Source organism: Emticicia fluvialis, from assembly GCF_024793945.1.
Lineage (GTDB): Bacteria > Bacteroidota > Bacteroidia > Cytophagales > Spirosomataceae > Emticicia > Emticicia fluvialis.
Window position 1 is genome coordinate 1 of the sequence record NZ_JANUSD010000010.1, and the last position, 57671, is coordinate 57671.

Here is a 57671-nt window from a genome sequence, read left to right on the forward strand (position 1 = left end):
ATGTATCTTCATCTTCTCTTTGTGTTGCACCTCTAAGATAACACTTTTTAGAGGAACAAAGAAAAATCCCCGCGTCTTTTTTGACCGGGGATTCCTATTTTTTAGACCTTTTTAGACAGCCTCATTTTTCAATATCGGGGATTCCTATCCCTTTATTTTGATTTCAATAAGAGTCTTAGAAATGTCTTTCGCCCGCTTCGCGTTTTCCAAGCATTACGGCTCCTGCCATGGCAACCAGAAATAGCACCGAAATCAATTCGAATTTCGTAGAGCCGCAATGCTTGCGGCTTCAGGGTCATTTGTGTACAATGAATTGATTTATGATGAGAAAATACATAAAAACAATCTGTTAAATCCTTGAATTAATGAAATATCTCAATGCTTGCGGCTTCAGGGGCATTTGTGCACAATAAATTGATTAGTCAGGTATTATAATTGGAAACCCATTTTAATCATTAAACTTGTTCTACGCTGAGCCGCAAGCATTGCGGCTCTACAAACAAAAAAATCCTTTCCCCGTCGGGAAAGGATTTTTCAATATTAGGGATTCCTATCCCTTTATTTTGATTTCAATAAGAGTCTTAGAAATGTCTTTCGCCTGCTTCGCGTTTTCCAAGCATTACGGCTCCTGCCATGGCAACCAGAAATAGCACCGAAATCAATTCGAATGGTAAAAGGTATTCTCCATAAAGCGTTCTACCCAAAATCTCTACCATACCAGTTTGCGAATTATAGGTTAACGGGTTAACCGGTTCGCGGTCTGCTCTGCGCAAGAAAATAATTATTATACCACCCAGAATTACCGCTGTAACCACAGCGGCATAAATGGTTTTTTGTTTTTTCATTTCCTCATTTTCTGTTCTCAGGTTCAGGAACATGATAACAAACAAAAACAAAACCATGATAGCCCCGGCATAAACTATAATGTTTACAGCAGCAAGAAACTGTGCATTTAACAAAATATAGTGCGCTGAAAGCGAAAAGAAGGTTACAATCAGATAAATTACACTATGCACAGGGTTGCGCGACATAACGGTACCCAACGCCCCGAAGAGGGTGAGTATCGAAAGAATTGCAAATGTGTAATAGATAGGAGGCAGATGTAATAAGTTTTTAAAAAATTCCATATCAGTATTTTCTCGATAGAATTAAGCGTTTTTCCAAAGTTTCATTGCGTCTTCTTTTGTCCAGGCATCACGGTGGTAGCGTTCGTTAGGGTCTTCCACCAGTTTGTCTTTACCAAAAACTACGTCTTCACGCTCGGTAAATACCGGCACAAATTTGTCATGACGCAAGTAAATGGCTTGTTTCGGACAGGCCTCTTCGCAAAGCCCGCAGAAAATACAACGCAACATGTTTATCTCATAAACCGCTGCATATTTCTCTTCTCTATACAGATGCTCCTCGCCTTTCTTTCTCTCCTGAGCCACCATTGAAATGGCTTCAGCCGGGCAAGCCACTGCGCATAAACCACAGGCAGTGCAACGCTCGCGACCTTCGTTATCTCTTTTCAGGATATGATGCCCGCGAAAAACCGGACCCAGGTATCTTTTTTGTTCAGGATACTGGATGGTCGGCTTCTTCATGAAAAAGTGACGGATGGTAATTCCTAAACCTGCCGCTAAAGATGGTAAGTAGCTGCGTTCAAACAAACTCAGCTCGGTCTTATCTGTTTTTTTAGCTCTATTAGTTAATTGCATAATGTTAGTATTTCAATGCAGGTATATAATAACACCCTGACTTTTTAAGCACCTAAAATTGCCTCTTTCTTTCGCGGACGTAAGGCCCAGAAAGCAGAGATGATCAGAATCATTACAGCCAAGCCAACCCAGATTCCTACCAATCTGTAACCTGAAAGCATGGCTACTGCTGTAATTACAAGATTAGCTACTGCTAAAGGTATCAGGCCTTTCCAGCCCAGATTCATTAGTTGGTCGTAACGGAAACGAGGGAGTGTCCAGCGTACCCACATGAAGAAGAAGATTCCGAAAAGAATTTTCACAAACATGCTGCCAATACCAATGAAAGTAGCCACATTATAACCTACTGTTTGACCAAACCAGCCTATTAAAGCATTTTGAACGTAGTCCATACCCGGATAATTGTATCCGCCAAAGAACAAACAGGCAGTTACCGCCGAAGAAGCAAACATATTAATATACTCGGCAAACAGATAGAAACCCAGTTTCATTGAGCTATATTCCGTATGGTAGCCACCAACCAGCTCGGTTTCACACTCAGGCAAGTCGAATGGTGTACGGTTACACTCGGCAAAAGCACAAACAATAAATATTAAACAACCCAATGGTTGATAAAAGAAATTCCAGTTGAAACCATGTTGCTGCTCAACAATGGTACGAATTGACAAAGAGCCGGTAAGCATCAGAATAGCGATGATTGACATACCCATTGCCAGCTCATAACTGATATTTTGTGATGCTGCACGGATGGCACCTAATAATGAGAACTTATTGTTAGATGCCCAACCGCCTATCATTACACCATAAACACCTAAAGAAACCACACCGAATACATAAAGAATACCGATGTTAATTTCAATGGCCTGTACTGCCACAAATTTACCGTCAATCAGAAAAGAATTTCCGAAAGGCACTACTGCACTTGACATCAAGGCTGTGAACATAGACAAACAAGGGCCCAGAATAAACAACCATTTATCTGCCTGCGCCGGAATAAAATCTTCTTTAAAGAACATTTTACCAGCATCGGCCAATGGTTGCAACAAACCACCCCATCCGGCACGGTTAGGGCCGGGTCTGTCCTGAATATATCCGGCTACTTTACGCTCAGCCCAGGTAGAATAAGCGGCAATACCCAACGTAATTGCAAAAATCACTAAAATTATGAGGGCTTTCCAAAGAAACATTGTTTCGTTTGCCCATTGAATAAAACCGTTCATAGTTTGTTAATTACTTATGCCCAAAATATTTTTCATCCTTTGCCATCAGCGCTTTGAAATCTGCCGACTGCTCAATTTCACTCATTTCGTGCAGATACTCACGTTTATCATCAATTTTTTTGTATTGAGACTCAGCCAGTTTCAGTGCGAAATCAGGTTTTTTAACCAGATTGGCTCCATATTTATTGGCCGAAATAACCGACGCACGCGCTACTTTGGTAGGGCCTTCGATTGTCCACTGGCTGGTTTGTTTTCTTTCAAAACGGCAGGTGTTGCAGATAAACTCTTTCACTTCTCCCCACTCGTTTTTGCGTGCTGTTACACGAATCACCTCATCGCCACGATACCATAGCTGTACTTTACCGCTACATTTCTCACAGTCGCAGTGTGCATCAACCGGTTTAGAGAACCACACACGGTTTTTGAAACGATACGTTTTATCGGTTAGGGCGCCTACGGGGCATACATCAATAACGTTTCCTGAGAAATCGTTATCAATAGCTTTACCGATATAGGTTGATATCTCTGCGTGGTCGCCTCTGTTCATTACGCCATGTACGCGATTATCAGTAATCTGATCGGCGGTATAAACACAACGGTAGCACAAGATACAGCGTGTCATGTGCAGCTGAATATATGGGCCCAGGTCTTCTTTTTCAAAAGTCCGGCGGTCTTCTTCGTAGCGGGTGTTACCTACACCATGCTCATAAGAGAAGTCCTGCAGGTGGCATTCACCAGCCTGGTCACAAATGGGGCAATCAAGCGGGTGATTGATTAACAGAAACTCAACCACCGATTTTCTTGCATCTACTACCTGTGCATTGGTGTAGTTTTCAACCACCATTCCATCCTGAATAGGTGTAATACAAGAAGCAACCAGCTTTGGCATTGGGCGCGGGTCTTTGGCTGAACCGGCTGTTACTTTTACAAGACAGGCACGGCATTTACCACCCGAGCCCTTCAGAGGCTCATAATAACACATAGCCGGAGGTGCAACTTCAGGACCAATTTTACGGGCTGCCTGTAAAATGGTTGTTCCCGGTGGCACTTCTACTTCCACACCATCAATGGTTACTTTAAATAATTGAGGGGCTGTATTTTCCATAAAATCAAATTTCTTAAATCAAAAACAAGATGCTTAAACCAACACGCTTTCTTTCATATATACTGCACCGGGTTTTGTGGCCTCTATCGGGTGTTTTACATGCCACTCAAATTCGTCGCGGAAATGGCGGATAGCCGAGGCCACCGGCCATGCGGCGGCGTCACCCAACGGACAAATCGTATTACCTTCTATTTTCTTCGATATATCAACCAGCAGGTCAATATCATGCATAGAGCCTTTTCCGTGTTCAATGCGGTTCAGCACTTTTTGCATCCAGCCGGTACCTTCGCGGCAAGGAGAGCATTGGCCGCATGATTCATGTTCATAAAAACGGGCAAAGTTCCAGGTATTGCGTACAATACAGGCTGTTTCGTCAAACACAATGAAACCACCAGAACCCAACATGGTTCCGGTTGCAAATCCACCGTCTGACAACGACTCGTAGCTCATCAGGCGGTCTTCACCGTTAGCGGTTTTCAGAAACAGATGCCCCGGTACGATTGGTACTGACGACCCACCTGCCACAACGGCTTTCAGCGTATGGCCTTTACGAACACCACCACAGTACTCGTCTGAGTTCAGGAATTCATCACATGACAAACCCAGGTTGATTTCGTACACTCCAGGCTTGTTGATATGCCCTGAAGCTGAAATCAATTTGGTTCCTGTACTTTTACCGATACCGTAAGTGGCGTATGCTTCACCGCCGTTATTGATAATCCATGAGGTTGTGGCAATAGACTCAACGTTGTTTACAACCGTAGGGCATTGGTAAAGACCCTTAACGGCAGGGAAAGGCGGCTTATTTCTGGGGTTTCCTCTTTTACCTTCCAATGACTCAAGCAAGGCGGTTTCTTCTCCACAAATATAAGCGCCACCACCCGGGTGCACTACCAGTTCTAAATCATAACCGCTTCCTAATATATTTTTTCCTAAAAAGCCTTTAGCTTTTGCTTCTTCTATGGCTTTTTCAAGAATGCGAATCACGTACATTAACTCGCCCCTCACATAAATGAAAGACTTATTGGCACCCAAAGCATAACTTGAAATAATCATACCCTCAATCAACAGATGAGGCAGGTTCTTCATCAGGTAATGGTCTTTGAACGTACCCGGCTCTGACTCATCGGCATTACAAACCAGATAACGAGGCACACCCTCTGGCTTTGCCAGAAAAGACCACTTCATACCCATTGGGAAACCCGCACCACCACGACCACGCACACCCGATTTCTTTACTTCTTCCACCACTTCATCGGGGGTCATTTTCTTTAGCGCCTTCTCAACAGCCGTATAGCCACCTTTACTGCGATAAACATCAAAAGTGTCAATACCCGGGGTGTTAATATGTTCGGTTAATATCTTCATGATACTCTGTTAAAAAATCAAATTCTTCTGTTAGTGAACAGGGCTGAAAACAGCCTTATTTTATTTAGATAATTCTTCAATTATCTCGTCAACTTTATCTTTGGTAAGATGCATGTAGTATTTTTCACGAATCTGGAAACAAGGCCCCCAGCCACAAGCAGCCAGACACTCCACTTCTTTGAGCGTAAACAGGCCGTCGGCGGTTGTTTGTCCTTTTTTCACGCCCAGCTTCTGGGTCAGATGCGCATACACTTCTTCACCGCCCATCAACACGCAAGGGCCTGTGCGGCAATACTCTATTACGTGCTTACCAACCGGCTCAAGGTGGAACATGGTATAAAAAGTGGCCACCTCATACACCTCAACCGGTGTAATGTTCAATAAAGAAGCCACGTAATCCATTACATCCTGACTCATCCAGGCAAATTGCTCCTGCGCCAGGTGCATAATAGGCATCAATGCCGACTTCTGCTTTCCTTCAGGATACCGGGCTATCATTTCCTGGGCTTTGGCCAGGCGTTCAGGTGTAAAAGCTACTGTATTTTTAATTTCAGTCATTTTAGGTAATCAAATTTTAGGCGTCTAGTTCTCCGGCAATTACATTAAGGCTACTCATAATTGCGATGGCATCTGAAATGGAAACACCTTTACACATTTCAGGGTAGGCCTGGTAATAAATAAAACAAGGGCGACGGAAGTGCAAACGATAAGGAGCACGGCCGCCATCGCTTACCAGATAAAATCCTAACTCTCCGTTTCCGCCTTCAACTGCATGATAAACCTCACCAACGGGGGCATCAATCTCACCCATCACAATCTTGAAGTGATAAATAAGTGCCTCCATGCTGCGGTAAACTTCTTGTTTAGGTGGCAGGTAGTAATGGTCTTCATTGGCATAGTATGGGCCTTCGGGCAGGTTTTCAAGCGCCTGTCTGATAATCTTCATACTCTCCCACATTTCCTGATTCCTAACCATGAAGCGGTCGTAAGTATCGCCGTTATGGCCAACCGGAATATCAAACTCGAAGTCCTGGTATGATGAATAAGGCTCCATTACACGAACGTCGTAATCAACACCGGCAGCACGCAGGTTAGGGCCGGTAAAGCCATATTCAAGGGCGCGTTCAGCCGTTATCGGGCCTACGTTCACTACCCTGTCGATAAATATTCTGTTTCTATTGAATAGCTTTTCAAACTCAGCCAGTGTTTTTGGCAGGTCGGTATAAATCAATTGCTTGATTTTATTCAATGCAGTTGGAGATAAATCACGCTCCATGCCGCCGATACGACCCATATTGGTAGTAAGGCGGGCACCACACATTTCTTCGTAGATTTCGTATATTTTCTCTCTTTCCTGAAACAGGTACAAGAAGCCTGAATAGGCGCCGGTATCTACCCCAAGAATAGAGTTACATATCAGGTGGTCGGCAATACGGGCCAGCTCCATCATAATTACCCTGATGTATTGCGCACGTTTAGGAACCTCTACACCCAGCAGTTTTTCAACCGTCATGTGCCAGCCCATGTTATTGATGGGAGACGAACAGTAGTTCATGCGGTCGGTGAGGGTGGTAATCTGATAGAAAGGGCGGCGTTCGGCGATTTTCTCAAAAGCCCGGTGGATATACCCGACGGTTTGTTCTCCTGATACAATTTTCTCACCGTCCATTTTCAACACGTTCTGAAAGATACCGTGTGTTGCAGGGTGGGTAGGCCCCAGATTAAGCGTAGTATATTCTGTATCTTCAACAATTGGCCTGTTAAGAGCCAACGCATCAGTAGTGTTTTTTGGGATAATCAGTTCTTCTGCCATTGTATTCAATTTTCAATTAAGCCGGCTATAGTAAAACAGTCTGACCCATTGGTAAAATTTATATTATCTGCCGAAAAGCGCATCAATCTTGTCGTTTCGGGTAGCATCTTCCAAAGGATATTCTTTCCGCATCGGGAAGTAATCCATTTCTTCAATATTCAAAATACGCTTCAGATTCGGGTGGCCGTCGAAGATAATACCATAGAAATCATACGTTTCTCTTTCAAGCCAGTTAGCCGTTGCATAAAGGGTAGTTGCCGTAGGGATGTGGATATCGTCAGCCGACAGAAACACCTTGATACGGATGCGCACGTTGTTTTCAAGACTATGAACATGGTAAATTACGCCAAACTCTTCGCCCTTGCTGTCAGGTAAGTGAATGCCGCAGATGTCGGTCAGAAAACGGAAACGGAAAGTTTCGTGCTTATTAAGATAAACCAGCAGATTGATAATATTCTGGCGATTGGTAGTAAAGGTGAGAAGCCCATGAGGCTCTTCAAAATTCTTTACATTCTCACCAAAATGAGCTAATAAATCTTCTGCAATTTGTTGATTACTTAACATGTAATTCTATTAATGGTTGAGGCTATTTAGTGATTTAGTGGTTTTGTAAATGAGTGATTAGTAAATTATTAAAAATCAAATAATCACACACTCATTCGCTAAATGCTCTACTGTATATTATAAGACTCTAACAAAGCTGAATATTCAGGGGTATTTCTGCGGCGCAACGACTCATTTCTGGCCAGCTCCTGTATCTGCATCAAACCGTCAAGAATCTGTTCCGGGCGAGGAGGGCAGCCGGGTACGTACACATCAACCGGTATAATGCGGTCTATACCTTGCAATACCGAGTAGGTATCAAAAATACCACCGCTTGATGCACAGGCACCCACGGCAATTACCCAGCGGGGCTCTGCCATTTGCAGGTACACCTGTTTTACAACAGGGCCCATCTTTTTAGCTATTGTGCCCATCACCATTAACAGGTCTGCCTGACGCGGAGAAAAACTGGGTCTTTCAGAGCCAAAGCGAGAAATATCATAGTGAGACCCCATAGTTGCCATAAACTCAATACCACAACAAGATGTGGCAAAAGGAAGCGGCCATAGAGAATAGCTACGCGCCATACCAATTACTTTATCTAGCGAGGTAGCAAAAAATCCTGCTCCTTCAAATCCTTCCGGTGCTTCCACCATTTTAACTGAACTCATATATCTGGTAGGTGTTTAAAGACTCAAAATAAAACTTAAGCCCAAACATTATATTAATTATTGAGTAATTTAGCGATGGGGTAAGTGAGCCATAAATCTGATTCTATTGAACTGGTCAATAACAGAACCAACTTATCATTCACACCTGCACGCTGCAAAATAAAAGTGTCGGACCACCAGCCCGACCTACGCTCGCTTAATCTTTTTCCCAGGTTAAAACACCTTTTTTTATGATGTAGTAAAAACCGGTCATTAACAAACCCAAAAACATTATCATTTCAACAAAACCAAACCAGCCGAGTTTCATGAAGTTGACCGCCCAGGGGTACATGAAAATGATTTCAACATCAAACAGCACAAACAGAATGGCGATTAGAAAGTACTTGATTGAAATGGGAGTTCGGGCGTCACCCTTTGATTCAATACCGCACTCGAAAGGGTCGTCTTTTTTAACGCTGTGTCTTTTCGGGCCGATTGAGTGGGTAACAATCATGGTAAAAACAATAAATCCAACGGCAGCGATTAACTGCACCAAAATCGGGAGAAAATCTGATGGCAAGTATTCTTTCATAATAACTGTAATAGTATCAGTAACAAAGGGCCCGGGATTTACGACCCTATATTAGTAACGATTAATTCGTATGTAAAGGTACAAATAAATTGCGTTTCAAAATTACTAACGTAAAGTTTAGAAACAAAATAAAAAAGGGTTGAATCTTCAACCCTTTCAGTATTTTATGAAAACTTTTTTTTTATCTTCCGTAGCCCGGCACTGCCTGTATGCAGGCGGCATTTGTTTTACAATCATTCAGGTATTACGAAGGCCTGCTTTTAAGGCTTTTATTGAACCAAAACCCGCTTGATTATTTTGTATTCGTTGTTTTTTACAATTACCTGGTACAGCCCTTTGGGTATACCCGCCAGGCTTAAAGTTTGCCTGGGGTTAAGCTCGCCAACATAAAAATCTCTTACAATGCCTCCTTTGGTGTCATAAAACTGAACTCGAACGTCTTTTAATGTATAAAAAGATTCAATATTCAGCAGATTATCAGAAACGGGGTTCGGAAAAACCTTGGCAAAGTTATCTGATGGCTCAAAAACAAAATTGAACTCCTTGGAAACAGGCGACGAGCAAGTCAGAGACGGGCGATTGGCAAATGAATAAATGACAGACTCTTTTACGGTGTACGCGCCCGACTGCCCTACCCTGATGAAACTTTGCGAATCAGATAGCTTTACGCCATCGCGGGTCCATTCAAAAACAGAGCCGAAACGCCCCTGATTGGTGGTCGCTAAAACATAAGGCCCCGTTTGTGCTATAGATGTTTCGGGCGGGCTTTCTCTTACAATAACTTCTACCTCGTCTGATGGCTGAGAAAAACAGCCGGTTTCATCTTTTACCTGCACATAAAAAACACCAGAGGTGGTTACATTAATGCTGCGGGCTTTGGTTTTATTGCTCCAGACGTATTCAAGGCTTTGCGGGGCCGTCAGATTCACATTGCCTCCTTCGCAAAAAGTAATAGGGCCGCTGGCACTAATAACCGGCTTGGGTGGCCCCTGCCTGGCCTCTATGATAACGGGGTCTGACACAGCCTTGCAGCCGTTAATGCTATAACTGGTAACAAAATACGTACCGCTGTTTCTAATAATCAGATTCTGACCAGTTTTACTATTGTTCCAGACATTGCCAGTTAAGGAAGAAGATTTCAGAACGATGCTGTCGGAGTCGCAGAATATAGCCGGCCCCATAACCGAAACAACCGGTTTTGTTACCGTGTTCTGTTCGGCAATATTAACCGGCTGAGAAAAATACATATTCCCGGCGGCATCATGCACCTGAACCGAATAACTGCCGCTATTTACTGCAATTGACTGAGCAGTGCTTCCGTTGCTCCAGAGGTACTTACTGTAATTGCCAGCCACTTCAATTTTAAATTTACCATTCTGGTCGTTGGCATTACAAATAACATTGAGCGCAACAGAGGCGCGGGCGGGTAATGGGCTTGAGCTGGTCAGGATTCTGTTATCAAGGGCATTATTCCAGTATTCAGCTGCCATATTCAGGCCTTCTTTATGAAAATGGATACCGTCTGCCCGGTAGTCTGTGCCCACTATCTGGTCTGTAAAAGGCCCGGGGAAAACATGAGGCACCTGAACAATAATCATATTCTGTCCATTAATAACATTTGGCTGCTCAACCGGATTGCGCGACGACCTTGCCATTACCCATGCCAGGTCTTCTTTGCCGCTATCTTTCCTGCTGGTTTCAATAACGGTCTTCATATACTCAAGGTATTTTTCAGATGGCGTAGATTCGTCGCTTTCACCTTGCTGCCACAACACGGCACGTACACCAGTGCGCGATACATAATATTGCAAGGCGGCTTTCATGGCACGATAAGGCATGCCGGGTACTGCAATAAAAGTAGGCAGCTCTTTAGTGAGGTCTTCTCCATTAGCAGACCGCTGCCATGCGTTGGCACCTATACCGCCCAGAGCGGCACCATAAAACAAAACAGGCACATTGAGCCTCTGGGCTAGTTTATCACCCAGCCTGCCCCAAAACCAGGGAACATAATTATAAGGAGCCATGCGGGTTGCATTACCCATTTGAGTAAACCTGAAAGGAAGAATGGTCTCGTCCAGAAAATTCTGGTAGAAGTCAACGGTTGATACCCGGTCATCAGTAGCACCAATATCACCACCTGCAAATTTGGCGTCTCCCTGAGCATTTGATTGACCCGCCACTATAAATACTTCGCCAACACCTATTTTTTCTATGGTAGCGTTAGCCACGACCTGATTATTCAGAATGCCTCGTATTTCAAGGTTATACCAACCGCCGCTCAGCTCTAAAGACCCATTAAAAATACCGGTGGTTAAGGTATTACTGATGGGGCTCCAGCCCAGTTCTTTGCCTTGCCCCTGTTTTACCGGAATCGCCCTTGCCTCAATCCGGTCAAGGAAATTGAGGTAACTGCCGTTAATATTTACGGTAGCTACATTATTATTGTTTCGTTGAAAAACAATTCTTGAAACCGGAAAATTAATCTGAATTTGCGAGTAAGCGCTAAGTGTAAAAATACAGAAGATAACAGCGAGCCATTTCTTATGCAGCATAAAAGTCAGGTTAAAATAGATTTATACTCATATTTATACACTTTTTGAATAAAAACCGTACACTTCCCTTATTGTTTATGGCATTTAATGATGGCTAAAACAAACATAAGGCACATGGCCGTTATTCAACAATAACACGCTTGAATATCTGGTAATCTTTGCTTGCAATTCTTACCACATATAAACCTTTTGCCAGGTTTTTCAGGTTCAGGGTTTGGCGTGTATTTAAATTACCAATATAAAAAGCCAAAGCGTTATTGCCTTTCATATCAAAAAAAGTAACATTAACGTTGGTATAGTCTTTCAGTGTTTCAATATTCATGAGTCCGTCAACCACGGGATTCGGAAAAACAATTGTACCGTTATCAGCCGGGTCTATTACATAATACAAAGGAGCCGAATACGGAGAGTAACATTTTAACGATGCCCCTGTATTAACAATATAACTTATGGAGCCCCTTACGGTATAATTACCTGACGACCTGCCTTTGATTATTTTTCCGGTGTCTGATAACCTTATGCCATCCTTGACCCATTCAAATTGTGAATCAACTGTGCCTGTGGGCAGGGCTTCCAGTGAATAAGGCCCCGACTTCGTAACCGTAATAGCCTGAGCGTTAGGTTTTACATCAACCTGTACCTCGTCAGAAGCCGGAGAGATGCAACCGTTTTCATTTCTGGTTTTAACAGAAAACACGCCTGAAGTAGAGGTATTAACGGTTTGTGCTGCGGTAGAATTATTCCATATATAACCATTAACACTGGTTGATGACGTAAGGATTACACTTGAGCCCTCGCAAAAAGTAGTAGGGCCACTTGCAAAAATGGTTGGCTTTGCAGGTAGAGGATTTACCTGAACAGCCACAGGTTCAGATACCTGCTGGCATCCAAAAGTGTTAGTGGCAGTTACAGAATAATTACCTGTCTGGTTCACAATGATTTCGTACCAGGATGCCCCAGTGCTCCATTGAATGCCTTCACGGACATCAGAAGTAAGTGTTACGCTGGCATCAGCGCAAAAAACTGTCGGCCCGCTGGCTGTCAGAAAAGGTTTCGCCGGTTTTGGGTTAACCGTTACCGTTAGTTTGCTTGAGGTAGTTTCACAACCGAATTCGTTTTTAACTTTCAGGGTGTAGTCGCCTGAATTACCAATCGTAATACTTGGTGTATTTTGACCCGTACTCCACAAATTGCCATTTGCTGCGGCAGAACGAAGCGTAACGGTTTTATCCTGACAAAATGTGGTAGGTCCCTCGGCTATAATTCTGGCCTCGGGGTTCGGAAACACCGTAATATTGGTTGCCTCTGACACCGCACTACAGCCCAGAAAATTAAACTTGGTTACTGTAAATGAGCCTGCGCTATTTGCAACAATAGATTTGGTATTTAACCCAGTTGACCAGTAGAAGTCTTCGTCAACATTAGTTGATAGCCTCACCGCGCCTCCATCACAAAAACTGGTGGCGCTTTCGGGTATAATCAACGGCCTACCGGGTATCAATTCACCCGAATAATTAATTCCCTGGGTAAAATAAACATTACCCAGCGCATCAGTTGCCTTGCCTCTGAAAAAACCATTACCAACTGCTATATTGCGGTTATTGTTGAGGTCAATAGAACCGTTGGTCCATTTATAATTAGTGTAGCCATCCTGCATACTTATATTAAGCGGCGCACCGGTATTCTGCACATTGCAGTTTACACTGAAATTTACCTGCGCAGAAGCCTGAACCGGGGTTGACCGGCTAAAAAAATCAGTATTCAGTTTATCATTCCAGGCATTGGCAAGGTCAATTAATCCCTGCCCGAAAAAATGGACGCCGTCAACTCTGGTAGTAATGCCATCGGTTTCGGGGCCTCTGAATACGTTGCTGTAATTAACAATAACTGCTTCCTGTGCAGATAAAATTGTTGGAGAAGTTGGCCTATCTTTAGTGCGTGACACCTTACTGACAACCCAGCTAAGGTTTTTTCCGCTATCTGTTCTGCTGCGCTGAATCAGGTATTGAAGGGTATTACGGTAAACGTCAAAGGTAGTACCTTTATCGCTGTCGGTTTCACCCTGATGCCATAATACCGCCCTGGCACCAAACATATTTACGTAATTGTAAAGCGATTTACGAAGGTTGTCGTATGGGTAACCCGGTAATGCATAATTGCCAGAGTAATAATCATAGCCTCTTCCGCCGTCGGCACTTACCTGCCATGATTCAACACTCATTGACTCCATGGCCGTATTAAAAAATAACACAGGCACACCCAGTTTAGAAGTAAGCAGGTCGCCCAGCCTGCCCCAACACCATGAACTGCCTCCTAAGGGAGCTATTTTTGTATTTTCGTCGAGATGACCAATGACAGGATAAGGAACTTCAGGTATCTGGCCGAAAGAGTAGTAATTTGTAACCACATTGACGCGGTCATCAGTAGCCGGGGGATTGCCGAAACCTGCGTACCCCATAGCATTAGACTGCCCGGCAATTACAAATACCTCACCTACCCCAACTTTATCTAATACGGCAGTTGTTACAATCTGTTGATTTTTAATGCCTCGTACTTCAAGCTGATACCAACCACCCCAGGCAGAAATGCTGCCATTGAAAGTGCCGGTATTAGGATTAATGTTTATGGTTGCCCAATCAGTAGACGCGCCACCATTGATGGCTAGAACGCGTACGTCTACCCTGTCGAGTTTCGACTGAAAAGAACCTGCAACAGGAATAACCCCTCCGCCAGAACTGTTTCTTTGAAAAACAGCACGGCTCATCGGAAAAGTAATCTGGAGTTGTGCCAAAACACTTGAATTTACAAACAAAAATAAAATTACAAGTACTTTCTTCATGGTTAAATTAAATAGCAAGCGCCTCTGGGGTCTAAAATTTTAAGGGCACACCGCAATGCTTTAATCTTAAAAAAGCTTTTGCCAATTCAGGAAAAAACTACTCTGTTTATATTTCTGGCAGAAGAAACTTATTCTTCGTTCAGATTTTGCCAGATTAAATCTTTTAGCTCGTCGATTCCCTGGTTAGCCAGAGAAGAGAAAAACACATAAGGTAAATCAAGCGGTATTTTCTTCCTGATTTTGGCCAATTGTTTGTCGTCTATTAACTCAGATTTAGATATACCCAGAATACGTTTTTTGTCGAGCAGTTCGGGGTTATACAGTTTTATTTCTTTCAGAAGTGTTTTATACTCTTTCAGGGGGTTTTCGCTATCGGCGGCTACAAGAAACAGCAAAATCGAGTTACGCTCAATGTGCCGCAAAAAACGCAGGCCAAGACCTTTGCCCTCTGAGGCGCCTTCTATAATACCGGGGATATCGGCCATAATAAAAGACCTGTAATCTCTGTATGACACCACACCCAGATTAGGCACAATGGTAGTAAAGGGATAATCGGCAATTTCGGGCTTCGCAGCAGAAACAACAGACAAAAGTGTTGACTTACCGGCATTAGGGAAACCCACCAGACCTACATCGGCCAGCACTTTCAGTTCCAGTATTATCCATAACTCTTCACCTTCTTCACCGGGCTGGGCATATTCGGGCGCCTGATTGGTTGAGTTTCTGAAATGGTAATTTCCTAAACCACCCCGGCCACCTGCCAGCAAAACAATTTTTTCGCCGTCTTGTGTTACTTCACCTAGTAATTCACCGGTTTCGGCATCTCTGGCTACGGTGCCTAATGGCACCTCTATGATTTCATCTTTACCCTGGGCACCGGCTCTTCTGCCACCTTCACCTGCTACGCCGTGTTCAGCCTTTATGTGCTTACGGTATTTCAGGTGCAGGAGTGTCCAGTGCTGGGCATTTCCTCTAAGAACAATATGGCCACCGCGACCGCCGTCTCCGCCGTCCGGCCCGCCATTAGGTACATGCTTTTCTCTTCTAAAATGTTTAGACCCAGCCCCACCATTGCCCGAGCGGCAATTTATTTTCACATAATCAATAAAATTACTTGTCATAATCTTTGGGTCGTTTGAACAATTGTATGATTTAGTGAATGAGTAACTGCCTGATTAAAACCAGTTAATCTGTGCAACGGCGACAGTAAAATCACCGATTCTCTCACTCACTAAACGGTTTTCAATGAACCATTGCGGAGTCAATTGCTTCGCAAATGGCACCGAATATGGCTTCTATTTCACCAATACCGTTCACTTTTACCACTTTGCCTTGTTGCTGATAGAACGGCAGCACGTGGATAGTCTTGGTAAAATATTCGTCTATGCGTTTTAATAATTTATCTTGGTCGTCATCGGCTCTGCCGCTTACCTTCTTTCTTTCGGCAATGCGGTTTTTAATTTCTGCCTCTGTTACGTCCAGCTGCAAAACCAGGTCTATCTTTTCTCCTTTACCCTCCAGGAATTTATCAAGCGCTTCGGCCTGATTAACCGTACGAGGGAAACCATCAAAAATAAAGCCGCTGGCATCTGGGTTACGTTGTACCTCTTCTTCCAGCATATCAATGGTGATAGAATCAGGCACCAGCAATCCGTCGGCCAATATCTGCTTTACACGTTTCCCAAGCTCGGTATCCTGGCTGATATGCATTCTGAACATATCGCCTGTTGAAATATGAGCTAGCTTGTATTTGTTAATAATCTTAGCTGATTGTGTGCCTTTTCCGGCACCGGGAGGTCCAAAAATTACAAGATTAAACATAGATAAAATTAATGGTCATAACTGTCCCTTTCAGGTTTGCGTAAAGAGCAGGACGACAAAAATAAAATCAAATTTTGTAAGATGCACATTTTCAATGCAAATAATTTGAAACCGATAAAAAAATGGGGCCCGCTTCTGACAGAAACGAGCCCCATTTTTTTACTTTATTTTAGATCATCATCCTTTCGGACCCCCATTTGCAGGGTTATTGTTGGCCGGCGCGGCTGTTCCAGCCGGAGCAGCAGTACCATTACCACCATTAATAATTTCAAGAACTTTTATAGCCTGCTGATTGGTTGGGTCGTAGATTAACACCAGGTTCATGTATTCTTTTGCCTTGGTTGTGTCTTTATCAAGCAAAAGAGCCTTTGTACCTAAATAACCATAAGCCTCAGCCAGGTATCTTTTTGTATTATCTTTCACTTTGTCAGCCTCTGGCACTAATGAAATGTATTTTTCATAAACCTTGGCAGCTGAGAAAGTTGAGTCGTTCGGATTTGCATATTGTTTTGCACGTGCTTTGATAATATAAGGTACCAACCAGGTATCACGATACAATTCAATTGTTTTAGACAAAGCTGAGTCTGCTTTCACATATTCTTTTGAACGCATGTAGGCGTCAGCAAGATTATAATAATCCGGCGCTCCTGCTTTTTTAGAAGCTGCAATTGATTTCTCTAAAGTCTGAGCCAGTTTATCCCATCTTTTAGCGGCTTTATAAACATTGGCTATATCGTTCAGATAATTTGAAGTGGTATCTCCCATTTCTATAGCCTTTTGCATGCTCAGGATACCCAAAGAGTCGTTCAGAGCTTTGTTTGCATCATCTTTGATACAGATATAACCTTTACCGATTGTACCGTAATCAGATGGCAGGTGGCGATCTTTTGGAGCCTTGTTTAAAAACTCCTGGATATTTTTGATACCCTCGGCACACTCTCCTTTTTCAACTTGCGTATAACCTCTCAAACGGTATTTAACAGGGTCCTGAATTTTATCGAAGATAGAATTCAATACGTTTGTAGCGCCATCATAATCTTTAACTGTAAACGCCAGTTTTACGTAGTTAAGTTTAGAAGCGTCTGAAGCCTCACTTTTCTCAAGATACAATTTGGCGTTTTTGGCAGCCAGGTCATATTTACCGAAAACGGTATAAAGGTTACCTAAATATCTGTAAGCTGGTGCGTGGTCCGGGTCAGCTGTGATAGCCTCAGTAAATTCTTTTTGTGCTGAAGGATAACTTTTACCCTGAAACCATACTCTACCCATTTCTGTGTGAATAATAGCTGCTTTCTGGCCCATTCCCAGCGCGTTTTCAAGGGCTGTCATGGCTGGGCCACCATCGTTTTTCAATAAAAATGCTTTTGCAAGCGCAATGTAATAATCAGGGTTGTTTTTTACTTTCAGCAGGTCAAGACCAGCCTGAATATTCAACACTGCTTCGGCAGGGTCGTTCAGTTTCGGATTATCTGAAATGGCATACGCATCTCCGATTCTGAATAAAACTTCAGCGTTTTTATTTTTTGTATCTTTTTTAATTAAATCAAAGTCAGCTTTTGCACCTGCTTTATCGCCAGACAATAATTTAACTGCACCTAAACCTACGCGGTTCAGAGGATCAGGTCTTTTATCAACGGCTGTTCCTTTAGTAAAAGCATCTTTAGCTTTTTCCAGGTCTGGCTCAGGCAAGTTAAGATAATAGTAACCCTGATAAAAATAATTTTCTGCCGTTGGAGCAGAGCTTACCAGTTGATTGAAAATAGTTCCTGCAGCGTTGTAGCGCTCGGCCTCCAAATTTCTCAATCCGTCCTGCACTGTTTGTGCCAAGGTGTGGAACGACAACGCCAGCACCGCAACTGCTGATACTGACAAAGATCTCAAAATCTTGTTCATTTTCACTCTGAAGTTAGGTTTACGATTCTTTGTATTAAAAAAACATTAAGCAAAATTAAAAAACAATTCCGATACAGAAAAAAATTTGTTCATATCGGGCAATACTTTTTAAATCTTTTGCTATTGGTGATTAAGACAAAATCTTGTATTTAAGGTTTATTAATAATTTGTTAATGCTGATTTGTCTGAATCCCTGGTTGTAAAACAAAAAAAATACCGGCAGGGTTCTATTTGGGCTGTTCTCTGCTGATGACCACCCCTTTTGGATAGACATAATAGGGTATTAATCCTGACTTTTCAACCACCAGCTGGCCTATCTGGGCACAGCAAAAACGGGTAAATGCTTTGGTTAAACCGAAGTGATCCATTGTGTGCAGATAAACGCGCCTTTCAAGCGGATATTTCCTGGCACGAAGCGATTCAGTTGTTGGCTTATAATAATCAGCGGCAGCCGGGCTATCTGAAGCCGAAACGCCAAGCACCTTAATACTAGATATAAAAACCCTGCTGTTCTGGTCGTCAAGGTCGCTAATCCAGTTACCACCAATGATACCAATAGCCTTTGGATTCTTCTTAATATACTCTAATACATCTTTATTGCCATTGGCAGCAAAGATATTGGCGCGGTTCATATCTTTTATCTGTAATTTCTGCATCATGTAATTCAGGTTGCTTGAATTACTGTTATCAAAAACCAGTTTAAAATCTGAATGCGCCTTTCCGTCAAAAATATCTTTCAGCTCTTTCAGCGAAATATTTTCAATCGGGTTTTCAGGGTTAACAATCAAAGCCACACCATCAAGCGCCATTTTTGCAGGCAGGTAGGCTATTTTCTTCGATGCAAAAAAAGACTGCTCATTTTGCGTTGCTTCACGGGTTGTAACAGCAATATCAACTGAATCACTTAACATCAACGACATTGCCTTTTGCTCGGGCATATATCTGACATGTAAAATGGCTTTCGGATAATGTGCATTGTAAGCCATTACCTGGGCATCAATAATAGGTTTAAGTGATTCGTCGGCTGCAATTGTTATTTCCCCATCGTTTGGTAAATCCGGCTTGTCGGGTTTAGAACACCGCAAAAAAAGCAAAGCGCAGATAACCAAGAGAATTAACTTCCTCATTGTAGTAATTCTATTATAGTTTAAGTTTGAACAACGTAAAAATACTATATAGGCAACGAAAAAAAAATAATAGACAAAATATTATTAAAAAATAATTAAAAAAACATGCCACCCTGTTACACAAAGTGGCATGTTTTTAAAGAAAAAAATCAGTCATTCATCGTGTCTTTGATTGACAGGTAGGCTCTGTATGCTCTGAAAATACCATAGGCTATCAACAAAGCGCCCATTGCATAAGCGAGCGTATCTGAAAGCGGCACCATCAACCATTTCAACTTAATTACAAAGTATCCTAAAACCATGTAAACCAGGGCAAATAAGCCCATTGACAATTGTAAGACCCTTTGAAATACCTGACGCTGCTTATCTGATGAATTACGTCGTGCTGCCATTATTACTCAAGTTGGAAATTGATCGGCATGGTAAAGAATACACGCACGCTACGACCATTTTGTTTACCCGGATTCCATTTTGGCATCGACTTAATAACTCTTATTGCCTCTTCGTCGCAACCAAAACCAATACCTTTCAGAACTTGTACGTCGCCGATACGTCCGTCTTTTTCAACAACGAACTTAGCAAATACTCTACCTGAAACGTTGGCTCTTTGAGCTTGAGACGGATATTTAAGGTTTTTACCAATGAAGGTATACATCTCCTTAAGACCGCCCGGAAACTCCGGTTGTTGTTCAACCGTGGTGAAGATTTCATCTTCTTTCGGTTGAGCGATTTCAGCTGGTTTAGGCGCTTCTACCGGTGGAGGTGCCGCTGCAACTTCTTCAGTTTCAACACCTTCTTTGTTCACGTTAGAAATAACCTTATTTTCAACCTCTTCCACTTTTGGTGGTGGTTCTTCATTCTTTACTTCTTCATCGGCCTTTGGTTCAGGCGGAATGAACTTAATTTGCGCTATCTCCTGCTTTGGTGGTTCAGGCTCTTGCGGCGGAGGCGGAATATCAGGCTTTTTCTCTTCCTGTTTTTCTTCCTTTAACTTAGAGAGGTCAATTTCAACGGTTTGAAGTTCTTCTTCTTTATTACCGCCAAATTTATTAACACTCCATGCCGCTAACAATGCTCCACCAAATATACCAATACCAATAACAGAAGCTTTGGTAAGGTATCTTGAGTAGTTCTTCCTTAGTGAATATGCACCGTATTCCTTGTTACGGCCTTCGAATACAATTTCATCTAAGGTGATGTTACTAGCATTTTTTGCTTCCATTGATTTGTTTGTTTTTTCCTTAGATTACTTATTTTTTAGGTTCTGCCAGCTTTTGGTCAAGCAATTCCTTCTCTTTCGGAGCCAAATCAACAATTGCGTAGCGGTCTGACTTCGTAATTGCCATTTCGTCCAAAATATCTACAGTATTCTTCCAGTTAGCTTCATCACTTGGCTTGATGATAACAGTAAACTTGTTTACATCAAGTGCATTGGCTTTCTTAACTAATACAGCTTTTCTGATACCTTCGGCAGAGTAATCTGTTTCGGTAATATCTGCTACGGTTAATTCCGGAAGAGGCTTCTGATACCAAAATACTCTGTCATCTTTCCCCATCAAAACGGTAATGGTGTTGGTTACCTTTACCTCTGGTGGTGGCGGATCATCAGGCTTTGGTTTATCAGGCATGTTCAGCTTCATCATGTTGGGCTTGCCGAATGTAGTGGTATACATAAAGAAAGTAATCAACAGGAAGCCCAAGTCCACCATCGGTGTCATATCAGGTTTACCACCTGCTTTCTTGGACCGTACCTTATCGCCTTTCTTACCACCACCACCGGACTCCTGTATTTCTGCCATTTTATATCTGGTAATTTAAGGGTTCGAAAATTTACTATTCTTTCGTTTCAGAATCGGTAATTAACTGAAATTTGTTAATATCGTTTTTACCAAGTTCTGTAAACAATTTTTTGATTGCAGGATACTGCGTTTTCACGTCGCCACGAACAGCCAGTTTCGCTTTCTTGTTGATGTCTGACAAATAGGTTTTCACCCAGTCAACCAACTCACTTTTTGTACTGTCGTTTGGAATACCTGCAATTTTTACCTGACCTTTCTGTGCGTCCGGAAGTGCAAGATATTGTTTTAATGAAGTGATTGAAACACCGGTTTCAGATAACTTTGTAAAACTAGCCTGCTCAGATTCCGAAAGGCCGGCGCTATACTTCTCATTCATTTTCTGAATAAGCGCGTATCTGTCAACCGGATTGGTAACGCCAAAATAATATTTGCCGTCTTTATCAATGGTAATCGTAGCCATATCCTTGTCCTCAATTTTAATTTCTGACACTGATGAAGGCGTATCTACTGTTACAGACTCCTGACTTTTGAACTGGGTAGTCATGATGAAGAATGTAAGGAGTAGGAACGCAACGTCACACATCGCAGTCATATCCATTGATGGACTTTTTCTGGCTGGTTTCGGTGCTGCCATAGCTTTTGTTTAAAAATTTAAAAGTTTAAACTACTGTTAACTTTACTGCTTTTCTTAGTGGTGAGCAGCGAAGTTTTGCTGAAGGCTCATTCCGATTTCGTCAATCTTGTAAGTAAGCGTATCTATTTTTGAGGTAAATAAGTTATACATGATGATTGAGATCGCTGATGTACCGATACCCAAGGCTGTGTTAATCAAGGCCTCAGCAATACCAGTTGCAAGAGCAGATGCATCAGGGGCACCACCACCAGAACCAAGAGCAAAGAATGAACGGATCATACCGATTACAGTTCCTAATAGGGCTACAAGGGTTGAAACTGATGCTAGTGTTGAAAGAATAGTAAGGTTTTTCTCTAACATTGGAAGCTCAAGTGTTGTGGCTTCTTCAACTTCTTTTTGAAGTGCAACCAATTTCTGATCTTTCAATAATGAAGTATCAGCGGCCAATTGGTTATACTTTTGTAGAGCGGTTTTAGTAACGTTACCTACTGAACCTTTTTGTTTGTCACACTCTTTGATAGCTTCGGCAATGTTGTTTGAGTCTACTAACGAACGTACTTTACGAACGAAGGCATCCAAATCACCTGTACCAGAAGCTTTGTTGATTGTAATGAAACGCTCAATAGAGAATACCAATACTGAAAGCATGAAAGTTAACAGGATAGGTACGATGATACCTCCTGAATAAACTATACCCATAGCAGTAATTGGTTTGTGTTTAATTTCGGGATCTGAGAAGTTGGCTGGGTCACCTAGGATGAAATACCACAAACAAAAACCGATAACTAATAAAATTGGGATAACGAACGCTGGATTTAATCCACCACTTGAAGACTTAGGGGCTGCTGGTTTTGCTGCTGGGGCTGTAGTCTTTTTTTCCATTAGCTTTGAAATTTTTAGGGTTTTAAAAAATGATACAATGAATTTTTTGGTAAATAAAAGTTAAAATTTTAAAACAAAGAATATTAATAATAGAAAATTTTGTAAAAACCTGCTAAATATTCTTTTTCAATCGTGGGACAAGTTTAAGCAAAATCGGTGAAACAAAAAATATCAAACCTTATAAATTTTTATCATCAGAATATACTTTTGCATTTTTTAAAGATTGATTATATCTATTTTCCGTATGGGCTAAAAACATAACTTTTTCATTATCAGATAGTTAAATATTATGCTTCCTGCCATATAACTAAAACTTTCGTTCTCGATTTTTTTTCACAGAAAAATACTATTTTTTTAAAAAAAACTGGCCGGTCAGGGCTTATTACTGTCAACTTTCAGTCTTTCGTCACGATTCGCCACCCCCCATGCTGTATGAAATACCAGTTCTGTAATCTGTCTGTATTTAGGAAAAAGGATTTTTTCTACGTCGTCACCCGGGCGATGATAGTCTGCATGCACCCCTGTAAAGTAGAAAGCAACGGGTATCTTATGCTTGGCGAAGTTGTAATGATCTGAACGATAATAAAATCTGTTTGGGTCTTTGGGATCGTTGTATGTATAATCTAACTGAAATTTAACCGAATTATTGTTGGCCTCTTCACTTATTTGATGTAATTCTGATGATAATTTATCAGAGCCGATGATATACACATAGTCTTCACGCGGGGCGTGTTCTTTGTCTATGCGGCCAATCATGTCAATGTTCAGGTCACACACGGTATTAGCCAGCGGAATTACCGGGTCTTTGTCGGCATAGTACTGCGACCCCAACAGGCCTTTTTCTTCGCCTGTTACTGTCATAAACAAAATACTGCGGCGAGGCCCGAAGCCGTCTTTTTTTGCCTGGCTGAATGCCCTGGCCAGTTCAAGAACTGCACAGGTGCCTGAGCCGTCGTCATCGGCGCCGTTATGTATCTGCCCACCCTGAATACCCACGTGGTCGTAATGTGCGGTTACCAGCACCACTTCATCTTTTTTGTCGGTTCCTTCCAGAAAACCCATCACGTTCATGGTTTCAACAGGTACTTCTCCCCTTTCGGCTTTTACCGATACCTTCGATTCCTTAACTGAACCCGCACTGCTAACGCCACTGGTTACTATTTTATTAACCAGTTTATCAAATTTTTTAGGCTTGATATCGAGCATTTCGGCAGCCATGGCTTTTGAAATATAAAAAACCGGGTTTGTGGTAGGCTGTTCGGGTGTTGTAGCCTGGCTGATGCTCATGCGGTTAAAACGCGACAACACCACACGTCTTTCGGCTGCCAGACTTTTGAATCCGGTCTCGTCTGAGGCCGACACCACAAAAAGCATTCTGGCACCTTTGCCAGCCGCCAGTGAGGTTTTTCTGGTGAAGCCGGCTTTGTCATCCCACTCCGACTTCTCTCCGTCTTTTGTTACATAGCTTTTGCCGGCGGCATCTTTGGGTTCACCTTCCAGAATTACAACAGCTTTATTTTTTACGTCTAAATTTTTGTAGTCGCTGTAATTACCGGCCTCTACACCATAGCCTGCAAAAACCACCTGCACCGATTCTTCCTGCGGTATGCTGGTAAGGCCATTGGGGTAATAATCTTTAAAAAATTCTTTCTTTTTGTTGCCTATTTTGATGTAGGCGTCTTTCCAGCCCTTTTTGTATAGATTAAAATGCTGAAAATAGCCTTTGCCGCCTTTGCCGTCAGATGCTACAGGTTGCAGGCCGAGGTCTGCAAAGCGTTTGGCAATGTAATCGGCGGCTTTTTTTTGTCCTTCCGAGCCGGTATCGCGGCCTTCCAGTTCATCAGAAGCAATGTAGGTCAGGTCTTTTTTCAGGTTTTCGGCAGAAATAGTAGCTGCGTAGATTTTTGCTTTGTCGAGGGTGTTTGGGTTTTGTGCATATAAAAATGAGCACGAACTAAAGAGAAAAACTGCTAAGATGTTTTTTTTCATACGGTAATACAAGTTTGTTGTTTATTCTTTTGTAAAAATACGAGATATTTGCGGAGATAGCAGAATTATGAATTATTTTGTTGCAAAAACACCACCCGTTAGGGATAACATACCTGAAGTTGCTTATGTTAGTTAAATTGATTTCTAAGTCTTGTAATGACGATATATTTAAATATACCGTCTCTACAAGACTCAAAAAGCAACAACATGGTTAAAGTTTCTACTGATATTTCGTCCCTAAAGGGACTCTTACCGCAACCACTTAAAGTTTAATAGAAGATTTTATTGTGCTCATGACTAAAGAACAGGTTCTTAAGAAATATTTTGGCTACGATTCCTTCCGACCGTTTCAGTCTGAAATCATTGATACCATACTGGCCGGGCAGGATTGCCTGGTGCTGATGCCCACCGGAGGCGGTAAGTCGGTTTGTTTTCAGGTGCCTGCTATGGTTTTTGAAGGATTAACGCTGGTGATATCTCCACTCATTGCGCTCATGAAAGACCAGGTGCAGGCATTGCTGGCCAATGGTATTCCGGCTGCGTTTATTAATAGTTCTTTATCACCCACCGAACAAAGGGAAATTGAAATACAGTGTCGCTCGGGGGCATTGAAATTACTGTATATATCGCCGGAAAAACTGCTAAGCAATAATTATCTGGAATACATAAAGACCCTGAAAGTTTCGCTGATTGCCGTTGATGAATCTCATTGTGTATCAACCTGGGGGCATGATTTCAGGCCTGAATATACCCAATTGCATATATTGAAAAGTGTCTTTGCCAATACCCCAATGGTTGCCCTTACTGCTACGGCCGACAGGGTAACCCGCAAAGATATTCTGAAACAACTGGGCATTGCCGATGCCACTACTTTTATTGCCTCTTTTGACCGCCCCAACCTGAGCCTCGCGGTGTCGCCGGGAAGAAACCGCCTGAAAGTGATACATCAGTTTATTGCCAGCCGGCCGGGGGAACCGGGCATTATTTATTGCCTGAGCCGAAAGAATACGGAAGAGGTGGCCGAAGGACTACGCAAACTGGGAATTAAAGCCATGCACTACCATGCCGGTGTTGATGCGCAAACGCGCTCGGAGGTGCAGGATGCTTTCATTAAAGATGAGATACAGGTAATGGTAGCAACAATAGCCTTTGGTATGGGCATTGATAAGTCGAACGTGCGGTTTGTGATACATTATAGCCTGCCATCTAATGTGGAGAGTTTTTACCAGGAGATTGGCCGGGCCGGGCGAGACGGGATGCCATCTGATACGCTGTTGTTTTACAGTTTTGCAGATATTGTAACGCGGAAGGAAATGATTGAGAAGTCGGAGCTGCCGCCAGACATGAAAGAGGTGCAACTGGCGAAGCTGGACCGCATGAAGCAATATGCCGAAACAGAAATTTGCCGCAGGCGTGTACTGCTCAGCTACTTTAATGAAGAAGTGCATCAGGACTGCGGTAATTGTGACGTTTGCCGGAATCCACCCATAAGGTTTGACGCCACCGTTTTTGCTCAGAAGGCCTTATCGGCCATTGCACGTGCACATGAGAAAGTAGCAATGGGGCTGCTGATTGAGATTCTACGCGGGGCACAGACCCGCCAGATATTTGAGCATAACTACCAGACCCTGAAAACTTTTGGTGTAGGCAAAGAACTGAAATATGAAGAATGGGCCGATTACATTACGCAGCTGCTGAACTCGGGCATTATAGATATTGCCTACGACGAAAGGCACGCCCTGAAACTGAATGCGCGGTCGTGGCAGGTGCTGAAAGGCGAAAGAAAAGTAGAACTGGTAAGATTTGAGCCTTTTGAAGTAAAAAAAGCCCGACTGGAGGCCGAGGCTCTGAAAGACAAACCGAAGAAAGAAATTATACGCGATGCGCTGTTTAACAAACTGAAGCTCTTACGCAAAAAACTGGCCGATGAGCAGAATCTGCCACCGTTTGTGGTGTTTTCTGATGCTACGCTGTCTGATATGGCTCAAAAAAGACCTATTAACCGCATACAGATGCTGACTGTATCTGGCGTGGGAGAACAGAAGTTCAGGCAGTATGGAGAGGCGTTTATTAATGAAATACTCGATTTTGCCAGAGAACATTCCGAACAAGGTAAAACCATACTTGTAAAGGGTTTTACGTTTGCTGCAACACTGGATATGTATCAGAAAGGGATGTCGGTAGAGGAAATTGCTCAGGAACGTAAGCTAAACCAGGCAACCATTTTGAGCCATTTGGTAAAGCTGCACGAAGAAGGAAATGATATCAACCTGCACGATTTATTACCTGCCTACGAATACAACCAGATAATTGCCGCCGCCATGCGACTGAACATCAAAAAAACCGACCCTCTGAAACCACTCTTTGAGGACTTGGAGGGGTTGTATGATTATGGTAAATTGCGGATTGCTTTTGCGTTGTGGGATGAGGAAAAATAGGCCTTATTATCAAAAAATTGTTTAAAGATTTTCTAAAGTAGTAATCCAGGCGTTAAATCGTGGTGCTTTTCGCCTTAAATTTTCAAGCCCAATATATTCAGCTAACATACTCCCGTATAAAGTCTTATCATATCCTTTAATGATTCTTTTCAAACGATTTGATGGAGCCGTTTCAAAATGATAATTTATCATTTCTGGGTTTTCATACTTGGTAAACACATTTTTCAATTCTTCTTTTCCAACTATTTCTTCATCGTTAAAAAAATTGGAAAAGACATTAATATCATTAAACAAAAGCCCTTCAAATTCATGCAATTGAATGTAAGGGATAAATCTTCTACTGGATGATTCTTCAATATCCTCTTTCATTCCATTCTCTAAATCAAGTATTCTCTTACTCACATCAGTTTTAGCCTGAGCAATTTGCCAATTTGGAAAACTATGTCTGGCCTCCAATCCATAATAATCAATTAATGTTGTAATTAAAGATGTTGGGTCAGATTTTAAAAGATTTTCGATATCCTTTTTAAGAAACTTCCAACTAACAATTCCCCCATTTGACTGCTTGATTTTTGGGGCGGAAATAATTATCCCTTTTGAATAAAAATGCGTATAAAGAAGTGTTTGACAAAATTTTTGTTCTGTTTCGCCTTCGCAAATAATAATTAGTCTTTTCATAAGATTTAACTAAAATTAGGTTGGCCTGTTTCAATTATATTCCTTTTCCACAAATCATCAATGGTGTAATCTTCTAACCATAAGTGCAATGTTTCAGAATCTAGTCTTTTAAAATTACTTTCTCCATTTATTTGGTCTACCGTAATAATATCTTCCGGCTCAAAATGGCTTATTAAATCAGTAGATTGAGTTGCCAATATTACCTGACAGTCTTTAGAAGCAGCCGATTTCACAAGACCTGCCAATTTTGCAATGGCAGTTGGATGTAATCCCAACTCTGGTTCATCAATTATGATGGTTTGCGGTAGATTTGGCTGCATGAAGAGTACAGTTAATGCAATGAATCTGATGGTTCCATCTGATAAGGCATTTGTGCCATAAATAGTTGACGTATATTTACTTTCCCATCTTAATTTTACATTTCCGTTTGCTTCTGGTCTTAGAAAGAAATTTAAAAAATATGGAGCAATAGATTGAATAGTTTTTATTATTAAGTTGTAAACTTTTTGATTTTCAATAGATATATTATAAACTAAACCAGCCAAATTTTCTCCCTTTTCATATAAATAGAATTTATCATTTTCAATGTTAGATTCTTTACTAAATGGTGAACTTTCACCTGTATCATGAAAATGATGAGTTGAAATCGCTTTCAGCTGGTACATTATTTCTAAAGTCCCAGGGTAAAGGCGTTTTAAACCCGATTCATTATTCAAGGTTGTTATATCAATTGGTTTCTTTTTATCTAAATTATTATTACTTAATTCTTCTTTAGTAAAAATAAAACCCGATTCGCCCTTTTTTAAGGTAAAGGAATAGGCGTTTTTATCTTTAAAATACAAATGACTTGATATTTCACTTGTCACCTTATCCCCTTTATGCAAAAAAGTATCAATACCTTTAAGCGCTACATACTCTCTCAGGCTTCCCCTATATATATGCTTCAAGAAATCAAAAAAAGAAAGAAAATTACTTTTACCGCTTCCATTTGCGCCAATTAAGATATTAATTGGGCGAAGCGGGAGAGATAATTCTTTTATTGATTTGTATCCTTTTATTTCTATTTTTTCCATCTTGATTCTTTTTACTTGAAATTTGCAAGCAAGTTTCAAATCTTAACAAAGATATAAATTGAGATACATTCTACTACTATCTTCATTCTAAAATTGATAGATATAGATAGAACAATCCTACCTATACCCCTCAGCTTGCAGATAAAACAGCTCGGCATATCTGCCATTTTTAGCTAGTAGTTCTTCATGGCTGCCTATTTCAAGCATCTGGCCTTTTTCTAGCACCAGAATGCGGTCTGCCATTCGGACGGTTGAGAAGCGGTGCGAGATAAGCACAGCCGTTTTGCCCTTGGTGAGTTCAGCAAAACGCTTAAATACCTCAAATTCAGAACGGGCATCCAGAGCTGCTGTGGGTTCATCCAGTATCACCACGTTGGCTTCTCTCAAGTAGGCACGGGCCAGTGCAACTTTCTGCCATTCGCCTCCCGACAATTCAATACCTTTGGCAAACCTGCGCCCCAGTGGCTGGTCATATTGCAAAGGTAGTTTTTCAATTACGGCATCTGCCAGGCTTTGTCCGGCGGCACGTTGCAGTTCGGGCTTGTTTTCTAAAGAATCAATATCACCTACGGCTATGTTTTCACCGGCCGTAAACTGAAACTTCTGGAAGTCCTGAAATATTACTCCTATCTGCCTGCGAAGGTCTTCCAGATCATATTCTCTTAAATCATATCCATCCAGTAAAATCCTACCCTCGTCAGGGTCATACAGGCGGGTTAACAGTTTTACCAGGGTAGTTTTACCAGAGCCGTTCTCCCCTACCAGTGCCAGTTTCTCTCCGGCTTTTAAATTAAAATGAAGATGTCGGTTTGCCCATTTGTCAGACCTCGGATACTTAAACCCTACATTCTCAAAAACAAAACCTTCTTTAATAGGATTCGGAACTGGCCTCGGATTGGCCGGCGACACAATGTGCGGCTCCATGCGGTAGAAATCGAACAAGTCATTCAGATATAGCGCTCCCTGCGAAATAGTATTAAACCGGCTCAGAAAGTTTTCAAGAAAAGACTGCAACTGCCTGAACGAGCCTGTAAGAAAAGTAAGTGTACCTACCGAAATGGCACCTTTAATGGTATCTAAAACAATAATGCCATAAGCAGAAAAATACCCCACTGTGCCTATGGTTACCAACAGCGCACCCCACACAGCCCGGCTGACAGCCAGTTTTTTAGATTCATTAAAATACTGTGTCGACAAGCTGCGGTATCTGTCGACCAGAAAGCCAGACAAACTAAAAAGTTTTATTTCTTTGGCGGTGTCGTCGCTGGCACCAATGTATCTGAAATAATCGAGCGTTCGTCGCTGGGGTGTCCAGCCTCTTTGTAAAAAATAGCTTTTGGCGTTAAAATACAGCTCACCCATAAAAGCCGGAATAACTGCTACCAATAAAAGCAGAATGAGCCACGGATTAAAAGCCGCCAGCCCCACCATTAAGCTGCCCATCGTTACCAGATCCTGCGCCTGCGTGAAAGTCTGCGATAGTAGCGCCGTTCGTCCGTTTACCTGTTGGCGGGCTCTTTCCAGTTTATCATAAAAGGTGGCGTCTTCAAACTGGGCCAGGTCTAGCGAAGCGGCGTGTTCCATTAGCTTTATCGATGTTTTGTTGGCAAACATATCACCCAGCAGGCCATCGGTAAGAGTAATGCCTCTTGCCAGTATATCACTAATAATTACAAGACCGAATTCTGATAATATAATTAGAATGAGGTGTTGATAATTAGTAGCGTGCGTGTTTATTAATACTATTACCTCGTCAATAATTAATTTGCCCAAGTACAGCACCAGCAAAGGAATAACAGACCGCATGGCCCGAAGTACAATATTTCCGACCGTTAAGGCAGGTGAGGTTTGATACACTTCTTTTATAAACACAGGCAGGTTGCGAAGCGATTGTAGTCTTTGCCGAAAATTAATTTTCTCTTCTTCTTTCCGTACTTTTGGCATATATACTTTAGCTATTTAGTGATTTAGTGAATGAGTGATTTAGCGATTTAGCGGGCGGCGTTTGCTGATTTTGCGATTTTAATTTAACGATATGAGTGATAAAAAACTACAAAATGCTTTTTTTGAGTATTTTAAAATTTATCAGCTTGCAATCACTCATTCACTCCATCCTTCATTCACTAAATCAAATAAAAATGCTTACATTTGTTTTATAACCTGATTTGCAAATAACTTTCATCAAAATTCATGAAAATCCTGGTCAGTTGTATACTGATGTGCTGTTTTTCTTCGGCTAAAGCCCAAAGCAATGCTACCGAAACCGAAATCAACAAGCAGGTGTGGTTTCCTTTTATTCAAGCGTATCAGGATATGAATGCCGACAACCTGATGCGTTTGCACGCAAAAGACCTGGTGCGCGTACCAGTTGATGCCGGCAAGATTCTTACCTATCAGGAATACGCCCTGGGGAATAAACAAAGCAATGCTTATCAACAGCAGCAAAAAAGAAAACAAAGTATTGCATTCAGCTTTGAAAACCGCATCCATAACGCAACCACAGCCTACGAAACCGGATTCTACCGCATAACGTCTACGGAATCCGACGGCAAAATAAATCATTATTACGGCAAATTTACAGTGGTACTAAGAAAAACCGAAGGGCAGTGGAAAATTATACTGGATAGCGACACAGGAAAAAACATAACAGAAACCATGTTTCTAAGCGGAAAACAACTCTAATGAAAAAACTCTTTTCCAACCTTACTTTCTGGGTTTTAACTGCCATTATCTGTGGTGTTTTACTGGGCCATTATAACCCCGGCTTTGCCCTGAAACCCATTCTCGAAAAAGGCATAAAAATTAACCTCTTTGTTTCTGAATTTGAAATAAAAACCACATTCAGTGAGATGATGAGCAGTGTTTTTATCAGCACCGTGAAACTCTTCATTAATCCTATTATATTTCTTACCATTACATTGGGTATTATATCAATGGGCGACCTGAAGAAAGTAGGCAAGGTTGGCGCCAAAGCATTGATATACTTTGAGGTAGTAACCACCATAGCGCTGATAGTAGGTATTTTTGTTGCCAACATTTTGCGCCCCGGCGACGGCGTGGTAACTGATAACATTAAGGGAGGAGATATTTCTAAATACACCCAAAGCGCGGAGCATTTCAGCTGGATAAAATTTTTCTGGGACAACGTAACTTTGCAGGTACTGGTAGTTGCCATTGCGCTGGGTGTGTTGCTGAGCAATTACTCCGGCAGGCAGGCAGTGGTTAATTTTTTGTCGCCCATTTCAAAAAAAGTTTTCTGGGCGTTGCATAAGGTAATGCTCTTTGCGCCCATTGGGGCATTTGGGGGCATGGCCTTTACCATTGCCAGGTATGGTATTAAAACGCTGCTTCCGCTGGCCAAGTTGATGGCCACAGTTTATACCACCATGGCCATTTTTGTATTTGTGGTGCTGTATTTTATACTAAACCATTACAAAATAAGCCTGTTGAAGTTTCTGAAGTATATCAGAGAAGAACTGCTGATTGTGCTGGGTACGTCTTCATCAGAAGCTGCCTTGCCGTCATTGATGGAGAAGCTCGAAAAAATGGGGTGTTCAAAATCGGTGGTGGGGCTGGTGGTTCCGGCAGGGTATTCGTTTAACCTTGACGGCACAACTATTTATTTATCAATGGCCGTAATCTTCCTTGCGCAAGTATTTAATGTGCATCTGGATATTCAGCAGATATTGACCATCATCGGTATCCTGATGGTAACCTCAAAAGGAGCGGCGGGTGTAACGGGCAGCGGGTTTATAGTGCTGGCCTCTACCCTGACGGCCATCAAGGTGATTCCGGTAGAAGGGCTGGCCTTGCTGCTGGGCGTAGACAGGTTCATGTCAGAAGCCCGCGCCATTACCAACTTTATTGGCAACGGTGTGGCTACGGTTTGGATATCGAACAACGAAAATGAGTTCGACCGCAACAAAATGAATCTGGCGTTTAGCAACATCGATAAATTTGAAGACATATTAACCGATAACATCAACAATAAATGAGTAGAAACAACTATGTCCGCCACAAAATGAAAAACGGCAGCCTGGCATCAGGCCTAAAAACCCGATTTTCTTTCCATCAAACAATTAACATTGCTTACCTTTGCCGCCAGAATCAAAATTTATTCGAAATATGAGTTCTAATAAAACACTGAAAGAAGAAGCCTTGCATTACCACGCCAAGGGGCGTCCGGGCAAAATAGAGGTGATTCCATCGAAAGAAACTGCCACACAGAGAGACCTTACCCTGGCGTATTCGCCGGGTGTGGCCGAACCTTGTATGGCCATTTACGAGAATCCGGAAGATGTATACAAATATACCGCCAAGGGAAACCTTGTAGCCGTAATATCTAACGGAACAGCCGTTTTAGGGCTGGGTGATATTGGGCCGGAAGCCGGAAAACCCGTAATGGAAGGCAAAGGCCTACTGTTTAAAATATATGCCGATATTGATGTATTTGACATAGAACTGAACACCAAAAATGTTGACGAGTTTGTAAGAACCGTGAAGATTCTTGAACCCACTTTTGGAGGTGTGAACCTGGAAGACATTTCGGCCCCTGAGTGTTTTGAAATTGAAGAACGTCTGAAAGCCGAGCTGAATATTCCGGTAATGCACGATGACCAGCACGGAACGGCCATTATTTCGGCCGCCGCGTTAAAAAATGCGCTGGAACTGGTAAACAAGAAATTTGAAGACGTAAAGATTGTTATCAATGGTGCGGGGGCTTCGGCCATTTCATGCACGCGTTTGTATAACAGCCTTGGGGCGCAGAAGAAAAACATTTTCATGTTCGACAGCAAGGGGCTTATTCACCCCAGCCGTACGAATCTGGATGGCAAAAAGATTGAATTTGCCAACGATAACCTGCCTGCTGAAACCACACTGGCTGACGCCCTGAACGGCGCAGATGTTTTTATTGGTTTGTCAAAAGGTAATACCCTGAAACAAGAAATGGTGAAGGTAATGGCTAAAGACTGTATTGTGTTTGCTATGGCCAACCCAACGCCTGAGATTTCTTATGAAGAAGCCATGGCTGCCCGTGAAGACATTATTTTTGCCACCGGCCGGTCAGACTACCCCAATCAGGTAAATAACGTGCTGGGGTTCCCTTATATATTCAGAGGTGCGCTGGACGTACGCTCGAAAATCATTAATGAAGAAATGAAGCTGGCGGCCGTAAATGCCCTTGCAGACCTTGCCAAAAAGCCTGTACCGGATATTGTAAATATGGCTTATGGCGAAAACAACCTGATTTTTGGCAAAAAGTATATCATACCGAAACCGGTTGACCCCCGCCTGCTTACTACGGTTGCACCGGCAGTTGCCAAAGCGGCTATGGATACAGGCGTGGCCAAGTTTCCGATTATTGACTGGGAGGCCTATGATACCCAACTATCGAAACGTTTAGGGCAGGATAACACACTTACCAAGGTGATTATCACAAAGGCCAAACAGAATCCGAAAAAACGTGTGGTTTTTGCTGATGCAGAAAACCTGACGGTATTGAAAGCAGCTCAACAGGTAATAGATGAAAACATTGCCATACCTATTTTGCTGGGTAACGAAAACCGCATTAATCAGCTGGTATTAGAAAACCACATTGATATTGCCGGGGTAGAAATCATAGACCCGCGCTCTGCCAAGCAGGAGCCAAACCTCAAGAAATTCGGTGAGTTGTTCTACGAAAAACGCAAACGTAAAGGCTTTAATAAGTTTGAAGCCACAATGGTAATGCTGAACCGCAATTACTACGGCGCGATGATGGTTGAAACCGGCGAAGCCGAAGCCATGATTGGCGGTATGACCCGTAATTATCCGGAAACGATTCGTCCGGCATTGCAGATTGTGGGTCGTCAGGAGGGCTTAAAGAAAGTATCAGGTATGTATATTCTGATGAGCCGTTTTGGTCCGTTGTTCCTGGCTGATACCACTGTCAACTTCAACCCGACTACTGATGAGATTGTAGAAATTACCGAACTGGCCGCTAAAGAGGTAGAGAAGTTTAATATTAAACCGCGTATTGCTTTGCTTACGTACTCTAACTTTGGCAGTGCCGACGGCGAAGATGCAGCCAAAATGCAGAAGGCGGTGTCTATTCTGAAAGAAAAGCACCCGACTATGATAGTAGACGGCGAAATGCAGGCCCACTTACCGTTTGACCTGGACTTACTGAGAGAGAATCATCCTTTCTGCGACCTGGTTGAGGGTGGTGCTAACACACTTATTTTCCCGAATCTTTCGGCTTCTAACATTGCGTATAACCTGGTAAAAGAAATTGCGAACATCGAGAAAATCGGGCCGATTCTTTTAGGTATGAAAAAACCGGTTCACGTGTTGCAATTGGGTAGCTCTGTACGAGAGATTGTGAATATGGTGGCTATTGCCGTTGTTGATGCGAAGTAGTAAGTTATTTTTGATATGAAAAGTTGTTATCTTTACTGGTAACAACTTTTTTTTATTGATGGTCCTCATCAATTATACTCTATTGAATTTTTTATTCCTCTGTTGTTACTTTTTGCGGAAAAAGTAACCAAAAACCCGCATCATTTAAACTCGCAGACTAGACGTCCGCCAATAAAAATCTGAAGTTTTTTTGCTTCTTCCATAAATATATTTCTCGATTTTTAATCGTGCTCAGACAGAAAATGATGTTTTAAGGTTGTTAATTTTAGTCGTTATTTCTTTTTCTGCGATTCACTTACACAGTGAAACTCTGTGCCTTAACTCAGTGCAACTCGTCGGTAAAAAGAAAATTACTCAGCAGGAGCCAGATAATGAAAAGGGGGGCCGGGGATATTTCTGAGAACTGTAAAAAATATTACAAACACCACTAAAGGCAATAAAAACCGGCGTGAGTAGAAAAACTCCGGAAAGATTTTTCTGCCGGTTATTTCTTCCAGAAATTTGAGGCCAACCAATGGCACTACTAAAAAAACAAGCAGGTTATTTTGTGCGGCTACAGCAAAATGGCCGTGCAACAAGGCATGAAATGCCCGCTGCCCGCCACAACCCAGGCAATATAAGCCCGTTGCCCGGTGAAAAAGACACTGGAAGTCTGGCAGAAAATTTATGGAAGGATAGAAAAAATAATAGGTGGTAACGGCCACGGCCAATACCACCAACAATATTTTAACTGATGAAGAACCCATAGTTTTAACTTTCAACTACAAAAGTACGGGCGGCCAAGTCGTGCAGGTTTTGTTCTTCTTTATTAAATAAACAAATCAGAAACAGCAAACCGCAAAACTGCCCCGTAACAAATTTCACCAGGGCCCTGATAAAGGCGTCGCCCATGGTAAGCGGCTGGCCATTCTCTTTTACTACTTTTATACGCATTATCTGCATGCCCAGTGTGCCTTGTTTAGAAGAAGCCGTAAAGAGGGTATCATAAATTATAGGCGCAATTAAGGCCAGCAAAATAATACCAAATATGCTGATACCGGCAACTGCCAGAGAAGCAATTTCGTCGGGCGATATATCCTCACCGCTGTTATAAAAACTGTCGTTAAAGCCTAAAAAGGCAAAGATTCCACCAAAGGGAATGAGCAGCAAAAACAGCCCCATGCCGAGTATGAAGCCATCAAGCAAATAAGCTACCAGTCGTTTGCCAAAGCCTGCAAACTGTACGTTTTTCATAGTAAAAAAGATTTATAGTTCAGATAAGTACTATTAAATGCCTGAATCAGGGTTACCCCGGTTTCATCGAGGTAACTGTCGGCTACAACCAAATCTAAAGATATTATCTTATATTTTACGTATTTGCTGCAAAATTCTATTTTCAGGTAGCTGAGAATCGGGTCTTGCTTATGATTAATCCTCTACAACCAGTGTTTTAACTGCCCTGTCGTGCAGGTTTTGCTGGTTTTTGTCGAACATACAAACCATCATCAGTAAATAACACATGGTTGCGGTAATATACTTTACAATAGCCCTTAAAAACGAGTCGCCGAAGTTAATTCTGCCGCCGTCTTCTCTGATTACTTTGATGCGCATGATACGCTTGCCAAAGGTAGCCTGATAAGAGGAAGCCGTAAGAACGGCGTCATAAATAAACGGAAGCAATAAAATAACACCAACCACACCCAAAATACCAAAAGCAAAAAGGATATCTAATGGCGAGTTGATGCTCTCTGAGTAGTTGTCATAGTCTTTTTTTAATGGAGCCAGCATACCAAAGAACATAATGCCGGAGAAAACCAGCATAATGAAAAAAACAAACATGATGAGGCGGTCAATAAGATGGGCAACCAAACGCTTGCCCAGACTGGCTAATTTAACATTTTGCATTGAAACGGCAGGTTAGTGTTTAGATTCAATAATCTGTGACAGATTCTCATAAAAGATGCCTGAGCATGGGGTAGTCACAGTTTTTCAATGCTTCAAAAATAAACAAAAAACCCGGAAATCAAATTTCCGGGGCTTAAAATCTTTCGGTTTTATCAGGCGATATCTTTTACCTTTATTTTTCTGAAAACATCAACGTAGCTTCTGGCGCTGGCATTGAAAACTTTTACGCCCAATGCGTTGGCATAGCGTGCCAGTACCTCATAACCGTAAAAGGCTTTATGAAGCGAAAAAAACTGCTGGCTCATGTAAGATGTTTCACGGGCGCCAATGGCATAATCTTCATTACCGTAAAAGTGGGTGTCGCTTACCAACAGGTTATTGTTTTCGTCGAGCCTGATGGCCTCATGCCAGGAGTGGTCGGCACCAAAGAGGTAAATCTCCTGATACCCTTTATTAAGCGCATAATATAGGGCTGCTACCAGCACGTTCTGGCATTGGGGCATGGCCAGGCCGCGCTTAAATAGGCCATGCACCAGCCTCTTGTAGCCTGTGGCAATGGTATAATTATAGGGTATGGCTTTGATATTCGGGTTTTCGGCCACCTGACTTCTGAAATAGGCCGACTTCCACATTCTTTTGGGTATGTACAAATTAAGCGGCCAGGTGGTGTTGTCTACAATACCTCTTAAACCGGTGCGGCCATGCCAGTGGTCGGGGTTCATAAACGCCCAGTCGAGCAACAGATAATTGGCTGGCTTCAGTTGTTTATACTGTTCTGTTACCGAAAACAGGTTAACGGCAAAGAGGTCTAGCTGCTGCAAAAACCGGGTGTCTTGCTCAAGCGTTGTTGTAAGCGACGGCCCATTGCCCAGTATACCGCAGCGGGTTGCTGTGGTTTTATCTGTTTTCAGGGTGAAATCAGACATAAACAGCACTTTAAAAACAGATACTACACTGCTAAAAAACAAACCGGCTTTTTGCTGAACCGACAATAGGAATTGAATCATAAACACAAATTTGCCACGAAAGTAGGGCTATTATCAGATTAAATCAAATAAATCCTTCACGCCCAGCATTCTGGTTCTGGTAAAACCCTCGCCGAACCTGGCACCGATAGGATGCCCCATTTCCTGCGAACGCGCCTTCAGAAACTCAAAAAACTCTGGGCTGGTGAGGTATGATTCCGGCTCAGTGCTGTTGGGGTCATAAAACTGGCTTTTATACGCACGGATTGACGCCTCTTTGATATCCCAGTATTCAGAAATATCAACCACAAAATCGGGCTTTATGTGGCGGTCCTGAATATAGTTATACAAGTGTTTGGGCCGCCAGGCAGGCTGTAGATTGCCGGTGGCATCGGTTGTTTGTATCATACGCAGGCCCGACAAAAAGCAGGCATCTAATGCCAGGGCAGCGCCTTTGCCGTGGTCGGGGTGGCGGTCTTCAACGGCGTTGGCCAGCACAATATCAGGTTGGTATTTACGGATAACCGATATCAATTTCATCTGGTGTTCTTCGTCATTTTTAAAGAAACCGTCTCTGAAACCCAGGTTTTCACGTGCTGATATTTTCAATATTGCAGATGCTGCTGCCGATTCTGCCGCCCGTATTTCAGGTGTGCCACGGGTACCCAGTTCGCCACGGGTAAAATCTACGATACCCACTTTTTTGCCTTTGGCAATGGCTGCTGCCATAGTGCCACCGCATGACATCTCTGCGTCATCAGGGTGCGCAGCCATTACAAGTATATCTAATTTCATCAGGTAGTATTTTTATCATTAAAGGGTTTAATCCTGAACTTTGACTGGCTAGTCTGCCACAGTGGCTGACTGAATGATTGATTTGATGCTGGTAAATTAAGAATCCGGTAAAATAAAAAACAGAAAATTATTGAAATCAATCTGGTACAACATCAGCGCAAGCAGGGTAATGTCAGTTCAGGATACCCATAGATATAAAAAAAAAGCGGCGCAAATAGTTTCACGCCGCTGCAAATTCTATGTTTTGATGCCTTATCTTATTCTTAGTCTGTAACCTACCCTTAGTTTGGTTCGGGTTGTGATGCGGTTCAGGCGTGTCAGGTTGCTGATGCTAGTATGGTTACGGCCGGCTATTTCAGACAGGGTATCGCCGGGGCGCACCCTTACCCATGCTTTGCGTGTTACCTCTTGCGGCTCTTCAAATTCAAAGTCGCCTTTGCTGGCTCCGCCTCTCAGGTAATCGTACACACGAGAGGTTAAAACAAACTCTGCCGAGTTAATATCAATTTTTTCAGGATTGAACGTAAAGATATTCTTGGGGTCGAAAGGATTGCCCTCATAACGTGTTTCGAAATGCAAATGCGGCCCCGAACTACGGCCAGTGCTTCCACCCTTGCCAATTTCGTCGCCTGCTTTTACAACTGTATTGGGTTCAAAATTAATTTTAGACAAGTGTCCGTAGAGGGTTTCAAGGCCATTATAGTGGCGCACAACCACACACCTGCCATAACCACTATGGTAACCAGCCACGCGAATAATGCCATCAAATGCCGCATAAATAGGTTCGCCTGTATCCAGGTCAAGATCTATACCAGTGTGCCAACGGCGCCAGCGCCAGCCAAATTGCGAATTGGTAATACCCTTGCTCATAGGCCCGGCCCAGTATCTGCCCTGTGCAATATCATACAGTTGGATAGGCACTACTTCTTCGTAGTCTTTGGCGTCAATGCCATAAGGGTCTATTACGTTGGTGTTCCAGACAGAAAAATAGCTGGCAATACTCACCATGTCGTCGCTGCCGGCAAATTTGGCTACCTCTTCAATTTCAACAATCTGCACTTCGCCTTCATCAATGCTTGATGTATCTTCATGCACGGCGGTGTTCAGCTCTTTGATGGGCTCAATTTTCAGGTTTGAGGCCTTCTCGTTTTTTGAGGCCTGAAACTCATTAATAAAGCGCAGCTTGGGTTCTTCCTCAAAGCTAAACTCGTCGTCCTGTTTCTGATTTTTACTCTGGTTTTTGCTTTTGGCATCCTTCTGGGATGAAGGAATATTGGGTTTGTTGATTTTAACGCCCCGCTCGCGCGACTGGCCGAAGCTAGCAACAGCAAATAACAGTAAAGTGGGTAGGGTAAAAAATGCCTTCTTCATTTGGGAGTAAATTTTAGGTTGCCCTATCATACAGGCCGGGCTTTGAAACCCGGCCCGTATGCAAGAACAATATTAGGCATTTCTGATTTTTAATGCAAATCTTTCTCGGCCAAATATCGCTCGGCATCAAGGGCTGCCATACATCCTGAACCAGCCGCCGTTACCGCCTGACGGTAGATTTTGTCTTGCGCATCGCCACAGGCAAAAACACCTTCAATGTTGGTTCTGGTACTGCCTTTAATTGTTTCAATATATCCGGCTTCATCCATATTCAGAAAACCGTCAAAAATTTGCGTATTGGGCTGATGGCCGATAGCCACGAAGAAACCGGTTACATCCAGTACTGATTCTACCTGTGTCTGGGCATTTTTGATTCTCACCCCGGTTACGCCGTCAGTTCCTAAAACTTCAAGGGTTTCTGTATGATACAGAATTTCAATGTTTGCTGTATTTTCAACACGCTTCTGCATAATTACCGAGGCTCTGAACTCGCCCTTACGCACCAGCATGTACACTTTTTTACAAAGTTTTGATAAGTAGTGTGCCTCTTCGCAGGCGGTGTCTCCGCCCCCTACTATGGCCACTGTCTGGCCTCTGAAAAAGAAACCGTCGCACACGGCACAGGCCGAAACCCCGTAGCCGTTCAGGCGTTGCTCAGACTCCAACCCCAGCCATTTGGCTGAAGCGCCCGTTGCAATAATAACGGTTTTAGCCACAATTTCGTGTGTGTCGTCAATAATAACTTTATGTGCCAGTGGCGTTGAGAAATCTACTTTGGTAGCCATACCCCAGCGGTTGTCGGTTCCGAAGCGCTCTGCCTGTTTTTTAAAATCTTCCATCATTTCAGGGCCCATAATGCCATCAGGATACCCGGGGAAATTCTCAACATCGGTGGTAATGGTTAGTTGACCTCCCGGCTGACCACCCTGATACATAACCGGTTTCAGACCTGCTCTGGCTGCATAAATTGCGGCTGTATAACCAGCAGGCCCCGAACCTAAAATCAACACTTCTACTTGTTCTTGTGCCATTCTATTGTTAATCGTGAATTGTAAAACTTAGTATTTTTTCAGCAGCCATTTCAGCCGCTGATACATGAACATTGATTGAAAGGCACAAAGTTCATCAAATTTGGTGTGATAGGCAAGTTTAGAGAATTTTCATTTCAATACGGCGGTTCTGGCGGCGGTTTTCATCGGTATCATTGGGCATCAGCGGCCTTGCTTCGCCATAGCCTACTGCTTTCAGCCTGGTGGCGGCTACCCCTTGTGCCGTAAGATACGCCACCACTGCCATAGCTCTTTTTTCTGAAAGCGCCTGGTTGTCTGTGTCTTTTCCTATGTTATCAGTATGCCCTGAAATCTCAACCATCAGACCGGCGTTCTGTTGCAGCAGTTGCAGCAATTTATCAAGCTCGGCAAAAGACTCGGGCTTTAATGTGGCCTTGCCCGAATCAAAAAACAAGTTGTTAAGCACTATATTTACTTCTTTTCTGACAGGCACAAGCATTACCGTAATTTGTTTGCCGTCTGCCTCTGTTTTTTCAGAGAAATCGAACGAAAGGCTTTTGCTGAAATAGCCAAGCCTGCTTACAAACAAACCAAAATGGCTGCCGTTGGGCAGCACGGCCGTGAAATCGCCCGTTTGTTTGTCAGCTTTTAAGCGTGTTACAAGGCTGTTGGTTTTTAAATCTATCAGTTCAATATCGGCATCAATGGTTTTTTCGGTGGTGGCATCCTTTACTAAACCTTTTACATAATTTACCCTGCTGAATTTACGGCTTAGTTCGTCGGGTATTTCAAATTCAACCAAACGCGTAGACCGCTGGTTGTCGGTAGAATAGTAGCCTTTTTTGCCGTCGGAGGCAATAAATAGAGCGGCCTGGTCAAGATGATTGTTGAGTGGATACCCCAGGTTTTCAGGATTGGTGAAACCATTGGCTTTTCGTTCGGTAAGGTACAGGTCAAAACCTCCCATGCCTATGTGGCCATCTGAAGCAAAAAACAAGGTATGCCCGTTGGCATGTATAAACGGCGACACCTCGTCTCTGGCTGTATTGACCAAACCTCCCAGATTGACGGCGGGTGTCCACTGATTATTCATAAATTCGCTCATCCAGATATCTTTTTCGCCAAAGCCACCGTGCCTGCGCGACGAGAAAAACAAAACGGTGCCGTCGTTTGACAGGCTGGGCTGAGACTCCCACTCGCGCGTGTTAATGCTCATGCCCATATTTTCAGGGGTGCTCCAGTCGTTGCCGGTTTTTCTTGCTATGTATAAATCGCAGCTTCCGAAACTGTCCCGGGCATCGCAGCTGGTAAAAACCAGCGTGCGGCCGTCGGCAGATATACTGCACGTACCCTCATTGGCAGCGGTGTTGATACTGGCCGATATACTTTGCGGCTTGCTCCATTGGTTGTTGGCCAGCGTAGAAAAATACAGGTTTTCGTCGCCGGATTCTGACCTGGCCGTAAAAATGAGGGTTTCGTTATCGGCCGTCAGTACCGGAAAATACTGATTACTGCTGAAATTGACTACATTGCCCATATCTGCAGTTTTTATATTGATTTTTTTGCTTTTGGCGGCCAATGCAAACTGGCAGGTTTCAAGCTGGCGGCTTAGCTGCTTTATTATCAGGCTGCCGGGTGGTGTATTTTTAAGGGCAAATTCAAACAAAGGGCGTGCCTTTTCATAGTCGCCGGTGCGCAAGGCACGCGTGCCTATGTAGGTATGTGCCTGCCTTAAGGCTGGGTCGTCAGGTTTAAAATGAATGGCTTTGGTATAATATTGTAGTGCAAGTGCCTCTTTTCTGGCTACTTCATTGATTTGCCCCAGCTTAAACCAGGCATCGGCATAGGTGGAGTCTTTTTCTGTGGCTTTCAGAAAGGCCGTTGCGGCCTCGTCGGTTTTTCTGGCTGTGTAGCTCTTAAGGCCTTTGTCGAACCATTCTTTTGCCTCCTGACTTTGTGCCGCCAGCGTTTCAATGAAGCCACAAAAAAACAACAGTAAAATCCACCGATTCATTTTAAAACAGTTTTATACATAAACGTATGGTTTTGTTGCTTATTTTTGAGGGCTAAAAATTACCTGACTATTTACGGCTAAATTTAAAAGAATGCTCCATTTATATCTTAAATCAATACATATTATAGGTTTTGTGTCGTGGTTTGCCGGGCTGTTTTATCTGGTGCGAATGTTTGTTTATTACGCAGAGGCCGACCAGAAACCCGAACACCTGCGCGAGGCTTTCAAGCAGGAATACATACAGTTACAAAAAAGAGCCTATAAAATTATATGCAACCCGGCCATGATGCTCACCTGGACCTTCGGTATCCTGATGCTCATCAACTCGCCGTATTTTTTACAACAAAGCTGGTTGCACGTAAAACTTACACTGCTGGTATTGCTGACAGGCTACCACATTTTTTGTAAAAAAACCATTGAGCGATTAGAAAAGGGTGAAAAATATATGGTTTTCAACTCTTTTCAATATCGCTTATTAAATGAGCTGCCTACGCTGTTTCTGGTAGCTATTGTGTTGCTGGCCGTAGTAAAAAACCTGCTTAATTTTTTATATCTGTTTGGCGGGGTGATGGCCTTTGGGGTTTTGCTGTTTGTGGCGGTAAAGGCCTATAAAAAGCACCGCGAAAGGAAAGTTTGAAATTTATTGAAAATATGAAAAACACAAAGGCCTCTCAACCCTGTAAAAGATGGAGAGGCCTCTGTTTATTAGACAATGTCTTTTATTTAATCGGGAAACTGACACCCACATTAATGGCCACGCCAGTATTACGAAAAGTGGTTGACGGCTCTTTGGTTACGTCTGTAAAACCATGCATATAGCGTACGTCTGAATTAAGCCATACCTGGTTTTTTATGCGGAAATTGAAACCTGCACCTACCTGCCCGCCGAAATCTACATCATTGCGAACGTCCATGCCGTTTGAAAGTTTTTTGCCGTTGTTATCGGTAGCAGAAGCAAGGAAGCCCACATACGGCCCGATAAACAACTTGGGGCGAACGGCGTCGCCGTATTCACCAAAATAATATACCCCTGATACCGGCACCTGAATGTAGTGCAGGCGCTCAAGATTTGAGCCGTTGTTTACTTTTGTACCCATTTGCGAGTAAGCGGCCTCGGCCATTACCCCCCAATGGTTTTTGGCATAATTTAGAAACAGGCCGGCGTTAACCCCGGTTAACATATCAAAAGTTTCAACTTTAGGGTTATAAGTTGTAAAGTTTACACCCACCTTTGGCCCCCATGATAAAGTTGTTTGAGCAAAGCCGGTAAAAGACATGGTAAGTAAAGCACCTAATAAAAACAGTCTGGTTTTCATGACAAGTAAATTTTAATGGTTTATTGAAATTTGTGTTAACCATTAAAAAGGGTATTCCACCAGTGGAGGAATTTACACTATCTGTTCATTTATAAGCTGTTAACCCCGCACAGACCATAAGAGACAAGTAAAAAACGTAGAAATATTTCTACAAAATGTGCTTAATCTGTAAACAGCCAGCTGTTTTCAATAAGGCCGTTACGATAAAACTGTATAAAAGCCTTTAGTTTTTCGGCATAAACATGGCCGTTCTTGATTTTAACTTCCTGTTGGTTGCGGGCATCAAATGCCTTGATTTTGTCGTTGGCAGACATCTCAAAATAAACCAGATTTTTATTGTCAATTTTTGTAACCAGACGAGCCACCTCCGAATTATAATGAAGCGCCATGCCTTGTGTGGGCGCAAAAACAGATTCGCCAAAAGGTAACACACCTGCCTGCTCCAGGTGCAGGTAGTCTAATATGGTAGGCATGATGTCTGTATGCTGGCATACCTTGCCCGGCCTGGCCACCCTGCGCAAGCCGTTTAGCTGTTGCTGGTCGGGATGAAAAAGAATTAAAGGAACACGGTATTCGCCAAGTGCCGACGCATAAGCAGGTTCGGTGTTCATCTGGGTGTGGTCGGCGGTAATAATAAATAAGGTGTTCTTATACCAGGGCTGCTTAGCGGCGGTTTCAAAAAAGCGGCGAAGTGCGTAATCGGTGTATCCGATGCTTTCGTGTACGTCGGCAGTTCCTTTCGGAAACCTGCCCGTATATTGTGCCGGAATGGTATAAGGGTGATGCGAACTGATAGTAAACACACAGCTCACAAATGGTTTGGTTTCTTTAGATAACTCACCGGCAAAGTATTGCAGGTAGGGTTCATCAAAAATACCCCAGTTATTATCAAAGTCACGTTTAACCAATTGCGCCGGGTACTGGTCCATACCACAGTATCTGCCAAACCCCGCCTGCTGAGAGAAACCCTCAAAACCCATTGACCCGTTTCGGGCTGCATGAAAAAAAGAAGAGCTGTAACCGGTTTTTTCAAGAATATTGCCTAATCCATAAAAATTGTTCGACTGATAAGACGTGGTAATGAAGGGCTCGTCAATAAGCTGCGGAATGGCAGATGTAATGGCAGGCATGGCAATGATTGACTCGCGCCCGTTGGCAAAGCAGTTTTCATAAAAAACACCCCTGGCAGCCAGTGAGTCAAGAAACGGCGTGTAACCCTTATACCCGTTTTTGTAGCCCATGTATTCACGGGCGAAACTCTCAAGAATAATCACCACCACATTCTGTTGAGGCTGGCCGTTTCTATTGGCGGCATCGATATTAAACCCTCTGGCGCGTTGTATTCTGCCCGCAAGCTGTTTTTCAGTTTCGTTAAAAAAGTTCACCTTTTCGGTTCCTTTGGCGTCAATGGTGGTCAGAAACGTAAAAGTGGTATTTAGTGCCAGGTTGCCCAGGTGATTATTATGCTGGCTGAAAGCCTGGTTAATCCGCAGGGGTTTCTCCTGAAACCCACCTCTGAACACAATAATGCTGATACCCAGCGTAAGCACCCAGACAGCCACTTTTACGTACTTGTTTCTGAATATTACGTCATTTTCGGCATATACCCTTACCATATTGATACGGGCGGTTGTTGGGGTACCCTTTATAAACAGATAGCTGATAACGCCCCAGATAAGCAACAGATACCAGTAAGCGCCCATGAGGTTAAACGCCTGCTGGCCGATGTCGCGGATGATTCCAAAAACATCAAAAATAGTGCGGCGGCCAATGAATTTGTAATATTCAAAGTCGGCAATGTTTATCCAGAAAAAAACGATGTTGGGTATCCAGTAAAGGTATTTCAGAAAAACCTGATACCTGGGCGTGTCTACAAACCTGAAAGGCAACAGCGAACACAGGGTTAGCAATGAGTTGCTGATAAAAATAGCCGACAAGTCGAATGGCAAACCAACCAGAAAAGATTCTCCGATGGCGCCAAAGCCCAGATTCTGAAAAGAATACAGATTAAAAACTACAAATAATACTCTTAAAATAGTGTAAATAACCAGCAGCCAGGCCAATCGCTTGAACCAGACAATTAAATGTAAAAAATTCATAGTGGTTTTGTAAATTTGAGCAAAAATACCGGTTTTTTATTTCTGAATTACCAACCAAACCAAAACCGGCTAAAGAAACCTTTATGGACCTTCAGACATTTAAAAGCACACTTTCGGCCACAAAAGTTCCGGAAGGTATATCTCCGTTGTTAAAAGCGCTCTGGTACGACTATAACGGCAACTGGGAGGCCGCCCATAATGTGGCCCAAAGCAAAGAAGGCACCCGCGATTACGACCGCCTGCACGCTTACCTGCACCGCAAGGAAGGCGACCAGTGGAACGCCAATTACTGGTATCGCCGGGCTGGCGAAAGTATGCCTGCGGTGTCGCTGGATGCCGAATGGGAAATACTGGCAGAGAGATTAACCAAAAAATAAATGTACTTTTGCCATCACAACCGAAAACGAGGGGATTTAAAATATTATGAATTATTTATCGGCTGAAAACATCGGCAGAAATTTAGGAGAACGCTGGCTGTTCAGGAATCTGACATTTGGTATTCTGCAAGGCGAAAGAGTGGCTTTGATTGGAGCCAATGGCTCAGGGAAGTCGTCTCTGCTGGATATGATTGTAGGCAAAACCGACATAGATGCCGGGCAAATAAGCGTCAGAAAAGATATAAGAACCGGGTATCTTGACCAAAGCCCCGACTTACCCGCAGGCAAAACAGTGCTTGAAACCATTTTTGCCTCTCAAAACGCCCTAACGGCGGCCATTAAAGAATATGAGCTGGCACTAAACCTGCATGATGATAAACGGCTGGCCGATGCCATAGAAAAGGTAGATACCCTGAAAGCCTGGGACTACGAGGTAAAAGTAAAGCAGATTCTGGCCAAGCTGGGTATTACTGATTTTGACAAGCTGATCGGCAATTTGTCTGGCGGGCAACAAAAACGTGTGGCGCTGGCACGTGTGCTGATTGAAGAACCTGATTTTCTGATTCTGGATGAGCCTACCAACCACCTTGACCTGGACACCATTGAATGGCTGGAGGGCTATCTGTCGTCATCAAATATTACTTTGTTGCTGGTAACACACGACCGTTATTTTCTGGACAAAGTAAGCAACCGGATACTTGAGCTTGCCGACAACCAGATTTATAAATATACGGGTAATTACAATTATTACCTTGAAAAAAAAGAAGCACAGGAAGCCGTTAATGCAGCTACCCAGAAAAACTACCGGAATTTGCTGCGCAAAGAACTGGAATGGATGCGCCGCCAGCCCAAGGCAAGGGGTACGAAGTCGCAGAGCCGAATTGATGCTTTCTATGACCTGAAAGACAAGACTGTTAAGAAAGGGCCGGAAGAAAAACTGGAACTGAGCATGAAAATGGAGCGCATGGGTAGCAAGATTATTGAGATAAACCATGTGAGCAAAGCATTTGATACCCATAAGGTAATTGAGGAATTTTCATACACCTTTAAAAGAGGCGACAGAATAGGCATTGTAGGCAAAAACGGTATGGGCAAAACTACCCTGCTAGAAATAATTACCGAGAAAGTAAAGCCCGATATGGGGAGGGTTGTAAAGGGTGAAACCATAAAAATTGGTTATTACTCGCAGGAAGGGCTTGATTTTAAAGACGACCAGCGCGTTATTGACGTAGTACGTGAGATTGCCGAATATGTAAAAATGGCCGATGGCACCGAGCTTTCAATCTCTAATTTTCTTACCTTGTTTCTGTTTCCGCCTGCTATGCAGTACAGCTTTGTACATAAGCTGAGCGGCGGCGAAAAAAGACGCCTGCAATTGCTGAAAATATTGGTGCAGAACCCGAATTTTCTGATTCTGGATGAGCCAACGAACGACCTGGACATATCGACACTGAATGTGCTGGAAGATTTTCTTATGAATTTCGGGGGTTGTTTGCTGGTGGTATCGCACGACCGCTACTTTATGGATAAAATTGTAGAACACCTTTTTGTTTTTGAAGGCAAGGGGTACATTCGCGATTTCCCGGGTAATTATACCGACTACCGCAACTGGAAAGACGAACAACCAGAGCCAGAAACCGAAGGCGCAGCGGCAACTAAAACACAGGCCAGCCCTACTGCCGCACCCAAACCTGAAGTAAAGCGCAAACTGAGCTACAAAGAACAGAAAGAATATGAAGGGCTTGAAAAAGAACTGGAAAAACTGGAGCAAACCAAAGCTCAATTGCTTGAAAACATGAATTCGGGTGGTGGATCTCATGAGCAACTGGCACAATGGGCCAAAGAATTTGAGAACATAAACGAAACCATTGCCGAAAAAGAAATGCGCTGGCTCGAGCTATCAGAACTGGCCTGAAAGAAGCATTATTCAACCATTATATAATTATTACCTATGAATTTTTCCAAATTTATTCTTGTTCTTTGCTTAGGCGTTTCGTTCGGCAGTTTCGGGCAGCAAAAGGGTATACCGGTACAACAATACAACCACGTGGGTTTGTACGTAAAAGACCTGCAGGCCAGCGCTAAATTTTACCGCGAAATAATAGGCCTGCAACCTTTGGGCGTGCCAGACAACCTGGTGGCCATACGCCGTTGGTTTCAGATTGCACCCGGGCAAGAGCTGCACTTATTATTAGGCAGAAACGAACCTGTTACCAATAACGATAAAAACGGCGGGCATTTTTCGTGGACTATTCCGGCCAAATCTGCCGACAGCATTGAGGCATACCTGAAAGAAAAAGGGGTGCCGTATCACCGTCAGCAACGATTTGACGGCGCTTTTCAGATTTATATTACCGACCCCGACGGCTACGTAATTGAACTGAACGAGCCAAAGGCACAGTAAATATCCACTAACGATTTAGTACAACCAAAAAGAATTTCTGATGGAGCAGATAAATGAATGGTTTAAGTATTTGTTGGATTCGGAAGAGCTAATCCGAACGGGCGGCCTGGTAGCAATAACCATGATAATTTTTATTGAAAACGGTTTTTTCTTCGGATTCTTTTTACCGGGCGACTACCTGTTGTTTCTTTCAGGCGTCTTTTGCGGTACCCGTACACTTGAAGTGCCGCTTCCGTTGTTACTTACCTGCATTTTTCTGGCGGCAGTTTTAGGCTCTTTTGTAGGGTATTTCTCGGGCTGGTATTTCGGAGACCGTATTCAGGCCCGACCAGACTCGTTGTTTTTCAAGAAAAAACATATTGAAAGCACCCGTAAGTACTTTACTAAATATGGCAGCCAGACACTCATCATTGCGCGTTTTTTGCCTGTGGTACGCACCTTCTCGCCGATTCTGGCAGGTATTGTAAAAATGAAGTTTTACAAGTTTACCATTTTTAACATTATAGGTGGGGCTATCTGGACTCTTACGCTGGTGGGCGGAGGCTTTTATTTTGGAGAGAAATTTCCAGGTATTATCAATTACGTAGAATACATAATTATTTTCTTTCTGGCCATTACCACTTTTACTGTTGTGCGTGGCTACTTAAACGCCAGAAAAGAAATGACAGAGACAAAAGAATAAAAAAACTGTTGCCCCGGCCAGGCAACAGTTCATAAAATTGTGGCAACATTTTGCCGGTTTATTCACAGCTAGTCGTTTTGAGGGACTTTTTGATTTTTAATTGTGCGGACATTCTATTTAAGTTGCCCGCACTTTTTTGTGTTCATTCTAAGGCGCTTCAAGCCCCAAAATTAACACGGGGTACATTCTGGAGTATTCTTTTTATGGCTACACTCCTACGCCGGGCTACTTTTATTTCGTAGCCATTAGTAAGATATATTCTCACATCTTTATGGTGCGCCCTGTACTGACCAATGTACAGTTTGTTAACCAGATATGATTTACTTACACGTAGAAAATCTTTCAAACGCTCGTCAGCTTCATGGTGTTTCAGCGTAGACGTTGATATTATTTTTTTGCCGTCTACCATATAAAATTCGGTGTAATTAATATCCGCCTTCAGATATACAATATCCTGCGAATAGCTTTTAAAATCTTTCAGCATGTTTTACGGTCTTTTGGGTTCATTTAGGTATTTTTAAAGTCACCGCATGCCAGCTTCAGCAAAAGAAACAGGTTTAAAATATGGCCTTAACCACCCCGTTTAATTACCTCAAATTTCCAGCGTTTTCTTCCCTTTAGAAATACCATTTTTACAGTATTTTTAATGACTCATCTACTGTCTGGACAGTAGATGTGCGGCAGATTCTTCTCAAGCCAGGCAAACCCGATAACGGATTTATTATTAATATTCATAGCACATTAGAATCGGGATGTTTAAGCTACCAATGCCTGCAAAAAGGAAATTGGGCATCCGGTAGGGATTAAGTTTCAATAGAAGGTTTATTATTCAAATTCAATCATCTTTGATTGGTGCTAATTTGAAGATTATGACTGTATTTATCATACATATACTAATGGTTATGGTTAGAAAGGTTTCTGCCAAACAAAATGCCCTGCCCGTTATAGTTTTTAATTTACTATACCAGACAGGGCTGCTTGCCTTAACTTTTATTTATTATTGGCTATGAGGTTTCTAAGTATAAAAAACCTGACTTTCTTAGCAAATAATTGACTTAGCTCGCAATCGAGGCCAATTACAATTATTGAACGTTTTTTATTGCTTTGGATGCCTTTTGGGTAGTTGCTTTAATGGCCTCTACTTCGCTTTGCTTATACACAGAGCCATCTGGCCTGAAAATATCATGAAACCACAAGGCTGGTTCGCCACCCTGCGGCATTGGCTCGTCCCACGCATAAATGGTGTTCGATTTACCCATTACAAGCCCCCAGTTAATAGCGCCAACTTTGTATTTCTCAAATACAGGCAGGCAGGTTTCAAAAGTGCTTTTGTGTTTGCGGGCCATGTATTCGGTACAAATAACCGGCCTTTTGTATTTGGCCTGCAATTCTTTTATCTGATCTTCCAGGTTTTTCGGGTCTTTGTAGTTATGAAAAGTTATGATGTCTGAATTACCCAACATAAAATCGTTGCTCATGGGGTGGTCTGTCCACCAGCCTGCCGTTATGGGCTGCGATGGCTTAGCGGCTCTTGCCCATTCGAACGATTTACGCAACAAAGGCATAACGGCGTCATTATAGCCGGAGTTACTGGGTTCGTTGAACATATCCCAAACAATTACGCGTTTATCATTAGCAAAAGTGCCAATAATACCTTTGGTGTAAGCCTCAAGGCTACCCCAGGTTCTTGAATCAAACAGCATTTTTGTGCCGGGTATTCTTACCCAGCCAGAGTTATGTTTGCCCACCACTGGTTCCATTTGTTTGCCGGCTTTGGGGTTATCGTTCCAGCAGGAGTCAAACAAAACAAACATAATTTTGATGTGGTGCTTGTCTGCAATGGCTAAAAACTGATTGATACGGCTGATAAACCCTTCTTTATCGGTTTCATAAGGAATATTGTGCAAAAAAACACGCATAATATTCATACCCAGGCCTTCGGCCCAGCCCAGTTCTTTGTCTATTGTGGCGGGGTCAAACGTATCGGCCTGCCACATTTCCAGTTCATTAATAGCAGTGGCCGGAATATAATTGGCACCCACAAAAAGGGGTTGTTTGCTGTACCAGGCATTGGCTTTTTCAACCGACCATCGCTGGGCAGAAGCCACAAAAGAGATTAAAAATAATAGCGGTAATAAGCCTTTTTTCATGCAATAGTTAATTTATGGAAGAATAGATTGTTTACAGATTATAACCGTTGGGCTTTCATTTCTTTAACGGCGTAGTCTACCGCGCGGGCAGTAAGCGCCATGTAGGTAAGCGACGGGTTCTGAGTAGATGTTGACGGCATACAGGCGCCATCAGTAACAAACACATTTTTGCAGTTATGCATCTGGTTCCACTTGTTCAGCATAGACGTTTTCGGGTCTTTGCCCATGCGCACGCCGCCCATTTCGTGGTTTTCGCTGCCGGGGTTACGTTTGGTGTCATGCAGCTGGATATTACTGAATCCGGCCTTGCTGTACATTTCAGAATACTGTTCCCAGAAATCTTTCAGCATCTTGTCGTCATTGCTGTCATATTCAACAGATACATGCAGTTGCGGAATCCCGTACTTGTCTTTCAGGTCTTTATCCAGCCAAACGCGGCTGGCTTCTTTAGGTATGGTTTCGCCCATCATGTGCGAGTTTACCTGCCATAGCCCCCATTGAGGCTTCATCAGGCTGTTTTTTAAGTCTTCACCTACCCCGCTGGTATCCGGCGAATACCCTCTTGAAGTGCTGAAACCCGCTGCATAACCACGAATGAAGTCGGTTTCCTGCTTATATACGTTTCTGAAACGTGGTACATAGCTGCTGTTGGGGCGCTTGCCGTCGGTGGTTGAATCAATCAGGCCGTCATATTCGGCTGTTATACGACCTCTGAAACTATGAAACGCCATGTATTTACCCAACAGGCCGTTGTCATTACCCAGCCCGTTCGGGAACCGGTCTGATACCGAGTTGAGCAATATCAGGTTTGAATTAACTGTTGAGGCATTTACAAAAATAATTTTTGCATAGTATTCAATCATTTCGCGCGTGTTGGCATCAATGATTCTTACCCCGGTGGCTTTCTGCTTTTTGTTGTCGTAGATAATTGAGTGTACAACCGAATGCGGGCGAAGTGTGAGTTTACCCGTACGCATTGCCCACGGAATAGTAGCAGACACGCTGCTGAAATAGCCACCATAAGGGCAGCCGCGCTCACATATTACGCGGTTCTGGCATTGCGCCCTACCCTGTTGATAATGTATGGCTTTGGGCTGGGTAAGATGCGCCGCACGACCAATGATTACGTATCGGTCTTTATAATGCTTTGCCATTTGCTGTTTAAAGTGTTTCTCAACACAGCTCATTTCGTGCGGTGCCAGAAACTCTCCGTCGGGCAGTGTGGGTACGCCGTCACGATTACCGGTTATACCGGCAAATTTTTCAACCTTGCTATACCAGGGTGCAATGTCGGCATATCTGATGGGCCAGTCTACGGCGTAACCGTCACGGGCAGGGCCTTCAAAATCAAAGTCGCTCCAGCGTTGGGTTTGCCTTGCCCATAATAATGAGCGCCCGCCTACCTGGTAGGCGCGCATCCAGTCGAAGGGTTGGTCCTGAATATACTCCTGCTCTTTGTCTTTTACCAGAAAATGCAGGGTGCTTTCACCAAAAATATAATGTCTGCTAGGTATTTTGTATTCTTCCTTTATATGATTGGGCACCTGACCCAGATGCTCAAATTCCCAGGGATTTTTAAGTGTGGTGGGATAATCTTTGATGTGCTCAATATTACGCCCGCGCTCAAGTACCAGTGTTTTCAGACCTTTCTCGGTAAGGTCTTTGGCGGCCCAGCCGCCACTCATACCAGAGCCAATCACGATGGCATCAAATGTGCGTTCTTTTATACTGTCAATTATCAGATTAGACATCCGGAATTTTCGGTTAGGGTTATATGAAAGTACAGGCGAGTTTTAAACGCCAAATACATTGTAAATATTCTAAAATTCCGGTAAAAGGTCAATACTTTTTCTTGAAAAGATTCAATTCCTTTCCAGGCGTTTTAAAACCTGTTTGCCAATGGCCGTACCCTGCTGCTGGCCTCGCTCAATGGCATCCATAAAATGTATGCCCCCGTAAAAACGCGAGATGGCAGCCTCGCTGGCAGCTTCATTGAATGATTTAAAAGCGCGCGGCGGAAGCCCGAAACGAACCTCAACGGTGTCGGTATAGCTGAAGTTGTCGCCAAAATAACTGGTGAGTATAACCGCCGAAGCCGACGAAATGGTTGAATGCCCGCTGAGGTACTCGGGGAATGGTGGTGTCTGCAACATGGGTTTCCACTTAGGGTCTATGTGCCTGCGGATAGCCGTTTCAGGGCGCACACGGTTGCTGCGGTATTTTTCTCCCCAACAGCCAATGAATCCGTCCATCAGGCCTATGGCTACGGCCGTATGTATCTGTAAGGTTTTTGCGAGACTCAGCTTTTTTTGCTGGCATACAATACCCGTAATACCCATCCAGTGCGCACCGGGCGATATCTTTTTCATGCCAACCATCAGGTGGCCGTTGTCTTGCAGGGCAAAGGGGTTGCAATCCCAGAAGGCGGCCATTTCTCTGTGTTCGGGTGTTAGTTTTTCGTCATACAAATTGCGCATGAGCTTGAAAAACTCAGAGTTTTTGTCGGTTGAAAACGACACCGGAGGCGCAGGGTTAAACTGATTGGCGGAGTCTAAGGTGAATGATCTTACGGTATGAAAATAAGGCTCAACCGGCGGAAAATACGCGGGGGGTGTGGGTATCCAGGTGCTGTCTTTACCACCGGGCGTGTACCGTTGATAATTACTTATTTTATTATACTGGTCTGCTTTAGCGTAGGCCAAAATCTGCTTGCTGATGTCTTGTGCATAAGCCACTGAGTTTTCAAGTACTTCGGCAGAGAAGCCCAATGTGCTGCATGAGTCTAGCCATTTTTGCTTGTAGTCGGCCATTAGTTTGCCCGAGGGCTGCATCTTTGCCGACACCTCCATCATGGCCACAATGGCTGCCACATCAGCCGAAAAAGCGCCATCTACTTTTGGTTTACTGATCTCGGGGTAGTTATTCAGCTTGCCCTTCATTGATGGCAGGGAGTCGTTGTTCTGTGCCATTACTTCGTATCCGGCCAGGCAGGCATAAGAAAAAAAACGGCTGGCCAATGGTGGGTTAGACACATCATGTATCATGATGTCGGTCATACGGGTAATAACATTGCTCACTTCTTTGTTATTAAGCCGGGGTAGTTTTTCTGTTTCGTTTTTGCAACCCAGCATGATAAAGACACAGGCCAGTAGGATTACTATTACTCTCATAATTGAGTGAATGAGTGAATGAGTGATTGAGTGATTGAGTGAATGAGTGATTGTGTTAGCTGAAAGGCTGCTATTTACTACCAATTTGTGAAACTTTGTAACATTAGGGTACTATGTTGCCATATTAGTTAGCCACAAAGTACACAATGATACACCATGTTTCACAATTTTGGAATAACGATTACTTAATAGGTAAATGATTTCATTCAAATACGGTTTTCTTAATTACCAGCCTTTTATTCATTATTTACCAATTCGATACGCTTTGATGCCTTTTTGATTAATACCAAACAACAACTGATTGTTGACAACTGTCAGGCAACGTACATCGCCTTTCAGGTTCAGGCCTGATGTGGTTTGAGGCAATGCCACGAACTGTCCATCTCCGTTCCCTTTTAATACCAAACCCAGATTCGCATCATATTTACCGAATCTCAAACGGCCACGGTTAATGTTTCCGGCCAGTACCAGGTCTTTTTTACCGTCGGCGTCTGCATCAACTGCTGCCAGCGCAAAAACTGGTGCAAACTGTGCTTCAACCGGCAGTTCTTTTGGCTGAAACCTGCCTTGTTTGCTGCCCATAAACAAGGTTGTTTTCAGGGTGTTTATTTCCAGTTTTCCGGCGTTTTCTAACTCCTCTTTTGTAAAAATTTCAGCCATAGTGGCATCGGCGTAGCTGGCATAATCGGGGAAACGCGTACGCATGATACTTATCTGGTCAAGCAGTTCATCGCGGGTTACATAAGGATAACTTTTACCCTGGATATAAAAGCAAAGTATAGGGTCAAGCGAACCGTTATCGTCAAAATCTTTATAAAACAGCTCTGCGGGTTCTTTTTCGGTAGCTTTTAACTGCGAGTTAGTACCCAAATTGCCCACCAACAAATCAGTTGCGCCATCGCCGTTCACATCTTCCAGCAATAATTTATTCCAGAGCCCTGCATAATTTTTGTCGAAATAGGTGGTGGTGGCATTAACCAACTTACCGCCTTCAGGGCTGAAAACCTGAATCGGCATCCAGTCGCCTACAATAATTAATTCAGGTTTTTTATCATTATTCAGGTCATGCCAGGCCGCATCGGTTACCATGCCTATATGCTTCAGCTCAGGGGCAATTTTATCGGTCTGGTCTACAAATTTGGGTGATGCCCCGCCGCCCTGATTAATTAATATAAAACTTTGTGGAGTTTGAGGGTATAAACCCGGAATCACCCGACCGCCTACAAACAAATCCGGTTTGCCGTCCTGATTAATATCTGCCACACGTACACAACCTTTGCTTGCCTGCATAGCCGGAAGCGCAGCGGCGGCCTTTGTGAAGTTACCTTTGCCATCGTTCAGATACAGTCTATCCTGCAAAAGTGGTGAGTCAGGCATCAGATTGCCATACCCACCCGATGCCACATATAAATCAGGGTAGGTGTCGCCGTTGGCATCAAAAAATACCGCATCGGCATCTTCGTTCTGCTTGTCGGCCTCCAGTGTCGATTGCTTTTTGGAACTGAAAGTACCACCTTTGTTTTGGGTGTACAATACACCTGCCTGCCCGGTGCCACCACCTACGAATACATCCTCCAGCCCGTCGCCGTTTACGTCAGCCTTAGCCATGCAGGGCCCGGCAAATGACAGCGGGTTTACCAGTAAAGTTTGTCTCTTAAAGTCGTTAATGGTATTGGTAGCCAGTGTTAACGAAATACCAGTGTTGGTTTCCTTTAACAAAGGTGCCACTAAAGGCGTTGAGCTAAGGCCGGGTCTGGCATCTTTCTCGTTCAGTTCAATCATTTTGTCGGTGGCAACCTGGCTAAGTATTTGCTGTTTGCCGCTGAGCCAAACCACTTTCAGCGAGTCGGCATTGGTAAAGCTGCCTAAACCAAAATGTAAGACCGGAGAAACACTTGATTGATACCCACGGGTGGGCATTTGTTCAAGAAACTGCATCTTGCCATTTTTATAGAGTGTCAGCTTGGCGCCCAATCCGTTTTTATTAAGCCCGTCGCCATTCAGTTTTACTTTCAGGAAATGGTTGCTGGTTTGTTTTTCTGCGTCGTTTCGGTACACAAACGCCGGTACATTAATATTGTTTACAACCAGGTCGAGGTCGCCATCATTATCAAGGTCGGCATAGGCTGCGCCATTGCTGTTGGCATTCTGGCTAAGCCCCCAGTTTTTAACTACATTTTTAAACTGAAGGTTCTGCCCGTTTTTATAGATATAATTGGTAAGATTGGAAGACGGCATTTTCATGACCATATCCAGCACGTTTTGCCGCTGGATATCTGCCTGATTGTTCTGAACGTAATCGCTCATATATTTCAGGAA

49 protein-coding genes and 1 pseudogene (1 of these 50 running past the window's edge) are annotated in these 57671 nt (G+C 43.1%); 9 read left to right on the top strand and 41 right to left on the bottom strand.

Translation table 11 applies throughout. From position 1 onward, the window contains the following. Positions 1 to 175: 175 nt before the first annotated feature. From NZ848_RS12705 to NZ848_RS12815, 23 genes and pseudogenes are all read right to left on the bottom strand, one after another. Positions 176 to 262 (bottom strand): annotated as a pseudogene (locus NZ848_RS12705) (NADH-quinone oxidoreductase subunit J); the annotation flags it as partial. Positions 263 to 581: 319 nt separating this feature from the next. Next, a complete protein-coding gene (locus NZ848_RS12710) occupies positions 582 to 1127 on the bottom strand; it encodes an NADH-quinone oxidoreductase subunit J family protein (protein WP_253522480.1) in 546 nt (181 codons plus the stop codon). A gap of 21 nt (positions 1128 to 1148) precedes the next feature. Then, a complete protein-coding gene (locus tag NZ848_RS12715; protein WP_253522483.1) occupies positions 1149 to 1700 on the bottom strand; it encodes a 4Fe-4S binding protein in 552 nt (183 codons plus the stop codon). Positions 1701 to 1744: 44 nt separating this feature from the next. Next, the gene (nuoH, locus tag NZ848_RS12720; protein ID WP_253522486.1) at positions 1745 to 2920 is read right to left on the bottom strand and encodes an NADH-quinone oxidoreductase subunit NuoH; all 1176 of its coding nucleotides are present in this window, start codon (positions 2918 to 2920) and stop codon (positions 1745 to 1747) included. A gap of 10 nt (positions 2921 to 2930) precedes the next feature. Next, a complete protein-coding gene (locus tag NZ848_RS12725; RefSeq protein ID WP_253522489.1) occupies positions 2931 to 4025 on the bottom strand; it encodes a 2Fe-2S iron-sulfur cluster-binding protein in 1095 nt (364 codons plus the stop codon). Between the two features lie 33 nt (positions 4026 to 4058). After that, positions 4059 to 5393 (bottom strand): NADH-quinone oxidoreductase subunit NuoF, encoded by a 1335-nt coding sequence (gene nuoF, locus NZ848_RS12730; protein ID WP_253522492.1) that lies wholly within the window; start codon positions 5391 to 5393, stop codon positions 4059 to 4061. Positions 5394 to 5453: 60 nt separating this feature from the next. Beyond that, positions 5454 to 5951, bottom strand: a complete 498-nt coding sequence (gene nuoE, locus NZ848_RS12735) for an NADH-quinone oxidoreductase subunit NuoE (RefSeq protein ID WP_253522495.1) — start codon at positions 5949 to 5951, stop codon at positions 5454 to 5456. 16 nt (positions 5952 to 5967) lie between these two features. After that, positions 5968 to 7206, bottom strand: coding sequence for an NADH dehydrogenase (quinone) subunit D (gene nuoD, locus NZ848_RS12740; RefSeq protein WP_101726043.1), 1239 nt, complete (start codon positions 7204 to 7206; stop codon positions 5968 to 5970). Between the two features lie 63 nt (positions 7207 to 7269). Continuing rightward, on the bottom strand, positions 7270 to 7770 hold the full coding sequence (locus tag NZ848_RS12745) for an NADH-quinone oxidoreductase subunit C (RefSeq protein WP_253522497.1): 501 nt from the start codon (positions 7768 to 7770) through the stop codon (positions 7270 to 7272). A gap of 107 nt (positions 7771 to 7877) precedes the next feature. Then, positions 7878 to 8420, bottom strand: coding sequence for an NADH-quinone oxidoreductase subunit B (locus tag NZ848_RS12750; RefSeq protein WP_101726045.1), 543 nt, complete (start codon positions 8418 to 8420; stop codon positions 7878 to 7880). 196 nt (positions 8421 to 8616) lie between these two features. Next, a complete protein-coding gene (locus NZ848_RS12755) occupies positions 8617 to 8994 on the bottom strand; it encodes an NADH-quinone oxidoreductase subunit A (RefSeq protein ID WP_253535567.1) in 378 nt (125 codons plus the stop codon). Between the two features lie 266 nt (positions 8995 to 9260). Next, positions 9261 to 11543 (bottom strand): sialate O-acetylesterase, encoded by a 2283-nt coding sequence (locus NZ848_RS12760; RefSeq protein ID WP_259015776.1) that lies wholly within the window; start codon positions 11541 to 11543, stop codon positions 9261 to 9263. A 121-nt stretch (positions 11544 to 11664) separates the two neighbouring features. Continuing rightward, positions 11665 to 14382, bottom strand: a complete 2718-nt coding sequence (locus tag NZ848_RS12765; protein WP_259015777.1) for a sialate O-acetylesterase — start codon at positions 14380 to 14382, stop codon at positions 11665 to 11667. Positions 14383 to 14510: 128 nt separating this feature from the next. Continuing rightward, positions 14511 to 15506 (bottom strand): GTPase ObgE, encoded by a 996-nt coding sequence (obgE, locus tag NZ848_RS12770; RefSeq protein ID WP_259015925.1) that lies wholly within the window; start codon positions 15504 to 15506, stop codon positions 14511 to 14513. A gap of 118 nt (positions 15507 to 15624) precedes the next feature. Beyond that, positions 15625 to 16203 carry an adenylate kinase gene (locus NZ848_RS12775; protein ID WP_259015778.1) on the bottom strand — a complete coding sequence of 193 codons (579 nt, stop codon included), beginning with the start codon at positions 16201 to 16203 and terminating at the stop codon, positions 15625 to 15627. A gap of 177 nt (positions 16204 to 16380) precedes the next feature. Further along, positions 16381 to 18096 carry a tetratricopeptide repeat protein gene (locus NZ848_RS12780; protein ID WP_253522507.1) on the bottom strand — a complete coding sequence of 572 codons (1716 nt, stop codon included), beginning with the start codon at positions 18094 to 18096 and terminating at the stop codon, positions 16381 to 16383. A 227-nt stretch (positions 18097 to 18323) separates the two neighbouring features. Then, positions 18324 to 19223 (bottom strand): PstS family phosphate ABC transporter substrate-binding protein, encoded by a 900-nt coding sequence (locus NZ848_RS12785; protein ID WP_259015779.1) that lies wholly within the window; start codon positions 19221 to 19223, stop codon positions 18324 to 18326. A 149-nt stretch (positions 19224 to 19372) separates the two neighbouring features. Next, a complete protein-coding gene (locus NZ848_RS12790; protein WP_216824423.1) occupies positions 19373 to 19615 on the bottom strand; it encodes a hypothetical protein in 243 nt (80 codons plus the stop codon). A gap of 2 nt (positions 19616 to 19617) precedes the next feature. Beyond that, positions 19618 to 20445, bottom strand: a complete 828-nt coding sequence (locus NZ848_RS12795; RefSeq protein WP_253522511.1) for an energy transducer TonB — start codon at positions 20443 to 20445, stop codon at positions 19618 to 19620. 28 nt (positions 20446 to 20473) lie between these two features. Further along, positions 20474 to 21022 carry an ExbD/TolR family protein gene (locus tag NZ848_RS12800; RefSeq protein ID WP_253522513.1) on the bottom strand — a complete coding sequence of 183 codons (549 nt, stop codon included), beginning with the start codon at positions 21020 to 21022 and terminating at the stop codon, positions 20474 to 20476. Between the two features lie 34 nt (positions 21023 to 21056). Next, a complete protein-coding gene (locus NZ848_RS12805) occupies positions 21057 to 21656 on the bottom strand; it encodes an ExbD/TolR family protein (RefSeq protein ID WP_253522515.1) in 600 nt (199 codons plus the stop codon). 54 nt (positions 21657 to 21710) lie between these two features. Then, the gene (locus NZ848_RS12810; RefSeq protein ID WP_259015780.1) at positions 21711 to 22538 is read right to left on the bottom strand and encodes a MotA/TolQ/ExbB proton channel family protein; all 828 of its coding nucleotides are present in this window, start codon (positions 22536 to 22538) and stop codon (positions 21711 to 21713) included. A gap of 372 nt (positions 22539 to 22910) precedes the next feature. Further along, positions 22911 to 24527: a M28 family peptidase gene (locus NZ848_RS12815; RefSeq protein ID WP_259015781.1), complete on the bottom strand. Its 1617-nt coding sequence runs from the start codon at positions 24525 to 24527 to the stop codon at positions 22911 to 22913. Positions 24528 to 24820: 293 nt separating this feature from the next. Between NZ848_RS12815 and recQ the strand changes: the two genes are divergently transcribed. After that, a complete protein-coding gene (gene recQ, locus NZ848_RS12820; protein ID WP_259015782.1) occupies positions 24821 to 26965 on the top strand; it encodes a DNA helicase RecQ in 2145 nt (714 codons plus the stop codon). Positions 26966 to 26986: 21 nt separating this feature from the next. Here recQ and NZ848_RS12825 read toward each other — a convergent pair whose 3' ends face one another. From NZ848_RS12825 to NZ848_RS12835, 3 genes are all read right to left on the bottom strand, one after another. After that, the gene (locus tag NZ848_RS12825; RefSeq protein WP_259015783.1) at positions 26987 to 27643 is read right to left on the bottom strand and encodes a DUF4276 family protein; all 657 of its coding nucleotides are present in this window, start codon (positions 27641 to 27643) and stop codon (positions 26987 to 26989) included. 5 nt (positions 27644 to 27648) lie between these two features. Then, complete coding sequence (locus tag NZ848_RS12830) at positions 27649 to 28716, bottom strand: AAA family ATPase (RefSeq protein ID WP_259015784.1); 1068 nt, start codon at positions 28714 to 28716, stop codon at positions 27649 to 27651. A 117-nt stretch (positions 28717 to 28833) separates the two neighbouring features. Next, positions 28834 to 30660: an ABC transporter ATP-binding protein gene (locus NZ848_RS12835; protein WP_259015785.1), complete on the bottom strand. Its 1827-nt coding sequence runs from the start codon at positions 30658 to 30660 to the stop codon at positions 28834 to 28836. Between the two features lie 246 nt (positions 30661 to 30906). On the opposite strand from NZ848_RS12835, the gene NZ848_RS12840 reads away from it, so the two are divergent. From NZ848_RS12840 to NZ848_RS12850, 3 genes are all read left to right on the top strand, one after another. Further along, the gene (locus NZ848_RS12840) at positions 30907 to 31398 is read left to right on the top strand and encodes a YybH family protein (RefSeq protein ID WP_259015786.1); all 492 of its coding nucleotides are present in this window, start codon (positions 30907 to 30909) and stop codon (positions 31396 to 31398) included. After that, positions 31398 to 32711, top strand: a complete 1314-nt coding sequence (locus tag NZ848_RS12845) for a cation:dicarboxylate symporter family transporter (protein ID WP_259015787.1) — start codon at positions 31398 to 31400, stop codon at positions 32709 to 32711. Before NZ848_RS12840 ends, NZ848_RS12845 begins: the two co-directional genes overlap by 1 nt. A gap of 130 nt (positions 32712 to 32841) precedes the next feature. Next, positions 32842 to 35115, top strand: coding sequence for an NADP-dependent malic enzyme (locus tag NZ848_RS12850; protein ID WP_253522534.1), 2274 nt, complete (start codon positions 32842 to 32844; stop codon positions 35113 to 35115). Positions 35116 to 35465: 350 nt separating this feature from the next. On the opposite strand, the gene NZ848_RS12855 is transcribed toward NZ848_RS12850, so the two are convergent. The 8 genes from NZ848_RS12855 to NZ848_RS12890 form a co-directional block, all read right to left on the bottom strand. Beyond that, entirely contained in the window at positions 35466 to 35861 is a 396-nt protein-coding gene (locus NZ848_RS12855) for a DUF2752 domain-containing protein (RefSeq protein WP_259015788.1), read from the bottom strand. 4 nt (positions 35862 to 35865) lie between these two features. Next, positions 35866 to 36348, bottom strand: a complete 483-nt coding sequence (locus NZ848_RS12860; RefSeq protein WP_259015789.1) for an RDD family protein — start codon at positions 36346 to 36348, stop codon at positions 35866 to 35868. A 174-nt stretch (positions 36349 to 36522) separates the two neighbouring features. Next, positions 36523 to 36999, bottom strand: coding sequence for an RDD family protein (locus NZ848_RS12865; protein ID WP_259015790.1), 477 nt, complete (start codon positions 36997 to 36999; stop codon positions 36523 to 36525). 152 nt (positions 37000 to 37151) lie between these two features. After that, positions 37152 to 38006, bottom strand: a complete 855-nt coding sequence (locus NZ848_RS12870) for a hypothetical protein (protein ID WP_259015791.1) — start codon at positions 38004 to 38006, stop codon at positions 37152 to 37154. A gap of 33 nt (positions 38007 to 38039) precedes the next feature. Beyond that, on the bottom strand, positions 38040 to 38759 hold the full coding sequence (gene bshB1 / locus NZ848_RS12875; protein ID WP_259015792.1) for a bacillithiol biosynthesis deacetylase BshB1: 720 nt from the start codon (positions 38757 to 38759) through the stop codon (positions 38040 to 38042). 252 nt (positions 38760 to 39011) lie between these two features. Then, positions 39012 to 40130: a M23 family metallopeptidase gene (locus NZ848_RS12880; protein WP_259015793.1), complete on the bottom strand. Its 1119-nt coding sequence runs from the start codon at positions 40128 to 40130 to the stop codon at positions 39012 to 39014. 89 nt (positions 40131 to 40219) lie between these two features. Continuing rightward, entirely contained in the window at positions 40220 to 41161 is a 942-nt protein-coding gene (gene trxB / locus NZ848_RS12885; protein ID WP_259015794.1) for a thioredoxin-disulfide reductase, read from the bottom strand. A 118-nt stretch (positions 41162 to 41279) separates the two neighbouring features. Continuing rightward, a complete protein-coding gene (locus NZ848_RS12890) occupies positions 41280 to 43154 on the bottom strand; it encodes an OmpA family protein (protein WP_259015795.1) in 1875 nt (624 codons plus the stop codon). Positions 43155 to 43245: 91 nt separating this feature from the next. Between NZ848_RS12890 and hemJ the strand changes: the two genes are divergently transcribed. Then, positions 43246 to 43791, top strand: coding sequence for a protoporphyrinogen oxidase HemJ (gene hemJ, locus NZ848_RS12895; protein WP_259015796.1), 546 nt, complete (start codon positions 43246 to 43248; stop codon positions 43789 to 43791). A gap of 82 nt (positions 43792 to 43873) precedes the next feature. Here hemJ and NZ848_RS12900 read toward each other — a convergent pair whose 3' ends face one another. Beyond that, positions 43874 to 44470 carry a porin family protein gene (locus NZ848_RS12900; RefSeq protein WP_259015797.1) on the bottom strand — a complete coding sequence of 199 codons (597 nt, stop codon included), beginning with the start codon at positions 44468 to 44470 and terminating at the stop codon, positions 43874 to 43876. 161 nt (positions 44471 to 44631) lie between these two features. Continuing rightward, on the bottom strand, positions 44632 to 46569 hold the full coding sequence (locus NZ848_RS12905; RefSeq protein WP_259015798.1) for an LTA synthase family protein: 1938 nt from the start codon (positions 46567 to 46569) through the stop codon (positions 44632 to 44634). Between the two features lie 83 nt (positions 46570 to 46652). On the opposite strand from NZ848_RS12905, the gene NZ848_RS12910 reads away from it, so the two are divergent. Genes NZ848_RS12910 through NZ848_RS12925 form a run of 4 tightly spaced genes read left to right on the top strand, consistent with a single transcriptional unit; the run spans position 46653 to position 50032 of the window. Beyond that, positions 46653 to 46946 (top strand): hypothetical protein, encoded by a 294-nt coding sequence (locus tag NZ848_RS12910; protein WP_259015799.1) that lies wholly within the window; start codon positions 46653 to 46655, stop codon positions 46944 to 46946. A 46-nt stretch (positions 46947 to 46992) separates the two neighbouring features. After that, positions 46993 to 48861, top strand: a complete 1869-nt coding sequence (locus tag NZ848_RS12915; protein WP_259015800.1) for an ABC-F family ATP-binding cassette domain-containing protein — start codon at positions 46993 to 46995, stop codon at positions 48859 to 48861. A gap of 36 nt (positions 48862 to 48897) precedes the next feature. Next, positions 48898 to 49350 carry a VOC family protein gene (locus NZ848_RS12920; protein WP_253522570.1) on the top strand — a complete coding sequence of 151 codons (453 nt, stop codon included), beginning with the start codon at positions 48898 to 48900 and terminating at the stop codon, positions 49348 to 49350. A 40-nt stretch (positions 49351 to 49390) separates the two neighbouring features. Further along, positions 49391 to 50032 (top strand): DedA family protein, encoded by a 642-nt coding sequence (locus tag NZ848_RS12925; RefSeq protein ID WP_253522572.1) that lies wholly within the window; start codon positions 49391 to 49393, stop codon positions 50030 to 50032. A gap of 157 nt (positions 50033 to 50189) precedes the next feature. Here the strand turns inward: NZ848_RS12925 and NZ848_RS12930 are convergent, their stop codons facing one another. The 5 genes from NZ848_RS12930 to NZ848_RS12950 all read right to left on the bottom strand — a co-directional run. Next, on the bottom strand, positions 50190 to 50516 hold the full coding sequence (locus tag NZ848_RS12930; protein ID WP_253522575.1) for a LytTR family DNA-binding domain-containing protein: 327 nt from the start codon (positions 50514 to 50516) through the stop codon (positions 50190 to 50192). A gap of 598 nt (positions 50517 to 51114) precedes the next feature. After that, positions 51115 to 52182 (bottom strand): glycoside hydrolase family 2 TIM barrel-domain containing protein, encoded by a 1068-nt coding sequence (locus NZ848_RS12935; RefSeq protein WP_259015801.1) that lies wholly within the window; start codon positions 52180 to 52182, stop codon positions 51115 to 51117. Positions 52183 to 52220: 38 nt separating this feature from the next. Further along, positions 52221 to 53933 carry a GMC oxidoreductase gene (locus NZ848_RS12940; protein ID WP_259015802.1) on the bottom strand — a complete coding sequence of 571 codons (1713 nt, stop codon included), beginning with the start codon at positions 53931 to 53933 and terminating at the stop codon, positions 52221 to 52223. 111 nt (positions 53934 to 54044) lie between these two features. Further along, positions 54045 to 55352, bottom strand: coding sequence for a vanadium-dependent haloperoxidase (locus NZ848_RS12945; RefSeq protein ID WP_259015803.1), 1308 nt, complete (start codon positions 55350 to 55352; stop codon positions 54045 to 54047). 243 nt (positions 55353 to 55595) lie between these two features. Further along, positions 55596 to 57671 carry the 3' portion of a VCBS repeat-containing protein gene (locus NZ848_RS12950; RefSeq protein ID WP_259015804.1) on the bottom strand. Its footprint extends 1317 nt past the window's final position, so 2076 of the gene's 3393 nt are visible here — the last part of the coding sequence; its start codon lies off the right edge, out of view — the gene reads right to left on this strand; the stop codon is at positions 55596 to 55598.

Excerpts from the sequence above, each read along its gene's own strand:
- NZ848_RS12710 (WP_253522480.1), bottom strand. The coding sequence starts at position 1,127 with ATGGAATTTTTTAAAAACTTATTACATCTGCCTCCTATCTATTACACA.
- NZ848_RS12715 (WP_253522483.1), bottom strand. The coding sequence starts at position 1,700 with ATGCAATTAACTAATAGAGCTAAAAAAACAGATAAGACCGAGCTGAGT.
- nuoH (WP_253522486.1), bottom strand. The coding sequence starts at position 2,920 with ATGAACGGTTTTATTCAATGGGCAAACGAAACAATGTTTCTTTGGAAA.
- NZ848_RS12725 (WP_253522489.1), bottom strand. The coding sequence starts at position 4,025 with ATGGAAAATACAGCCCCTCAATTATTTAAAGTAACCATTGATGGTGTG.
- nuoF (WP_253522492.1), bottom strand. The coding sequence starts at position 5,393 with ATGAAGATATTAACCGAACATATTAACACCCCGGGTATTGACACTTTT.
- nuoE (WP_253522495.1), bottom strand. The coding sequence starts at position 5,951 with ATGACTGAAATTAAAAATACAGTAGCTTTTACACCTGAACGCCTGGCC.
- nuoD (WP_101726043.1), bottom strand. The coding sequence starts at position 7,206 with ATGGCAGAAGAACTGATTATCCCAAAAAACACTACTGATGCGTTGGCT.
- NZ848_RS12745 (WP_253522497.1), bottom strand. The coding sequence starts at position 7,770 with ATGTTAAGTAATCAACAAATTGCAGAAGATTTATTAGCTCATTTTGGT.
- NZ848_RS12750 (WP_101726045.1), bottom strand. The coding sequence starts at position 8,420 with ATGAGTTCAGTTAAAATGGTGGAAGCACCGGAAGGATTTGAAGGAGCA.
- NZ848_RS12760 (WP_259015776.1), bottom strand. The coding sequence starts at position 11,543 with ATGCTGCATAAGAAATGGCTCGCTGTTATCTTCTGTATTTTTACACTT.
- NZ848_RS12765 (WP_259015777.1), bottom strand. The coding sequence starts at position 14,382 with ATGAAGAAAGTACTTGTAATTTTATTTTTGTTTGTAAATTCAAGTGTT.
- NZ848_RS12775 (WP_259015778.1), bottom strand. The coding sequence starts at position 16,203 with ATGTTTAATCTTGTAATTTTTGGACCTCCCGGTGCCGGAAAAGGCACA.
- NZ848_RS12780 (WP_253522507.1), bottom strand. The coding sequence starts at position 18,096 with ATGAACAAGATTTTGAGATCTTTGTCAGTATCAGCAGTTGCGGTGCTG.
- NZ848_RS12785 (WP_259015779.1), bottom strand. The coding sequence starts at position 19,223 with ATGAGGAAGTTAATTCTCTTGGTTATCTGCGCTTTGCTTTTTTTGCGG.
- NZ848_RS12790 (WP_216824423.1), bottom strand. The coding sequence starts at position 19,615 with ATGGCAGCACGACGTAATTCATCAGATAAGCAGCGTCAGGTATTTCAA.
- NZ848_RS12795 (WP_253522511.1), bottom strand. The coding sequence starts at position 20,445 with ATGGAAGCAAAAAATGCTAGTAACATCACCTTAGATGAAATTGTATTC.
- NZ848_RS12800 (WP_253522513.1), bottom strand. The coding sequence starts at position 21,022 with ATGGCAGAAATACAGGAGTCCGGTGGTGGTGGTAAGAAAGGCGATAAG.
- NZ848_RS12805 (WP_253522515.1), bottom strand. The coding sequence starts at position 21,656 with ATGGCAGCACCGAAACCAGCCAGAAAAAGTCCATCAATGGATATGACT.
- NZ848_RS12810 (WP_259015780.1), bottom strand. The coding sequence starts at position 22,538 with ATGGAAAAAAAGACTACAGCCCCAGCAGCAAAACCAGCAGCCCCTAAG.
- NZ848_RS12815 (WP_259015781.1), bottom strand. The coding sequence starts at position 24,527 with ATGAAAAAAAACATCTTAGCAGTTTTTCTCTTTAGTTCGTGCTCATTT.
- recQ (WP_259015782.1), top strand. The coding sequence starts at position 24,821 with ATGACTAAAGAACAGGTTCTTAAGAAATATTTTGGCTACGATTCCTTC.
- NZ848_RS12825 (WP_259015783.1), bottom strand. The coding sequence starts at position 27,643 with ATGAAAAGACTAATTATTATTTGCGAAGGCGAAACAGAACAAAAATTT.
- NZ848_RS12830 (WP_259015784.1), bottom strand. The coding sequence starts at position 28,716 with ATGGAAAAAATAGAAATAAAAGGATACAAATCAATAAAAGAATTATCT.
- NZ848_RS12835 (WP_259015785.1), bottom strand. The coding sequence starts at position 30,660 with ATGCCAAAAGTACGGAAAGAAGAAGAGAAAATTAATTTTCGGCAAAGA.
- NZ848_RS12840 (WP_259015786.1), top strand. The coding sequence starts at position 30,907 with ATGAAAATCCTGGTCAGTTGTATACTGATGTGCTGTTTTTCTTCGGCT.
- NZ848_RS12845 (WP_259015787.1), top strand. The coding sequence starts at position 31,398 with ATGAAAAAACTCTTTTCCAACCTTACTTTCTGGGTTTTAACTGCCATT.
- NZ848_RS12850 (WP_253522534.1), top strand. The coding sequence starts at position 32,842 with ATGAGTTCTAATAAAACACTGAAAGAAGAAGCCTTGCATTACCACGCC.
- NZ848_RS12855 (WP_259015788.1), bottom strand. The coding sequence starts at position 35,861 with ATGGGTTCTTCATCAGTTAAAATATTGTTGGTGGTATTGGCCGTGGCC.
- NZ848_RS12860 (WP_259015789.1), bottom strand. The coding sequence starts at position 36,348 with ATGAAAAACGTACAGTTTGCAGGCTTTGGCAAACGACTGGTAGCTTAT.
- NZ848_RS12865 (WP_259015790.1), bottom strand. The coding sequence starts at position 36,999 with ATGCAAAATGTTAAATTAGCCAGTCTGGGCAAGCGTTTGGTTGCCCAT.
- NZ848_RS12870 (WP_259015791.1), bottom strand. The coding sequence starts at position 38,006 with ATGATTCAATTCCTATTGTCGGTTCAGCAAAAAGCCGGTTTGTTTTTT.
- bshB1 (WP_259015792.1), bottom strand. The coding sequence starts at position 38,759 with ATGAAATTAGATATACTTGTAATGGCTGCGCACCCTGATGACGCAGAG.
- NZ848_RS12880 (WP_259015793.1), bottom strand. The coding sequence starts at position 40,130 with ATGAAGAAGGCATTTTTTACCCTACCCACTTTACTGTTATTTGCTGTT.
- trxB (WP_259015794.1), bottom strand. The coding sequence starts at position 41,161 with ATGGCACAAGAACAAGTAGAAGTGTTGATTTTAGGTTCGGGGCCTGCT.
- NZ848_RS12890 (WP_259015795.1), bottom strand. The coding sequence starts at position 43,154 with ATGAATCGGTGGATTTTACTGTTGTTTTTTTGTGGCTTCATTGAAACG.
- hemJ (WP_259015796.1), top strand. The coding sequence starts at position 43,246 with ATGCTCCATTTATATCTTAAATCAATACATATTATAGGTTTTGTGTCG.
- NZ848_RS12900 (WP_259015797.1), bottom strand. The coding sequence starts at position 44,470 with ATGAAAACCAGACTGTTTTTATTAGGTGCTTTACTTACCATGTCTTTT.
- NZ848_RS12905 (WP_259015798.1), bottom strand. The coding sequence starts at position 46,569 with ATGAATTTTTTACATTTAATTGTCTGGTTCAAGCGATTGGCCTGGCTG.
- NZ848_RS12910 (WP_259015799.1), top strand. The coding sequence starts at position 46,653 with ATGGACCTTCAGACATTTAAAAGCACACTTTCGGCCACAAAAGTTCCG.
- NZ848_RS12915 (WP_259015800.1), top strand. The coding sequence starts at position 46,993 with ATGAATTATTTATCGGCTGAAAACATCGGCAGAAATTTAGGAGAACGC.
- NZ848_RS12920 (WP_253522570.1), top strand. The coding sequence starts at position 48,898 with ATGAATTTTTCCAAATTTATTCTTGTTCTTTGCTTAGGCGTTTCGTTC.
- NZ848_RS12925 (WP_253522572.1), top strand. The coding sequence starts at position 49,391 with ATGGAGCAGATAAATGAATGGTTTAAGTATTTGTTGGATTCGGAAGAG.
- NZ848_RS12930 (WP_253522575.1), bottom strand. The coding sequence starts at position 50,516 with ATGCTGAAAGATTTTAAAAGCTATTCGCAGGATATTGTATATCTGAAG.
- NZ848_RS12935 (WP_259015801.1), bottom strand. The coding sequence starts at position 52,182 with ATGAAAAAAGGCTTATTACCGCTATTATTTTTAATCTCTTTTGTGGCT.
- NZ848_RS12940 (WP_259015802.1), bottom strand. The coding sequence starts at position 53,933 with ATGTCTAATCTGATAATTGACAGTATAAAAGAACGCACATTTGATGCC.
- NZ848_RS12945 (WP_259015803.1), bottom strand. The coding sequence starts at position 55,352 with ATGAGAGTAATAGTAATCCTACTGGCCTGTGTCTTTATCATGCTGGGT.